Origin of the sequence: Labilibacter marinus, assembly GCF_001659685.2 — a bacterium.
GTDB classification, from domain to species: domain Bacteria; phylum Bacteroidota; class Bacteroidia; order Bacteroidales; family Marinilabiliaceae; genus Saccharicrinis; species Saccharicrinis marinus.
Map to the genome: position 1 here is coordinate 1 of NZ_LXYE02000056.1, position 57,671 is coordinate 57,671.

Here is a 57,671-nt window from a genome sequence, read left to right on the forward strand (position 1 = left end):
TCACTCCAGCGGGGTGGAATGTATATAGAAAACCGTACAAAAAGGAAATGACTCCGGCGGAGTCGAATATTTAAATATATGGTATATGTGTGACTCCTCAGGAGTCATTTTTTTTTGTTTCTGAATTGTTCTATAAACATGTGATGCCTCTGGCATCATCTTGCGCAAATGGTGATAGGATATCGAGGTTTTTGGTGCTGATCTGATTCTGAATTTTGTTCATTTTAGCGCATAAAAAAAGGAGAACAAAAATTGTTCTCCTTTTTACTATGTGACTCAGCTGGGGTTCGAACCCAGGACCCCATCCTTAAAAGGGATGTGCTCTACCAGCTGAGCTACTGAGTCAACATGTCATCGGGTTTCCCGATTTAAATTTTCAAGACTACTTTAAGTCTTTTTTTAAGAGTGATTCAGCTGGGGTTCGAACCCAGGACCCCATCCTTAAAAGGGATGTGCTCTACCAGCTGAGCTACTGAATCTCCTTGTTTGCGCTCGTCTTATTTCGTTAACGCGGATGCAAAAGTAGAGGTTTTTTCTTAATTGCCAAATTTAGAAATAACTTTTTTCATATTTATTTTGCAGTAAAACATGAAAGACGATAACAACTATTTTAAAAAGAATGAGTTGAGGTATTTGAAAAAAAATAAAAATAAAGTTGTAAATTTAAGAGACACTAAATAAAAATGATCATGCTCAGTATTGAAAGGGAACCAGTAGTTGCAGGTACATTTTATAGTTCAGATCCAGATGAGTTAATTCATCAGCTGAAGGAATGCTTTGTAGAGCAACAGTTGAGAGTAAGTCATCGAGTTTCTGCTTTGGTAGTGCCACATGCAGGATATGTTTATTCGGGCACCGTAGCAGCTAGCGCCTATGCTTTAATTGATCAGGATGCCAAGTATGACAATATATTTTTAATCGGATCTAGTCATCATTTAACCTTTAATGGGGCATCCGTGTATAATAAAGGGCACTATAAAACGCCATTAGGTGTGGTGCCTGTAAATATTCAATTGGCCAATCAGCTGATAGAGCAATCTAAAAATATTGTTTTTAATCCTTATGCACATTCCGAAGAACATACTTTAGAGGTGCAATTGCCATTCCTTCAATATAGAATGCGTAATCTAACCCAAATTGTACCTATTGTAATAGGTGTTAAAAAATATAGTGATTGTCAGTATATTGCTTCTGTACTAAAGCCTTATTTTAATCACAAAAATTTATTTGTATTCAGTACCGACTTGTCCCATTACCCTAACGACGAGGTGGCAACTAGATTAGACAAACAAACAGTGGATTTAATCTGCAAAAATAATCCAGATGAATTGATTGAAATGTTGAACGATCAGCATTGTGAAGATGGAGTTTTGACTAAGCTATGTGGTTGGAGTTCTGTATTGACTTTAATGTATTTGACAGAAGGTAAAGACCATTATAAATACGAGAAGGTGCGGTATATGAATTCCGGAGAAGCATCGGGAAACAAAAAAAGAGTTGTAGGGTATCAATCTGTTTTGGTTGAAGATAAAGAATGTACGGTAGAGTCGGTCAGTCAATATGAAAAGGATTATCTATTGCGTGAGGCTAATTATGCTATACAAACTTCTTTTGGGATAGAGATAGAGAAGCCAGATATCGAATGTGATATAGAAACAGGTATTAATAGTGCTTTTGTTTCGATATATGTAAATGGTGAATTACGTGGATGTTTAGGGCGTTATAATGTAAGCTGTAGTTTGCCAGAGTTGGTTAAGGATTTGGCATTGGCTGCTGTTTTTGAAGATAAACGGTTTAAAGAGATTGATGCTTCTGAATTGGATGGTTTAAGTATTGAGATTTCTTTGTTAACGCCGATGAAAAAGATACACTCTATTGAAGAAATTGTGTTAGGTAAGCATGGTGTTTACCTTAAACTAGGCCATAAGAAAGGTACTTTTTTACCACAAGTTGCCGACAAAACTGCTTGGAATTTAGAACAATTTTTAGGTCATTTAGCTAGGGATAAAGCACATATTGGATGGAATGGTTGGCAAAAGGCTGAACTGTATATTTTTGAAGCCATTATTTTCTCAAGTTAGATTTTGTAGATTTTAATTGAAAAAACGAAATGAGTAGAAAGCAAACGAGGAGGCGATTTATAAAGAATAGTGCCTTAATTGTTACGGGTTTAACGGTGTTGCCAGCTTGGGCAAGAGGTAATAAAAAAATACGGTTTGGATGGGTAACAGATGTTCATTATGCTGAAGCTCCCGTTAAATGGGGACGATATTTTACGGAGAGTTTAAGTAAGCTGAGCGAAGCCGTTACATTATTTAATGAGGAGAGCGTTCATTTTGCTATTGAGACAGGTGATTTTAAAGACCAAACAGACCCTCCTGTAGAATTAGAAACCTTGAAATATCTTGAGAAAACGGAAGCTGTGTTTTCGAAATTTAAAGGTCCAAGATATCACGTATTAGGCAATCATGATCTGGATTCTATTTCAAAAGCTCAGTTTTTAAATAATACCATAAATACAGGTATAGATAAGGATAAAACATACTATTTTTTTGAGCATTCGGGCTGTAGATTTATTGTGTTAGATGCATGTTTTAAGTCGGATGAAACGGATTATAAAAAAGGTAACTTCGGCTATAAGGATACAAATATTCCTAGTTTTCAGTTAAAATGGCTGAAGAAAACTTTGCAGGAAAGTGATATGCCAGTTGTTGTATTTACGCATCAGCTACTGCATGGAGAAGGTGATTTGTATGTCAATAATGCTGCAGAAGTAAGGGCTGTGATGGAGGACTCTGATAAAGTAATGGCAGTATTTCAAGGTCATGACCATAATGGTGGAGCAAAGGTGATTAATGGCATATTGTATTATACCCTAAAAGCACTTGTTGAAGGTTCTGGTGAGCAAAATAATAGCTACGCTATCGTTAATATCCAAGAGGGTGGTGAGATAGTAATAGAAGGGTATCGTAAAGCAGGTGATTATGCATATACGTCCAACCGTAAAATACCTACAGGCTGATAAAGAGGCTTTGTTTTGGCATAAAAAAGAAGGTGGGATAGAGTGTGTTTTATGTCCGCATCGGTGTTTCTTGTTGCCTGATGAGATTGGTGTATGCAGAGCAAGGAAGAATGTAAATGGTCGGTTAATGGCACTAACGTACGGATTTCCCTGCGCTTTGCAGGTAGATTCAATCGAAAAGAAGCCCTTGTATCATTTTCTGCCCAGTTCTAAAACTTTGTCACTCGCTACAATTGGATGTAACCTTCGTTGTTTAAATTGTCAAAATCATCATATTTCTCAGGCTAATCTTGAGCCTAATCAAGAAGAATATATTAGCCCTTATGATATAGTTGAATTGGTTAAAGTTAAGGGATGTAACTCTATTTCGTATACATATACAGACCCCGTAGTTTATTACGAATACGCATTGGATACTGCTGAGCTAGCTCGTGAAAGGGGATTGAAGAATGTGATTGTTTCCGCAGGATATATTCATAAAAAACCACTGAAGGATTGGTGTAAAGTGATGGATGCTGTAAATATCGATTTAAAATGTTTTGATGATGATGTGTATCAGCGTTTGAGTCAAGTTAAGCTAAAATATGTATTGCAAACGCTAGAAACTTTGTTAGAGGAGAATGTTTGGCTTGAAATTACCAATTTAATTATTCCTGGATATACAGACGACATAGGAATGATTAAAGATATGTGTAAATGGTTGGTGAAAAATGGTTTTTCTAAAGTACCTATTCATTTTAGTCGTTTTCATCCGAGTTATAAGTTATTGCAAAGTACTGCAACCTCTATTGAATTATTACAAGAGATTTATACTATAGCTAAAGATTTAGGGATGGAGTACGTTTATTTAGGAAATGTGCCGCAAGCTGAATATAACGCTACGTATTGTTCCAATTGTAATTCTAAATTGATTGCCAGAAATCGATCTGTAATTGAATTTAGGGAATTCAAGAAAGGAATCTGCTCTAATTGTGGAAGTTCAATAGTGGGTGTTTGGGAATAAAAAAAAGGAGGCCATATCCACGATAGAATACAACCTCCGATACACACAGGAATTGTTGGGAGGAAAAATTAATTTCAATTTCCTTTTGTTGCTCGCAAATATCATCTATAATTCATTTAAGCCTATTACGCATCTGTTATCAATACCTTAAATTAAAATTACCATCTCCTATTTTATTCAATGTGACAATATGGCGTATAAAATAAATACGATGCGCCAATATGACGCATGCATGTATTGTATTATGACTTTATGTCTTGATAATTAATGTGGTATGTCCTTTGAGATATAAGAGTCAAACAACAATAAAATATTAAAAATTTAAAATAGGAGGATTAAGTTATGACACTAGTAAGAAAAGCAAACAGAAATTTTGATTCAGTATTAAATGATTTTATGGGTGGTGATTTCTTTATGAACCAGAGTGGTATGTATTCGGGAAACCAAACTTTACCTGCAGTTAACATTGCCGAGGATGATAACCAGTATTTAATAGAGTTGGCTGCTCCTGGTTTGGATAAGAATGATTTTAACATTGAATTTAATAATGGCAAGCTAACGATTTCTGCTGAGCGAAAAGAAAAAGCAGAAGAAGTGAAGTTTAAGCAAAGAGAATTTAATTATGCCGGATTTACCCGCACCTTTGTTGTCCCTAAACAAAAGGTTGAAGATGGAAATATTTCCGCAGCATACGAAAATGGGGTTTTAAGTGTTGCTTTGCCTAAAAGAGAAGAGGTGAAGCCAAAACCAGCAAGAAAAGTAGAGGTTGCATAATTGAGTAGTTTGATTTTTGGGAGAGGAGTTTCTGTTGGAACTCCTCTTTTTTTTCATGTTAAACTCACGAATGTGAGCTTGTGTTTATTAAGTGTAAACTGAATAAAAATAGATTGTTAGCGCTTTTGTAAATGCTAATAATTGACTAAAATACTCTTCTTTTCTTTCTTTTGTATTTACTTCTGCTTGTGCTAGAAAGTGGATTGGCTGTTTCGGAACAAGGGAGAGCTGGTCGTTTACCATTCATCCTTAAACTCATTCTTTGGTTAAACTCGAATATTACCGACAATTCATGGGCCCCTTGTGCATTCCATCCCAGTCCGGATAGCGAAACGTCGTAACTATAGCCAAATCGTAGAGGGCCATATTTGTACGACAATAAAGCTACAATAGCGTCTTGATTGATGCTGGTGCTATTTTTTGTAGTGATAAATGGTAAACCTCTATACCAAATACCAATTTCAATAGGGTCGTTGAACCAATAAACGCCTAAATCCATTTGCACATCCTTGGCTTGTTGTTGCAGTCTATAGCTTAAGGAGAATGATCTTGCAGATCCCGTACCTCTGCGTTTCTCGTTCCATATGTTAACACCTCCAAATAATACTGTTTTAAGTGGAAACCTCATTTCTTCGTTTAAAAACGAATAATTAGGCTGAGCAAGATGGTCGATAGTTAATCCAAACCAATACTTAGAGCTGTATAAAAAAGCAGAAGCAGCAAAGTCAATATAATTAGCTCTTTCGTTGTTTAATCTGTTCCACGATCCAGATCCTCCAACGCCTTGCATCTCGTCGCCAAATTCTAGTTTATTGAAATCAATGAATTTGTTACCATAGGAAAACTGAATACCCGGGATGAGTTGCCACTCATCGTTTATTATCAAGTTGTAACTATACTGAAAAGTAAATTGAGTTGTGGTTAATCCAGCACTACCTGCTTTATCTTGGTATAGCATAAATCCAAGGCCGCTATTAAGGCTGGGAAAAAAGTTATCGAATGAGATTGAATACGTTTCAAAAGCCTTGTTGATGCCTGGCCACTGATTTCTGTAATTGGCAATTAATCGCCCTCCATCTGTAGATCCTGCTAAAGAGGGGCTCATGTACAGCGGATTGGCATAGAATTGTGAAAAATGCGGATCTTGCCCATATAGGTTAGTCATCACAATGGTTAGGATGAAAAGCGTAATTATGTGTTTTATTTTTCTTAACATCCTTTTATCTTAATAAAGTTACATCACCAGTGTATACTTTCACTTGTCCTGTACTGAATCTGCAAGTCGCTTTCCAAATGTATACACCTTGCGTACAAAGCTGACTTTGGTAGTAACCATTCCAACCTACTTCAATATCATTGGATTCAAATAGTAATTGCCCCCATCTTGAATAAATCTGAAGTTCATACTCTTCAACACCTTTTTGAACGGCAGGATAAAAAACGTAATTGTTGTTATCGGTTCTATCGTATCGACCATCGTTTTCACCAGCAGGATTCGGTGTGAATGCATTTGGGAATTTAATTTTGCCACCTTCGTTTGCTGTCACAGCTTCCTTTTGAATGTAGGAGCTGGTACATCCATACTCGTTTTCGGCATCTAATGTAATATCGTAATTGCCTTTTGTGGTGTATTCGTGGGTAGGGCTGTGCTCTATTGAGGTCTGTCCATCACCAAAGTCCCACAGGTATGTATTGGCACCATATGATTTATTGGCAAAAGAAACAGCTTCACCAGGTATGGTTACCACATTAGGGAAAACATCAAATAAAGCGGTAGGCTCTGGATACACATTAATGACCAAATCATCTTTAATAGTCATGCCTCCTGGACCTTGCACGGTTAATTTAACTATGTAGGTTCCTTCTGTATAATAAGTGTGCGTTGGATTTGGGTCTGTAGAAATATTCTCATCGCCAAACTCCCATAGGTAGCTTTCTGCATTTTTTGTTGTACTATAAAAATCCACCTTTAATGCTGGGCACCCTTGGGTAGGAGGGCCATATTCTACAGTTGGTATTCCTGCTATAATCCTAATCTCTTTTTTCTGAATGTCTTCACATTTATTGGAAGACACTTTTAGTGAAATTTCATATAATCCAAAGTCGTCGTAGGTATATTCATTAGGTTGTTTTTCTGTTGAGGTTTGTCCATCGCCAAAGTCCCATAAATACTCCCAGTTATCTCCTTCTGTTAAATTATTAATTGTTACTGTTGAAGCTGGCATTTGTATTTCTTCAGGAGTAGCTTCGAAGTTTGCAATCGGAGTGGCATAAACCATCACGTTTGTGTAAGCAGTATCGCTACAACCATATGGCGATGAGGCAATCATACTCACTTCGTATTCTTTATCTGTTTCAGTGTTGTTTCTAAATAAATTTAATCCTAAATATCCAGATGAGGTGTTGCCGTCGCCATAGTTCCATAAAAATGTATTGGCACCCACCGACTCATTACCGAAACTTATTTCAAGTGGTGAACAAGCTTCTCCTTCTCCAGTAATTTTAGCAGTAACCATTGGATTTACGCTGGTAAAACCTTGCATAGAATCAATACATCCAAAGGAATTCTCTGTGATGAGCGTAATTCTATAATCTTGAGGAGTAAAGCTATCGTTGGTGTAAATATGTTCTACATCTTCGTTGCTATTAGTTGTTAAGGTTTCTCCATCGCCAAATTTCCACACTGAAGTTTCTATGTTTTCTGTGGAATTTGTGAATTGAACTTTTTTAGGTGAGCATACCGTAAAATCATTCGGCTCAAAGTAGGTTTGAGGAGAAGGTAAAACCGTAATGGTTGCTTCTGTGGTATCTAAACATCCGTAAAAAGATGTTGTGTAAAGCTTAATATTGTGTTTCGCTTTAATATCTGAACTATTTTCGAAAACTTTGTTGTAATAATTCGCACCTTTTATCAGGTTCCCATCTCCAAAGTCCCATTCGTAAATGTACGCGCCTGGGTCGGCCAAAAAATTAGTGTTTAAAGGAGAGCAACCGCTATCGGGTACGGCACTTAGATTGAATTCTTGTTTAGGATAAACAGTGGTGAATAAAGATGATGTATCGCTACAGTTATATTCGTTAATAGTAACTAATTCGACTTCAAAAGACTGAATAAAAGCTTCTGAGTTTGTAAAGGTATGACTTGGGTTTTCTACATCTGTTCCGGTTGAGCCATCTCCAAAAGTCCATTGGTAGCTTGTTCCGCCTTGTGATTTATTTATAAATGTACTGTTCAGAGGACTACAACCTATTTTTATGTCTGCATCAAAATAGGAAATGGGTGTTGGTGCCACTTTTGTGATATGTTTTACTGTGTCAGAACAACCATTATTTGTGTTGGCTATTAAGGTGATTTCATAATCAACAGGTAGTGGTGTTTTGTTCGTAAATACTTGACTTGGGTTTTCTAGATTAGATATAATACCATTACCAAAGTCCCAATAATAAGAATCTGCATTACTTGAAGTGTTTTCGAAATTTACTTCAAGGGGGGTGCACTCAACCGCAGGTGGAGGAGTTAGGTTTGCTGTTGGTACCTGGTGGAAATTTATTTCTACGGTATCGCTTCCTGTGCATCCATTCCCATTGTCTTCTAACCAAGCGAATTTATATTTTCCAGGTGTGTCAACGTTAACTTGAGTAGTTGAATTTAAGTCATCTATAAAAGAAACAATGCCTACGTTTTCTGCTACCACCCATTGTCCTACTCCAGCATGTTTATGAGCAATAATCTGTATGGATAAAGCACAGGTGTCCTTGTCGTCCATCACAGTAGGTGTAGGAATCTCTGTGAAAGTAACGCTAAGGTCTGCAGAGTCTTTACAACTGTTGTTATCTTCTATCCATCTTAATTGGTATGTTCCGTATGTATCGCTAATGATATGAGCTGTTGGACTTGAAAATGAATTGAAAGACAAAGAGCCAGGAGCGGAAATGATTTTCCATAATCCAACTCCAATGCTAGGTGTTGCATCGAGTGAAGATTGTAGTCCACATTCGTTGATATTTAAACCGGCATCTGAATCTGGTTTTTCATGAACTGTTATAGTAATGGTTTCGGTATCTTCACAACCAAAAGAATCTCGTACTTTGTATGTGTATGAATAAACTCCTGGTTCGTCCGCAATAAATGTAGGGTTTTGGACATCTGTTTCGGAAAGCTTATCAGTTCTTGCACCTGTCCATTCATGAAATACAAATACTTCAGAACCTCCTGAAGGTTGCGCATCAATCATGGTGTTTGTTCCAGAACATACTTCAAAGTTGTTGCTGTCAAAGCTGATACTTACCTCTTCAACGTCTACAATCACGGTGTCTTCTCCCCAGCATGTATTGTTATCTTCAACTCTATATATTAATTCGTATTGACCAACTACCGTAGTCAAGAAATCAGGATTTTGAATGTTAGTTACGTTTAGAGGTGAGGTCTGTCCTTTCCATAAATGCGCATATGGAGGTAATCCCCCTGTTGGATTCCCATCTAATTCTAAAAGAATTCCAGGGCACAGATTAATGGTTTGGAAGGTTGATATTTCTGCTTTTGGGGCAGCTAATACGGTTATTAAAACTGTGCCAACGTCAGAGCAGCTATTGCCATCGGTAATTGAGTATGTTATAGCATGTGTTCCAGGCCCAGCTTCTTTAGGGTTAAACATGGGGTTGTTCGGGTCGCTTATTCCAGCTCCGGCCCATACTCCCCCTCCATCTGCACCAATGAGTAAGAAAGGATCTGCGGATTCGCATACGGGAGGTACAGGGTTGATGGAGGCATCTGGTATATCCACAATTAATGCCATTGCTGTTGTAGTCACAGGTGCGTAATCTCCATCTATTAAATCAACAGGTGGCCCAGGAATGCTAGGGTCATCATAGGGATTACATGTATTCCAATTTCTTAAAGTTACTTGAAAAAAAGCTCCGACAGGATGATGGTTGGGAATGTAAATATCTAAGGAAGTATTATAGGGTGCTATTGGGCCTTCTATTGGCCCTGGGACGTGATTTATTGAACCAACAAAGGGGTAAGCACGAACGCTACCATCAACTTCTGCATCATTAATGGTGCTAGCACCAGTTCCATATATCCATTGAATCCACCTTCCGTCATTATTAATAACATCATTTTCATCAGGAGGCGTACAGTTCCATTGGCTATTATCCGTAAAATGAAATAAGGCGTCATTGCCAACGCAAATAGGTTTAACTTTTGGATCAATTAATAATTCTCCACCATTTTTGTCGTCGGTATCCCATACGGTTACAATTTGTTCTTGTACAGAACTAGTACATAACACGCCATCTACTATTAAAGTAGCTCGGGGATGATAATTACATTGATTTCCCGTGTTGGGATAAATGTGACTGTGCGTTGCAGACCATTCTTGTGTAGCAAGATTAGTATTGGTTGCATTAACAATTTCTACAGGGTTACCGTCGTCCCAATCATATTGGATTTGTACGTTACCTGTTCCCCCATCATTAACGCCTCGGTAAATGATTTTCCAATCTACATCTACGGGTGCGCATTTTCCTTTCGGAATAATATCATTAGCTTTTCCAACTATAGTACAATCCTGAGCCAGAGCTGCATGTGAAAACAGCAATAGCAGAATAGTTAAAAAAACCAAGTGACTTGTGTTGTTGTGTTGATTAATCACTGTGGTTGTTTTAAGAATGTCGTGTTGACCTCTTAAACGGAAGTTTTTTGAAATAGTTTTGATTAAACTCCGATTTTTATTGATTAAACTGAAAAGAAGAAGGTGTGTTTGTGCTTATGATAAGTCTTTTGTGCACTTATTTCAGTTTTGTATATGATTGATAAAAACGAGTAATGTAGAAATGATGATACCATTCCTTTAAATATGATTTATGTCAGGATTGTACTGTTTGTAAGGGTTTTCTGAGAATAGTCATATTTTGGAATCATAATAAGTCCGAATTTTACATCAGAAACAATATCCATAAAGTTGTCTTGTGTTATTCATCTGAGATGAATGAAAAAAGCCGGCTTTGTTGATAAAAAATAAGGATATGATTAATAAGGCAATAGCATCTGTGATTCCATATTTTCCAAAGAAGTTTATTTGGATGTTTTCAAAGAAATATATTGCTGGTGTTACAGTGCAGGATGCAATTAAGGCTTCAAAAAGCCTTAATTCTAGAGGGGTTTGTGTAACGGTGGATTTGTTGGGGGAGTTTATTGAGAATATAGATCAGGCTAACGTAAATAGGGATGAATATTTACAAATAATAGAAGCTTTTGAAGTAGCTAAAGTAGAGGGTAATTATTCGTTAAAACCTACGAGTTTTGGTTTGTTGATTGACCCTGAGAAATGTTATCAGAATATTAGGGCAATCGTTGCCTTGGCGGCTAAGTACGAAAATTTTGTTAGGATTGATATGGAAGATTCTAAATGTGTGGATTTAGAATTAACCTTATATAAAAGATTGAAATTAGAGTTTCCTAATCATGTGGGCTTGGTATTGCAAGCATACCTTAGAAGGACTCGGGCGGATATTGAAACGTTGTTGCAATTACACACGCCTGATTCACCATTGGATTTTAGATTGTGTAAGGGGATATATAACGAAGCAGAGGAAATTGCTTATAAAGATGGGCAAGAGATTAATGACAACTATTTAATGTTGTTAGACTTATTGCTATACAATGGGGTGTATGTAGGTATTGCAACCCATGATAAGGCTTTGATAAAAGGGGCTTATCAGTTAATTGATAAATATCAAGTACCTGATGATATGTACGAGTTTCAGATGCTTTATGGAGTAACTCCTGAGTTGAGAAATAAGGTAGTGGGTGATGGTAAAAAAATGCGGGTTTATGTTCCTTATGGAGAGGACTGGTTTGGTTATTCTACCAGAAGATTAAAGGAAAATCCCAAAATGGCAGAGCATATCATCAAATCGGTTTTTGTAAAAGGTTAGGTTAATATATTGGTTATGTTTATGAGTGGGTAAGGTCGGGGAAGATCTTACCCATTTTTTTTATTGCAATTTTACGTAAACAGCTCTTTTTGCCAACAAGCTTTGCAATACACTTCGCGAAAACATAAAAAGTAACATAGATAACCATAAGGCATGCATGCCAATTTTATCATGCAATACATAATATGGAATAAAGAAAAATCCAATGGAGGCGATGAGCATTGTGTTTCGCATGGCTTTAGAAGCAGTAGCGCCAATATAAATGCCATCCCAAATAAATGAGCCAAAACTTGCTATAGGTATAAAAACAAGCCAAGGCAGATAAATAGAAGCTTCGTTTAGTACATTTTCTTTATTGGTAAAAAATAATAAGAGCTCACCTCCCCATATATAGTAGCTCATGGTAAATGAAATTCCAAAAATGCTACCCCATAGAAATAACTTTTTGCTAGCTTCAATTAGTTTAGCTTTATTTTTAGAGCCAAAATACTTTCCAACAATAGCTTCAGCTGCGTAGGCGAATCCATCTAAAAAGTAGGAGAATAAGAATAAGAACTGAAGCAAAGCGCTGTTGGCAGCCAATGCAACATCACCAAAACCAGCCGATTTAGAGGTGAAGAATGTAAAGACCGCAATAACGCACCAGGTTCTTATAAATATATCTCCGCTTACATTTAAAAAACGTTTAAATTCCGAAACTATCAGAATTGATTTCAGTTTTAAATAGGTAAGTGTGTTTCTATATTTTTTTAAAAATAGGATGAGGGATAGAATAAAACCTGTGTATTGGGCAATGACAGAACCTAATGCCACTCCTGTTTCGTTCATCCCGTAGTTTTTTACTAATACAAAACTACATGCAATATTCACGATATTAATTAAAACCGAAATGAGCATGGGGTATACTGCATTTTGCATTCCTAAAAACCATCCGTTAATAACCATAAGTGAGATGGCTGCCGGTGCGGCCCAAATGCGAACGTAAAAATAGTTACTGGCTAGTTCTTTAACTTCCGCAGAACCATCTAACATGAGGAAACTGAGTTTCTCCAGCCCTGTTTGAAAGATGAGTAAAAACAGACTTCCAAGTATGGCAATTAACATACCTCGAAAAAGAACCATAGCCATTTCCTGGTCGCTGTTTTTTCCATATGCCTGAGCGGCAATTCCGCTAATACTCATTCTTAAAAAGGCGAAGCCCCAGTATACAAAGTTGAAAATTACTCCACCTAAGGCTACTGCTCCCATAAATAGTTCGGAGTCTAAATATCCCATTAAATGCAAGTCAACCATGCTTAATAATGGAACGGTAAGGTTAGTAAGTATGTTAGGTATTGATAATTTTAATATGTCTTTGTGCACTGTAAGTCATTTAATTTAGAGTGTGCGAAGATAATATTTTGAAAATGCTTTAAACAATTTATTATCGTCGCTGTTTAACTTCTGAATTTCAAAACGGAAAAAAAGATATAAAAATCTTAATAAATAGTTTTGATTTAATCTAAATAAGAAATAAATTTGTATCATATTCATTTAACCAATAGAATAAAGAAATATTATGGCATTTGAATTACCAAAATTAGATTACGCATACGATGCATTAGAGCCACATATTGATGCGCGCACAATGGAGATTCACCATTCTAAGCATCATGCAGCATATACTAATAACCTTAACGGGGCTATTGAAGGAACAGAGTTAGCAGGAAAATCAATTGAAGATATTCTAGTGGGAATTTCGGGTCACTCAACTGCAGTGAGAAATAACGGAGGTGGTTTTTATAACCACAACTTATTTTGGAAATCAATGTCTCCGAATGGAGGTGGAGTTCCTACTGGAGAAGTTTTACAAGCGATTGAAAAGAATTTTGGTTCGTTTGACGCTTTTAAAGATGAATTTTCGAAAGCTGCGGCTACTCGTTTTGGCTCTGGATGGGCTTGGTTAGTAAAAAAAGAAGATGGAAGTTTAGTAGTAAGCTCAACTCCAAATCAGGATAATCCATTAATGGATATTGCCGAAGTTAAAGGTACGCCAATTTTAGGGTTAGATGTTTGGGAGCACGCTTATTATTTAAAATATCAAAACTTACGTCCAAATTATATTCAGGCATTTTGGGATGTTGTGAATTGGGACGAAGTTTCTAAAGGATTAATAGGTTAGTTTGTTTATTTTGTCTGGGTAATGTGGGGTGTTCGTTTAACGAGCACCTCATTTTTTTTGCTCTTTTTTGATGTGTTAGGTCAAAAATAATAGGGAAAAGTGCAAGTAATAGTTAGTTTTGAATAATAAAGTTTGAAACCTATTACAACTTGTGAAAATCTTAAAATTAAAAATTAAGACAATAGTATTTTATTTAGTTTCCTTATTGCCATTTAAATTCGTTAGAAAGTTGGCCAATAGGAATCTGCTTGTTATTAATTATCACAGTATTTTAGGTGTTGATTCGGATGCAGTCATTAATGAAAATACATACCGAACAGCTCAGCAATTTGAAGAAGATATTCTATACTTGAAAAAGAACTTTCAATTTGTCACTCTTGTAGATATTATTGAAAGTAAAAAAAATGGAAAACCATTACCTAAGAATAGTGTCTACTTGACTTTTGATGATGGGTTAAGTGTTGTTTATGATATCTTTCGTCCCATTTTATTGAAGTACGATATTTCTGCATCGTTTTTCATAAACCCTACATTTGTTGATAATAAGGAATTACATTATCAGCGCAAGAAAAATCTCATTGAAGAAAGAGTTACAGAGGCTCAGATAGATTCTAATAGAAGCCGTTGGGAAGCATTTTTTACAGAAGTTAGAATTCAGGATGGTGATTTTAAAACTTCTTTGTCTCAGGTTAATTATGCACAATCTCACATATTAAACGAGATGCTTCAGCTTTTTGAGATAGATGTAAGTGAATACTTAAGTGAGCAATCTATCTATTTATCAACGGAAGAAATTAATGAAATGATTTCAGAAGGGTTTACTTTTGGTGGCCATAGTATGGATCATCCTAAATATGATGAATTAAGTTTGAATGAACAGTATGAGCAAACTTGCAAAAGTATAAAATGGGTTAAGGAAAAGTTTCGTTTAGATTATTCTGTTTTTGCTTTTCCTCTGCGCGACCACGATATCTCTATGGAACTTTTTGATAGGATTAAACCCTTTAGTGATATTACTTTTGGAGTTATTGGAGTAGGGGATGATGTTATTCCTAATCACATTCAACGTATCGATGTAGAATCTACAGGTCTTAAAATTTCAATAGTACTCAAGTTTGAGTATTTTAAATTTATATTATTACGTTTGATGGGTAGAAAAAAATACCAAAGGCCTACCCATTTCAAAAAGTAGTATTTCAAAATGTCGAACTCGCATAAGAAGCAACTTATAAATAATACACTTTGGGTGTATGCAGGTAAAATAATCACACAGGTTATTGGCCTTGTTGCAACTATATTGGTAATTCGAAAATTGCCAGTGGAGACTTATGGAGCTTATACGTTTTTATTTGGATTGTTTTTTGTTTATCAGTTATTTATCACCAGCCCTATAAAAAATGTAATTCTGCGATATGTACCTGAATTAGTAGTTGCAAGAAGTTATGTTATAGTTAGAAAGTTAGTACTGTATTCTCATTTTTTTGCCATAGCTTTTATAGGTTTATTCTCATTCCTGCTTTACATTTTTCAAGAGGACTTTGCTTCCTTTTTTAATTTTCCAGACTTTAAAATATACTTCGCGGCATTTATCGTTTTTGTGTTCTGTTATGCTTTGAAAGTAATGTCGGAAACTATTATTGCATCTTTTTTGAAGCATCCCATAAGTGCTAAGGCTAATGTTGTGGTAGTAGTCGTACGCTCTTCCCTATATTTATACTTCTTGTCAGATATTTCAGTTGACTTATTGTTGTATGTAGAGGCTTTGGTTTCGGTATTGTTCTTTGTAATTGTACTGAGGGCAATGATAGCTGAATTAGTGAAAAAAGATGCAGAAGTTCAGGAACAAGGTACAGAGCTAGGTTTAATTAAAAATAGAGTTTTGAGGTTTTATAGCCTTTCTTTCTTTTCAGAACTGGGTTATGGTATCATCGGAAAAACAAGTGACCAATATATTATTGCGGCAATATCTTCACCTTTCTATGTTGGCTTATATGGGTTTGCTCTAAAAATATATGAGATGTTTTATAAGGTTTTACCATTCAGGGAATTTGAATCGGTTTTAAAACCTGTTTTTTTTAAGCGGTTTTCGAAGACAACTGATGATAGAGAAATCAATGCATTTTATAATTTTAGTATAAAAGTTCTTTTGCCTCTTTTTATTTTTCCAGTATTATATTTCTTCATATTCGGTAAAGGCATTATTATTCATGTTTTTGAGGCTAAGTACCTTCCTGCGTATTGGGTGGCTTGTGTTTCTTTATTCGGACTAATTTTTCAAGGCTTGTTTTACCCCTTAAATCTGGTTATACAATTAAAAGAGCGTGTTGAGATTAATTTATATTCGAGGATAGTAGTGATATTTAGCATTGCAGCTGGTGTTTATGCCATGCAGTATTGGGGTATTGTTGGAGTTGCAGCAGCAACGGTAACAGGAGAATTGTTGAAAAACTTGTTAATGTTATTTATGATCAGGAAATATCAAATAATTAAGTATGATAAAGTATTGTTAATTCGATATGGTTTCATTTCAATATTGATGCTTATCGTTTTTGTACCTTTTATGGTTAATTTAGAGAGTGTACTAGGGTTACTACTGGGGTCTATGATATTTTCTTTTCTTTGGCTTTTATTATTAATCAATTTTCACCCTTTGAATGATCTTGAAGTTACGAAGTTAAAAGAAGTATTGGCTGGGAATAAAAGAATAAAAAAAATATTAAAGCCCTTAGCATCTTTATTAAGAGTAGTTATCTTAATAAAATAGAAGTGATTAACTTATTCTTTAATGATGTTGGCTTTTTTTTCGGTGTCAATCAGTTCAATGTTAAGATTGTTTTTTGCAAGCATAAATGCAATATCATTATTTTCAAAAGCTTCTCCAGGTGCTGGAGGTGAAATAAGATGCAGTCCTGTAGTTTTTAGCTGAGATATCTCAGCTTTTAAGTTTCCGACTTTAAAACATATGTGATGAAGACCGCCTCCTCTTCTAGCAAAAGCATAAATAGGAGAATCCTCATTTAAGGGTTCAAGAAGTTTTATGGTTAGTGATTCAGGTTTTTCCATAAAGACAACTTTAACTTTTTGTTTTACATTAATAGTTTCTTCAGTCATTTGAGAGTACCCAAAACAATCTACCCATTGCTTGATACCTTTGGTAATAGATTTTACCACTAATCCAAGGTGATCTATGTTCATTTGAAAAATTGTTTATATTTAATATTGAAATAAATATAGTTTTTTTTCATTAAAAAAGTATTGTGGGATTGTAAATTAGCATATTTATATGTGGAAAGACTGGAATATTTAGTAGGTGAGTATAAAAAACAGCCTTTTATTGGGATGTAATTTCCTTATTGTAGATGATAAACTAGTTAAATATTTTTTCCTCTAAAAATACTTAACTTTCGTCATATAAAATGTACTGTATCCTATAAGTGTATTACATTTGGTTGCAGATTTAGCGCGTAAGTTATAAAGGAATATTATTTAAATTTAAAGTAAGGTTCTATTTTACTTTATGTTAAAAAATAAATATAATCAGGGCAGAGATTGGTAATCTTAGTATAAAGATATTTAGATATAATGTTTTACTATTGTGTTACCCAGTAAAATAAGAAAAAAATAGACTATGAAAATATTTGTTAGATTGTTGCTGTTAATTGTGTTTACATCCTGTATGACACAAAAGAGACTTGAGTATGTGCAAGAACCTGTTGCTCTTAGTGATCTAAGGGTAACTAATTCCGAAAAAGAAAATGCTTATAGACCTCCCCAGAAACATAAAGTTAAACCAAATGATGAACTTCTAATAAAAGTCTCAAGTTTTGATGATGTGTCGTTTAATTTTTTCGGGAATAGGGCGGAGGGTAGATCTATTCAAGCTAGTAATGAGTTAGCAATGAACTCTTTTTCGTATTCTGTCGATGTAGATGGTAATGTATTCTTCCCTGTAGTTGGAAAGGTAAAATTAGCTGGTTTAACAATTGATGAGGCTAGAGAGAAAATACGATTAATTTTACTTCCGTATTTTGATCAACCTAATGTTGAAATTAAGTTTGCGTTTAAAAAAGTATCTGTAATTGGGGAGGTAAATGATCCAGGGTACTACACATATACAAAGGATCAAATTACTATTTTTGAAGTAATTGCATTAGCAGGTGATTTAACTCTTCATGGTGATAGGAAGGAAGTTGTTATAATAAGAAATGAGGATGATGTAGCGAATAAATACGTAGTTGATATGACGGATGATAATTTAGTTTTTAATTATAACTATTATTTACAGCCAGATGATGTCGTATATATTAGGCCAAGAAGATCTGTGAAATGGCAAGATATTTCGATTCCTATTACGTTGGTTTTCTCCACCATTACAACAGCTTTATTAGTTATTAATGCAATTCAAAACTAACCATAGATATGACTAATTCTAATATGAACGAGTCCAATATTTTGGATGTAAAAACTCTTGTCGCTTTAATAGCGAAAAATTGGTTTCTAATTTTTTGTTTCGTGGGCGTGTCAGTTTCACTTGCTTTCATTTATAATAAATATAGTCCTAAAGTATATGAAGTTTCTACTACTGTTGTTATACACGAAGATACAAAGGGATTGGGTAATGCTTCTGCTCAATTACTTCAGGATATTGGTATTATGAGCTCGACTAAAAGTCTCGCAAATGAAATGGTTGCATTGAAGTCTGGACCCCTTATTTCAAGAGCCTTAGAAAAAATTGATTTTGAAATATCGTATTATGAGCACGATTTTTTTAAGCGGAAAGAATTATATAAATCATCTCCATTCATTGTTATAATCGATAAAAAGTTTCCTCAACCAATTGGTGAGGATTTTTATGTTGAAATCCTAAGCAAGGATTCTTGTCGTGTTAATGCTGAATCAGATGAAGTTTCAATTTATAGCTTTATTACTAAGGATATCGTTCAAAGAATTAGTCAAATAGAGTTTGACCAGCATATGGCATACGATACTTACCTGTACTCTGATCAAATGAAATTTAAGCTTATTCTTAATTCGAGTGTAGATGTTAGTGAGTTAATTGGCAAGAAATATTCTTTTAGAATTAATACAACTTATAGTTTAATTAGAGAGTATAAAAGACGAATTGAGGTTTTACCACCAGACTTAGAATCGACGCTAGCTGAAGTTAAAATCCTTACTGCTACACCAGAAAAAGAAATAGATTTTTTAAATAGTTTAACATCTTCTTATATAAATCTAGAGCTAGAGAAGAAACGTTTATCATCTCAAAAAACTATTCAATATATTAATACGCAGCTTAATATTGTAGGAGATTCATTGGAGCGGGCTGAATATAATTTACAAGCCTTTCGTTCAAGAAATGAGTTGACAAATATTACTATGCAGTCCAATCAGATTATTGAAGAAATGAGAGATTTGGAAAATGAGGAAGCAAAGTTAAAGGTGAGTCAGAAGTATTATGAGTACGTCAATGAATACTTTGAAGAAAATCAGGAATATGATGAACTTATTGCACCTTCCGCCATGGGAATTGATGATCCCATGTTAAATAATCTAATTGAAGAATTAATACGCCTAAATTCAGAACGAATTAATTTTATTGAAAATAATCAATCAAAAAGCCCATACCTTAGAAAGATTAATATAAGATTTGAGAATCTTAGAAAAATGGTTTCTGAAAACATTGCCTATTATAGACAAAATAATTTGATTGCTCTAGAGGATGTTTCGGCGCGAATAGAGAAGTTGAGTAGAGAAATGAAAAAAATGCCTTCGACTCAAAGAATGTTAGTAGGTATTGAAAGAGAATTTAATATCAATGATGCGATTTATACATATTTACTTGAAAAGAGAGCCGAAGCTGAAATCGCAAAGGCATCTTATGGAGCAGACACTGAAGTTGTAGAACCTGCTGATCTTCAAGGAGGAGCAAAATCGCCGAAGAAGAAATTGAATTATATTATCGCAGTCTTCTTGGGGTTAGTTATTCCAATCTCTTTCCTACGTATTGAACAATTGTTACGAAGGACCTATACCAGTGCTAGTGAATTAGATCATGTTGTTCAATTACCAAAAATTGGTAAAATATATCATAACAATAAAAAAGTTGAAAATATTGTTGACGAGTATCCTAAGTCAATTGTAGTAGAAAGTTTTCGGGGTATTAGAGCGAGGCTGAGATTTATGCTTAAAGATGAAGGGTGTAAGACGATCTCGATAAACTCAACCATTAGTGGAGAAGGAAAGTCGTTTGTTGCACTAAACACGTCTTTTGTTTTTGCTAGTGCAGGTTATAAGACAATTGTATTAAGGTTTGACTTAAGAAAAGAAGTAGATGGTTTGTATTCAAATAATAATGGGAAAGGACTAACAGAATTCTTAAGTAATCAAGTTTCTGTGGAAGATATAATTCATCAAACAGATAATAAAAATTTAGATATTATTTTCCCGGGTTCGTTATCTCCTAATCCTGCTGAATTAATAGCGTCGATTAGAACTGGCGAGTTATTTGAATATTTGAAACAAAAATATGACTACATTGTCGTCGATACGCCTCCTCTTGGTATTGTTTCAGACTCATATATTTTTATGGATTACATAGATATATGTATGTTCGTTGTAAGACTTAAAAAAACACCTAAAAATGAATTTTTAGAAGTGCAGAATGAACTTTTAAGAAGAAAGGTAAAATCTTGCATAATATATAATGACGTGCCGATTAAGAAATTTGATAAGTATGGACACGAATATTATAATGAAAATTCAATTTAGAGTTTTAAATGAATTTATATAAAGGACATTCAATTGCGAACCTGTTATGCCTTCTTGTAATATTATTTTTTAGTATTGCTCCGTTTGTTGGTTTTTTTACTTTGACATTTATCGGTAGAGAATTTCATTTATTTATATCTCTTCTAGGCTATGGTGTTGTATTTTTTAAGATTTTAGATGGACTTAGTATTAAGTTGTCAAACTATACTGTAGTACTTCTATTATTTGTAATTTATACCATAATCTCGGATGTCACTAAGGTTGGAGAAGGGTTTGGCTTTTATGACTTGCTTGGAAATAAATACATTACGAGCTTATTGATTTTTATAGTTCTTGATAATGTTGAGTTTGATAAGCCGTTTTATGAATTAATCATAAAAATAAGCACGGGTGTGCTTATTATTGCCTTTATAGTTATTTCAATGCAGCAGTTTGTTCATAAGGATATATTTATAAATCCAAAGTATAGGCATATTAATACTTCATTTGAAGAGTTAAGGCTAGGATCTATTTATACATGGCTTGGACCATCAGCTATTTTAGGATTAAGTTTTTTTCCCATAATGGCTGTAATTGTAGAAGAGAAAATTGCTAAGGGGAAGGATTATTTTGTCATATTTCTTTTAGGTGCCTTGGTGTCTTTTTTTAATAAGTCTAGGTTTATCATGCTAAATTATTTATTTACATGGATATTAATACCAATTTATAAAGGATTTAATTTAAGTGTTATTGTTAAATATTCTTTAATAGTAATAATGGCAGGTGTGTCATTGTATTATGGAGCTAAAACTGTAGAATATGATATTGATAAGATTATTAATGAAAGGATACTTGAGAAAAATAGAGGTGGTTTAACTCAGGGAAGTGCAGGAACAAGGTTAGTTGCATTTGAGGTATTTGGGAAGTTGTTTCCAAAAAATCCAATATTTGGTAAAGGAAAACTTCATTCATTTGGAAAAGAAGGCTCTAAAGATATAGAACTAGTTAGAACCATTCATGGTAGGTCGTCCCAAATTCATGTAGGCTATTTATCCCTGTTATACTATTATGGGCTTTTAGGTGGAGGAATATACATGTTATTTGTAGTACTTCTAACTAGAAGGTTAATAATGGATGCCAAAAAAACTCGAATGTGGGGTCCATTAATTGGATGGTTGTTGTTTTTGCTATCAAACACTACAACTGTTATGCTCGACTTTGTTTTAATGGGAATTGTTATACCATTATTTTTTAATAAATGGTATGTTTTAAATGCTAGTGATTGTAAAAAAAATGTGATGGCATGATAAAGAGTTTGGTCAATAAAATAGTAGGGGGGAATTCAAGGTCTAAACTTGCAAAAAAAAATATTTTATTTTCATTGATTATAAAATCGACTTGGATGGTTTTAGGTTTTATTACCATTCGTATGAATATAGATTATTTATCTAAGGAGACCTATGGTATTTGGGTTACTATTAGTTCGTTTATTGCTTGGTTCGATTTTCTTGATTTTGGTTTAGGTAATGGACTTAGGAATAAGTTTTCGGAATGTATTGCAAAAGGTGAAGATGATAAAGCTAAGGAGTATGTAAGTACTACTTATGCTACGATTGGGGTGATCTCGTTTATTTTATTATTCATATTTGTTGGAGTCCATTTTTTCGTAGAGTGGTATAAGGTTTTTAATACTTCCATTGAGTTAAAAGATTCTATTCAATTATTAATGATTTTTGTTTTTACGTCCTTTTCTTTAAGATTCGTTTTGAAATTAATTTCTACTGTTCTTACAGCAAATCATCAGCCATTTTACAAAGATTTATTTAGACTAATATCAAGAATAATTAGTTTAGGAATATTATTTTTTTTAATACGAACAACAGACAGTTCAATTTTATACTTGGGGATGCTTTATTGCATATCTCCATTAGTCGTGCTTCTCGGAGCTAATATCTTTTTTTACTCTAGTAAGTACAAGAAGTATGCACCTTCGTTTAAATTTGTGCGATTTTCACGTATTAATGGTGTAGTTAACTTAGGAATTAAATTCTTTGTTATACACTTGGCCACATTGGTTATGTTTTCTACAGATAATTTTTTGATTTCACATTTGTTTTCGCCTGAAGATGTAACTCCGTATGATTTGTCATATAAATATTTCCGTATTATAATTACTGCGGTTGGGATCTTTATGACTCCTTTTTGGTCGGCTTTTACAGATGCTTATACAAAAAATGATAATGATTGGATTAAAAAGATTATAAAGAAATTGCATCTAGTATGGGTTTTTCTTTTAGTTGTCGATGTAGTTATGGTATTATGTTCTGATTGGGTATATAATCTATTGGGTAAAGGAAAAGTTGATGTGCCTTTTTCTTTAACTTTAATGATGGCATTCTACGTTATCTACATGGCATTTTCATCAATATATATGAATTTTTTAAATGGAGTTGGGAAAGTTAAGATACAGTTTTATATTGCTATACCAGCTGCATTATTGAATATACCTCTTTCGATATTTTTTGCTAAAACTCTTGATCTTGGATTAATGGGAATTATCATGGCAACTATCGTTTGTGCCTCTTTTGGACCATTATTTGGTCCCTATCAATACAAAAAAATTATTTCAGGTAAAGCTAAAGGCATATTAAATGAATAAGAAATATAAAATACTTTGGTTTACAAACTCTCCAGTTAGGGCAAAGGATATTGTTGGCTCAAAAACTCAAGGAGGTGGATGGATGGATTCATTGCAGGAAAAACTTGAAGCTAATAAATATATTGAGCTTCATATTTGTTTTAATTGGTCTAGGCCATTAGATAGATTTGAACATTCAAATTCAATTTATCATCCAGTTTATACGCCAATGCCTTCGAATGTAATAAAAAGGAAATTCGAAAAGGGAGATGTACGAAAAGATAATCAGATTAGAAACTATGAGCAAATCGTAAATGATATAGAACCTGATGTAATAAATGTTTTTGGGTCAGAAGGTTTGTTTGGACTAATTATACCAAAGATTAAAGTACCTGTTGTTATATGGTTCCAAGGCAGTATACACCATTGTAACTTAAAATGGAATACATTTTTAAGTAATAAAGATCTACTTAAATATGGGAATCTTAAACGAAATGTAAAAGGAAGGGGAATTTTAGCAAGAAGTAAAAGATTGTTAAAAACGGAAGAGCAAGAAAGTGATATATTAAAAAGTACCAAGTTTATAATAGGTAGAACTGCTTGGGATAAAAGAATACTAAAAATAATGGCCCCAAATGCTAAGTATTTTCATGTTGAAGAGATGCTTAGAGAGCCGTTTTATAATGAGAAATGGCAAAAGAAGAGGACAGGAACCTTTAAGATAATTAGTGTATTATCTCCGCAGACGTTTAAAGGATTTGAAGCGATATTTGGATGTATGGAACGGCTTAATGCAATTAACAACCATATCGAATGGCATATTGTTGGTTGTAATGGTAAAGAGGAAGTTATAAGCATTTTTTGTAAAAAGATGAAGCTTGATCCGGATAAAATAAATGTGAAATTTCGAGGACTTAAAAATCCTAATGAAATGGTAAAATTATTCTTGGATAGCGACTTATTTGTTCATACTTCGCACATTGAAAATTCTTCGAATGCTATTCAGGAAGCTATGTTAATGGGTATGCCTGTTATTGCCACAGCTGTTGGGGGAACTCCAAGCATATTAAAAAATGGTGTAGAGGGTATTTTAGTACAAGCAGGGGATTGGTTTGAGTTAGCTGGAGCGATATTGGATTTGAAAGAAAATGAAGAAGTAGCCCAAAGTCTTGGGATGAGAGCTCGTTCTTTAGGGTTAAAGAGACAAGAGACAGATAAAATTGTAAATGATTTAGTAAACGTTTACCAAGAGATAACAAATGAAGCTAATAAATTGAATTCTTAAAAAATGAACATAAAGAGTATTTTTAAAAGGTTTGACTATTTTTTAGCTCGCTTGCTTATTTTATTTGGCTATAACAAAGGATATTTAATTTCTTTTCTGTTTCATGGTATTTTCACTGATGAAAATGAGGCATTTAAGGGAGATTGTGATCCTCAGCAAGCTATAACATTACTGAGGTTTGAAAGCATTATAAAGTTTTATAAAAAAAGAGGATACCAATTTGTATCTCCTCATGATGATTTTTGTAATTTGGATAGAAAGGGGAAATATGTTCTCTTAAGTTTTGATGATGGGTATTATAATAATACTAGAGTTGTACCTATTTTAATGAAATATCAAGTACCTGCTGTTTTCTTTATTTCATCAGGGCACTCAATTAATCAAAAAAGTTATTGGTGGGATGCTGTTTATCGAACAGAGTTTAAGTTGGGAAAAAGAGGAAAGGATATTCTAGATATACAGAATGGTTTAAAAGGCAATAAAACTATTGATATAGAAAGTCAATTAGAGGCTAATTATGGCAAAGGTATATTATGCCCTATTGGTGATACAGATAGACCAATGACTACTGGTGAGCTAAAAGAGTTTGAATCTAACTCGATGGTTTATATTGGAAATCATACGAATAATCATGAAATTATCACTAACCTGAATGATGATGAGTTACAAGATGAATTAATTAAATGTAAAGACTATGTTAATAGTGTTGCGAGTAAAGGAGCATATATGTTTGCATATCCTAATGGAGCATACAATAGAACACAATTAGATTTAATTAAGAATACAGGTTATAAATTGGCTATAACGACTGAAAGAGGACGTAATAAGCTTCCTTTTAAGGATGAAGATAAAATGCAGATTAAGAGGTTTATCCCTAAAAGTACTTATGGTAATAAGTATTATTATTCATGCATGTACGATTTATATTTATTTAGAAAGTGGTACGATATTGTGAAGAAGCTTTTAATAAGCTAACTATAGTAGAAGAATATTTATCTATAAAGGTTTTGTAATCATGAAAGATTATCATAGAAATGACATAACAGGTTTCATGTGGTATAAGTATAGGCAGCTTAAGAAAAAAATCCTTTCTTTGATTTATAGTATATATATGAGAGCGATTTGTTCTTTAAAAGGAGTCAAGTTAGGAAAGAATGTTAAGTTTAATGGGAAATGCTTTGTCCGTAGATACCCTTCTTCCTCCATTAGCATAGGCGATGGAAGCTTTTTTGTTTCGTCAAAATGGGCTTCCCCACATAGTATTTCAAATCAGTGCTCGTTTGTAACACTTAATGATAAGGCCCGAATAAAAATAGGAAAAAATGTTGGGGGTACTTCTGCAACTATTACTTCTGCAGTTGATATAACTATAGGAGATAATGTGTTATTAGGTGTAAATACTAATGTGATGGATACCGATTGGCATCATTCCGATCCAGACAAAAGACATACTAGCCCAACGCCTAAATCTGTTATTATTGAAAATAATGTATTTATTGGTACAAACAGTGTGGTTTTAAAGGGAGTTAAAATTGGTAGGAATTCTATTATTGGAGCGAATAGTGTAGTTTATGGTAACATACCAGAGAACTGTATTGCTATAGGTAATCCATGTAAGGTAATAATGAAAAGAAATTGGGATAAAGAATAAACGTTTATAACCAATATTTATTGAACACAAATATATTATCTGTATGAAAAAAGATATTTTAGGTTATGTTATACGGAAGTTGAGAAAATACAGATTGAAATTTGAACAGTTTAGATCAGGTATTATAATGAGAGTTTCCTTAAAAATTAGGGGTGTAAAACTTGGAAAAGGTTGCATATTTAATGGATTAGCGAGCTTTTCTAGATATCCTGAAAGCCGAATTGAATTGGGAGGAAGTACCAGGTTTGCATCAAGCTCTAAATATAATTTAGCTGGAATTTACAGAAAAACAACAATTTCCACTTTACGAAAAGGAGCAGTCTTAAAAATTGGAAAAAACTGCGGATTAAGTGGAACTGTTATTGGTGCTGCAAACAATATTGATATTGGTGATAATGTTTTATGTGGTGCGAATGTTTTTATTTCAGATTTTGATTGGCATAACATACATCCACAGAAAAGAAGGATACCATGTAACTCTTCAGCGCCAGTTCAAATAGGTAATAATGTATGGTTAGGGTTAAACTCTAGTGTGTTAAAAGGAGTACGTATTGGAGAAAATACAATAATTGGAGCCAATAGTGTGGTTACAAAAGATATACCTGCAAATGTTATAGCAGCTGGTAACCCTTGTAAAGTAATAAAACAATTGTAATTCATATGTATAAAAAATCTCATCCCAAAATTTTGGTAATTGGGAACTCAATAAACCTAAATACAGGTGGAGGAATTACTTTTTTTAATTTATTTAAGGGCTGGCCAAAGGATAAAATAATTGTAGCAGCTAAAAAAATAGATGTTGAAGGAATTGAATTATGTCATCGATATTATAGGTTTGGTTATGATGAAACAAGACGTCCGTGGCCATTAAATAAACTTCAGCCTAAATATGAGTCGGAGGAAGTTAGTTTTGAACAATCCGCAAAGGTAGATAATAATGGAATGAAATATAGCCTGAAGGAATCTAAATATGACAAGTCATTTAAAAACAAAATGATAAATTTCTTACATATATTAGGTATTCATAATGTAATATTTCGATTATTTCCATCAAATAAATTTATAAGTTGGGTGAAAAAGGAGAAGCCTGATATTATTTATACTCAGTTAGGGTCAATAGAATCTGTGCAGTTTACGAGAAAATTATACAAATATATATCTATTCCAATAGTAGTTCATATAATGGATGACTGGATGTCAATAATTAATAAAGGTGGATTATCTAAGCTTTATTGGAATGAAAAAATGCAACGAGATATTCGTTATATATTTGAGAATGCACGTGGACATATGAGTATTTGTGATGAAATGAGCAAAGAATATAAAAAACGATATAATCTTGAATTTATTCCCTTTCATAATTGTATTGATTTAGAGTTTTGGTCAAAATATTCCGATAATAAATCGGAAAACAAATCCTTTACTATTTTGTATGCAGGACGTATTGGCAAAGGTACATCTCATTCTGTGGTAACAATTTCAAATTCAATAGAAAGCCTTAGTAAGAGTGGACTAAATATTAAATTTGAGATTCAATGTGGCAAAATTGAAGAAACAATAAAAAAGGAATTATTAAAAAATGAGAGTACTGTAATTAAGGCCTATATACCATATGACGAATTGCCTAATAAATTTTCTAATGTAGATTTGCTGGTTTTACCAATGGATTTTGATGAAGCCAATCTTGATTTTATAAGATTTTCTATGCCTACTAAGGTGCCTGAGTATATGGCTTCAGGCACCCCAATTTTTGTTTTTGCACATGAAAGTACAGCATTAAGTAAATACGCAAAGAATGAAGGGTGGGCTTTTGTGATGAATTCGAATAAAGAGAAAAGTATTTCTGATTTACTTAAAACCATATATTTAGATAGTAATGCGAGAACTCAGGTAAGAGAAAAAGCATTGCAGGTTGTTAATCGTAATCATATCGGTATTAAGGTGCGAGATGAATTTTTAGGTCAGTTAAAAGGGATAGAAAATAATACTAAATAATTGTAACTATGATGAAGAGTTTTAGAGAGTTTTATCATAAATTAAGAATTCATTTAGCAGGCCAATATGATCGCCCTAAGCTTTATGAAAAGTATTATGGAATTAAAATAGGTGAAAAGACTAGGATTACGGGGAAGTTGCACTTAGGTTCCGAACCCTTCTTAATTGAAGTGGGAAGAAATGTTCGCCTTACTCAGGAGATTAGGTTTATAACTCATGGTGGAGTATCTATTTTTAGGGATAAACACCCAGGGTTGAATTTTTTTGGCAGAATAAAAATTGGAGATAATGTAATAATAGGTTCAAGTGCAATAATTTGCCCAAATGTAACTATAGGTGATAATGTTATTGTAGGAGCTGGTAGTGTTGTTACAAAAAGTATTCCTTCAAATTCTATTGCAGGAGGCAACCCTGCAAAAGTAATTACTTCAATAGAAGAATATAAGGATAGAAAACTTAAAACTGGAGTCTATATTTTTGAAAAAGACCCAAAGAAAAGAAAGGAAGAGATTCTTCGAGAATTAGAAAATAAAGAAAAAGAATTGGGAATTATAAAGTAATTCATTTACCAATGCAGCAAAAAAAAATAATTTCAATAGGCCTAAATGGTTTTCCTAAAGGAACAGCGCCCGTTCAAAAATTGAAAATGATGGGTAAGGCGATCATTGAAGAAGGGGTGGAATTTTGTGTAATAAGAAATTCCTTTGTAAAAAAGACTAAGTTAACAGAGAACTTAAATGAAAGAGGAAATGTTGAAGGTATTGATTATATATTGATGGCTCCTCATGTTTTTACGCCGAATTCATTTGTTACAAAAGTGTATAGCAGAGTAGCAGGTAAGGTAAATGAGTTTTTTTACATATTATCATTGTATAGAAACAAAAATATAAGTGGAGCAATTGTATATTGTAATAAGTTTATATACAGTCTATTTTGGGGGCTAATGTTTAAACTTCTAAAAATACCATCATACTTAGTGTATTTTGAGTTGCGTTCATCTGTAGACACTAGAAAAAAGTGGTATTTAAAGCTTAATGATAAAATGTATGATCGTTTTATGTTTTATTTTCATGATGGCTTTTTTGTTATCAGTCAACTATTGACTCAGCATATTAATAAATATACTCCTAATAAACCAAAAATATACCTCCCTCCAATAGTAGACTTTGCTTTATATGACTCAGAACCTAGATTAAATGGAGAATCGTATTTTTTATATTGTGGTTCTTTATCATACTTTGATGTTATACGCTTTATAGTTGATAGTTATGAGGAGTCACAGGTTAATACCATTAATTTGAAGTTAGTTGTTAATGGTAGCACTACATTATTAAAAAAATTACATCAGTTAATAGAGGAAAAATCGTTAAAGGAGAAAGTTGAAATATTAAGTGGAGTGTCAAATAAAGAATTAGTAGGGTTGTATGTAAATTCAAATGCATTACTGATCCCCTTAAGAGATACTGCTCAGGATATTGCACGCTTTCCTCATAAGGTTGCAGAATATTGCGCAGCCAATAGTCCTATTGTTTCTACTAAATATGGTGAAATAGCGAGACTTTTTGATGATACTTCAGCATTGTTAGCTGAGAAGTTTGACGTTAAGATGTTTGCTGAGAAACTTAGGTATGTAGAAGAAAATCCTGATCAATCTAGGTGTATAGGAAATAATAGTTATAAGCTTGGGAAGGATAAATTTGATTATAGAAAATACTCTAAGCCAATTCTGGAGAGTATGTTATCTGATAGATAGTGAGGTTCTTTAATAAAATCATAAAAAATGAAAACGAAGATTTTTTTCTTTGGAGTAAAATATTTTCCTTCTAAAGGAGGCACGAGTAGAGTTGTTGAAAACATTATTAGAAAATTGTCTGAGCAATATGATATTTCTATATTCTGTTATAAAAATAAAGCAGCTAAAGGTTATATTAAAAATGTAAAAACAGTTGAAATAAAGGAGTTTCCTTTTAAGGAGGTTGGGGTTCTATTTTATAATTTCCTATGTACCTTATATCTTCTATTAAAAGTCCCTAAAACAACAATAATTCATGCCCATAAGGTTGATTGTGCACTTTTTGTACCAATATTAAGATTAAAGTTTAAAGTTGTGTTGACATCTCATGAGGCGGCCTACCATAGAGATAAATGGAATTTTGTTGGGAAGCTTTATTTTAAACTAATGGAGTTTATATTCATAAACAGTGGGGCATACCTAACGTCTATATCAAAACCATTAACAGAGTATTATAATGGTAAGTATGGAGATAGAGTTCAATTTATACCAAATGGAATTGATATAAATGAATCTATTGATTCAGAAAGCGCTAAGAATATTTTAAATATTAATGCAGTAACTGGAGATTATGTACTTTTTGCAGCGCGAAGAGTAATGTCTACGAAAGGTTTACATACAATGCTAGAGGCGCTTTCATTAGTGAATTATAAAAATCCGATTGTAGTAGCGGGAGATTTGAGCCATGCGACGAGTTATGTTAATGGTCTAAAGAAAAAACATAGTGATTTAAATGTTAAATACATCGGTTATGTAGACGGTTTAGAAAAGTTAATGGGACTTATTCAGTTATCTGAATTGTTTATTTTCCCATCGGAGATAGAGGGAATGTCCATCATGTTAATGGAGGTGTCTGCATCAAAAAAGTTTATTGTAAGCAGTGATATTCCTGAAAATACATCAGTATTCTCTGATGAAGAGATGTTGTTTTTTGAGAATAAGAATTCTAATGACCTTGCGGATAAAATACAGTTTGCTTTTGAACATCCTGATGAAATGAAAGACAAAGCGGAAAATTCTTATAAGTTAATACAAAAGAAATACAGCTGGACTCGCATAGCCGAACAATATAGTAAAATTTACTATTCTTTGAATTAATTATAAGTTTATTAAGTAGTAATAAATATTCTATATTATTGGCATGAAGGTTTTAATGATTACAGATAATCTAATGAAGGGTGGTAAGGAAAGACGTTTGTTAGAATTACTGCGATATTTTGATAATATAAATAGTATACAAATTAAACTAGTATTGCTTAAAGACTTGGTCGAATATCCTTCTGTTTTCGAGCTAAAAAGGACTGAGGTAATTATTTTAAAGCGTAAGATAAAAAAGGATCCAACGGTATATTTTAAATTATGGAGTATTGTTAGTTCTTTTCGTCCTGATTTAGTGCATAGCTGGGGAACTATGCCGTCGGTTTACATGTTTTCCATTTGTGCATTAAAAAACATACCATTGTTAAATGCAATGATAACCAATGCGATGTGTGTTAAATATTCTTCAACATGGTATAGGGCTAAGTTAACATTTCCTTTTTCTAAGATAGTACTTGCTAATTCGCAAGCTGGGTTGGATGCATATAGCGTACCAATTAAAAAAGGTCGTGTGATTTACAATGGTTTTAATTTTGATAGATTTAATAATCGTAAGAATGAGTATAATGTTAAAGTTAAATATGGTGTTGAAACTCCTATTTGCGTTGGAATGGTAGCATCATTCACAAAAAGGAAAGACTATGAAACTTACTTAAATGTTGCTAGTGAAATTTGTAAAAAAAGGAATGATATAACTTTTTTTGCAATTGGAGATGGACCTATGTTAGCCGATTATAAAGTACGTTATAAAGATTGTGAAAATATTGTATTTACTGGCAATGTTATGGATGTAGAGTCAATAATAAATATTCTTAATGTAGGAGTGTTATTATCAAACCCTTCTTTTCATTTGGAAGGCATATCGAATGCATTAATGGAAATGATGGCCTGTGGAGTACCTGTAATTGCGAGTAAAGGAGGAGGAACAGATGAGCTTATCGATCATTTAAAGACAGGTATATTAGTTAGTTCTTGTAACAGTCGAGAGTATACAAAATGGCTATTAAAAGTTATAGAGGATGAGGATATTTCAGAACGTTTGTCTAAAAATGCTATTAATATAATTACTAAAAAGTTTAGTATTGAATCTATGGGGGGGAATACGCTTAAATTGTATAATAATATAAAAGATTAAAGTCAGAATAGTATGCAAAAGTCGATAGCTATTTTAATCGGGTCATTAGCAAAAGGAGGAGCGGAGAAACAGTGTATATTATTAGCTCTCGCTCTTTCTCAACATTATAAAGTAACTCTTTTTATCCAGGATATAAATCGTAGTGCAAAGAGTAATCTGGATAGAGTAATGGTAGGAAATGTTACAATAGTTGAAGTTAAGGGTAACCTATTTAAAAAAGTTAACATTTTAAATAAAAGTATTTTAGAAGAAAATATTTTTCTATTGTTTTCATATTTAACAATGGATAACTTTTTGGCCGGTCTGGTAAAGTTAAATAATAGAAAATTAAATGTTATAGGAGGGGTTAGGAACTGTAAATTGGAAGCGCATAAATTGTGGTTAACAAAACTATTACATAATAATGTTTTTGATGCAACAATATTCAACAATATTGACGGGATGAAGAGCTTCATTAAAAAAGGTTTTAAAAAGGACAAATCTAGGATGATACATAATTGTATTGACCTTGATAAGGAAGAAATTGATAGAGAAAGTAAAGATTGCCTAAACGTGATAAGTGTAGGCCGGTTTGTTAAGCAAAAGGACTACTTTACTGCTTTAAAAGTATTTAAAAAGTTATCCGAATTTTATCGAGGAAAGATAAATCTCAAATATAATATTGTTGGCTATGGTATACTTGAACATGAAATAAGGGATTTTATTGATCAAAATAAAATAAAAGGAGTTGATTTAGTAGTTAACCCTAGACCAGAAATAATCAAACAATTATATATTGAGTCTCACGTTTATTTATGTACATCCATTTTTGAAGGTCTTTCAAATACTTTGTTGGAGGCGGCCTTTTATAAATTACCTATTGTATGTACAAATGTGGGAGATAATACCGAAATTGTTCTGCATGAATCAACGGGGTTTGTCGTTAACGCATTAGATGTTAATCAACTTGTAGCTGCAATGAAATTATTAATTAATGATGATTCTTTACGAACCAAGTTTGGAGAAGCTGGAAGTATACATGTAAGTGAAAGTTTTTCAGTTAACAAATTCAAGGAAAATTATTTGCAGCTAATATCTAGCTATACTAATTGCTAATATATAAATAATGTTGTTTAATTCATTTATTTTTATATTCTTTCTAGCGGTTTCTATACCAGTGTATTATAGTTTAGCCAGTAAGAGGGGTAGGAACCTTTGGTTAGTGTTTTGTAGTTATTTCTTTTATGGATATTGGGATTGGAGATTTTGTTCATTATTAGCGATATCCACTATTGTTGATTATTTCATAGGCATCCTAATAAGTAAAGAGAATCGTAAACCTACAAGAAAACTATTACTAATAATAAGTTTGAGTGCTAATTTGGGTATTCTAGGCTTTTTTAAATATTTTAATTTTTTTGTTGATAGCTTTAGTTCATTAGTTGAAGGGTATGGTTATAATTTAGATTATTTACATATTAATATTATACTCCCAGTTGGAATAAGTTTTTATACATTCCAAACATTATCTTACACAATTGATGTTTATAAAAAACAACTGACCGCAACAAATAATTTCATAGACTTTGCTTTATATGTATCTTTTTTTCCTCAGCTTGTCGCCGGGCCGATTGAAAGAGCTACAAACCTAATACCGCAAGTCTCAAGGGTAAATGGGGCAACGAAGAATCAGATTTACGATGGGGTTGTGTTAATTGTTTATGGACTATTTAAAAAAGTATTAATTGGGGATGCGTCCGGAAGGTATGTTGATCATATTTTTTCTCATATGGACAGATACTCGTCTTGGGAACTGTTGTCAGCTACACTACTATTCTCGATTCAAATATATGCAGACTTTTCTGGCTATTCTAATATTGCAAGAGGTACAGCTAAACTTTTTGGTTTTGAATTAATGAAAAATTTTAATCAACCGTACCTATCAAAAAATATAACAGAGTTTTGGAGACGATGGCATATTTCTTTATCGGGTTGGCTAAGGGATTATTTATACATTCCATTAGGTGGTAACCGAAGGGGAAGATACCGAACCTACATTAATCTAATGCTAACTATGTTGTTAGGTGGATTATGGCATGGGGCTAGTTGGAATTTTGTTATATGGGGCGGAATGCATGGTTTTTATTTGGCGGTACATAAAATAATCGTATCTTTTTATAAAACACCCTTCATTAATGTCCAGAAAAGTAAGTTCATAAATGGTATTAATGGCTTTGTTAGTATTATTGCAACTTATTTTCTAGTTAATCTAACCTGGTTTTTCTTTAGAGTTAATAATATAAGCTCTGTTAGCGAATACTATAAAATATTGTCTAATTGGAATTGGGGTAATTATCCTCATAGGTTTTTAACAATTGTATTGGGTTTTGTAGGAATCACATTTTTATTTGATCTCCTTGAATATAAGAGTCGTAGTCATGTTTTTCTAGGTCAATTGCCTAATAAATATATTTCATATGGTGTTATGTTTGTTATGTTTATGTTAGTTTCTTTTTATATGATTAATTCGCAACCTCTTCCATTTATTTATTTTCAATTTTAATGAGATGAAAAATATTAAAAAGTTAATATCTTTTATAATAGGAGTAGTTGTTGCTTTATTACTATTGGAAGGATACTATCAAGTTGTAGAAATTCAGTTACCATATCATAGATTAACAAAGGAGTTAGGTAAGTCAATGAACCCTTCGAAAAGAATATCAATATTTAAAGAAGGATTTTATTTAGGTCAAGTAAATCAATTTGGATACTTGGGTTATCCTTATCCTCCTTATAAGGATGATAATTCAATAAGAATAGGGGTTATTGGAGATTCTCATACAGAAGGTTTTCATATGTTTGAAGATTATCATTTCACCCAATTACTGGAAGAAAGAAGTAATAATTATTTAGATAATAGAAAAGTTGAGGTGCTTAATTTTGGGGTAGGTAATTATAATTATAACGATATGATAATTTTATATAAAAATCTGGCCTCTAAGTTTAATTGCGATTACTATATTTTTGTGGTAGAACCTAAAGATTTCAGTTTTCGTAATAATTTTGTGCCATCTCCAATATTAGCCTATAAAGATAGTTTAGTAATAGACTATTCTTTTGTAAATAAAAATATGTATAAATTGTACAATAGCCTAAGTTTCATTTTTGAAAAAAGTTGTATTGTAAAGTCAATGAATAATGCTTACAAACTCTCAAAAAGAGACAAATTTAAAAGTATTATTTTTGATAAGTTTTACCAACCTAAAGTAGATGCTGTAGACTCTATTATCTATAAGAAAAAAGAGATTGGTATAGATACTAGAATTACTAGGTCTTTTGATTGGTTAGGTAAATTGAATACTTTTTTTATTTTTAAGAAGGAAATTACGCCAAATATCAAGGAACTTTTGGATACAGCAAGAGTTAATTATAGTTGTGTATATCAGGATTTACTAAATGTAGGAGAAACTCAAAGAGACTACTATTATTGGGATGTAACTAATACGTATGGACATTGGAATTATGAAGCCCAAGAAGTGGTTTCAAATCATATTTTTAATGTATTAAGAAATAAGGGATGTTTGAAAAATTAAAAAAAAATATTTTAATTATCGGAATAAGTGTTTTTTTAATTGGTGTATTCGTTTTTTATTTAATACTACTCTCATACAAGAATCAAAACTTAGAAAAAATAGAGTATGGCGTTAACGATATTGTTGTATATCCGAAAGGTTATAACCATATGGTATTAATTGGTGATTCGAGAGCTAAAGATTGGCATAATTCTTTTTCTGAAAATATCAATTACATTAATCTTGGAGTAAATGGTCAAACAAGCATCGAAACACTTCAAAGTTTTAAGTATAATGTTGATCATGGCTTTAAACCCCAAAGTGTTATTCTACAGGTGGGGATTAATGATCTTAAATGTATAGGTTTCGAGAGGGATATAGATATTACTAAAGTATGTATTAATAATATTAGTGAAATTATTAGAATATGTACTTCAAATGATATTGAAATAATTTATACTTCCATATTTCCAGTAGGTAAACCAGAATTTGTTAGAAAATGTTTTTTATGGGATGATATTACGCGTTATAGAATATTAGAAGTAAATTGTGAGATGAAAAAAATAGTAGCAGAAATTGATAATGCATATTATTTTGATTCATATCTTTTGTTGAAAGATATGAATGATCAACACCAAATATGCCAAGATTATTCTAGGGACTTTCTTCATCTAAACACAGAAGGTTATAAATTATTATCTGTATCATTCGAGAATTTTTACTTAAGTAAGTACTAATACTATTTCAAATTTATAACTATTAATGTTCTAAACATGCTAATATGATTCAGACAAAGAAAGATTATAAAGACTATTTAGAAGCAGATAGAGTAGCTCTAGGTATAAATAGAGGAATTAGAACAAGAATTAAGCAAATTATTGCGCCACATTATATTTGGCAGTTTCAAAAGAAACTTCGGAAATTAGAATATTATAAAAACTGTAGGAAAGATATTTGGGGTAAAATTAGGTGCGAGTTTTTAAGATTAAGTTTTAAAAAAATATCCGTAAAATTAGGTTTTTCAATTCCAATAAATGTTTTTGGTTCAGGACTTGCTATTGTTCATTACGGAACTATTGTAGTAAATAAAGCAGCCAAAGTTGGGGAAAATTGCAGGATCCATGCTTGCACTAATATCGGGGCATCCGCAGGAAAAAAAGAAGCTCCCAAAATTGGTAATAATGTGTATATAGGACCTGGTGCGAAAATCTATGGAGATATCATGATTGGTAATAATGTTGCTATAGGGGCTAATTCAACCGTAAATAAGACTTTCGAAGAGGATTATATTTTAATTGCGGGGTCTCCAGCAAAGAAAATAAAGGACATCTCTTAATTTTACAGGTTATTTTTTTTTAGTAAACGAATTCTATATATTTGTAATCTTCCTTTTTTTTAAAGTTTACCTAGAACTTATTAATGTATAATATAAGGTTGTTTTAATATCATGAATATTTCTTATTCGGGATATCTGACTGAACAAATTTTCCTTTGCTATATATTGACTGCATTCACTATTTTATAATAGCATATTATAAAAAATGACATTGTAATAATACTTTACTTGTATTTTTTAGATAAATTTATAAAAATATTAGTTGTGTAGAAGCGTTATTCTAAAACTTAAAATTCGAATTATGAATAGTTCTTGCCTTAAAATATTGTTAATTCTTTTGTTATCTTGGTTTTATGTATTTAGTAATGGTCAAAAAATATTTCCCAATGCTATGGGATATGGCTCAGACTCTAGAGGAGCTTATGCAGGAGGTGTAACTCCCAAAATCCTGATTGTTGATACAATGCATGCTGGTGAATTAAAAACTTCGGAGAATTCAGGATCGTTTGAGTGGTGCGTAAAGCAAAACTATCCTAGAATTGTTGTTTTTAAAGTTGGCGGAGTAATCGATTATACTAATACTAACCAACGAACCATGTTTATTAATAATCCATATTTAAATGTTTATGGTCAAACAGCACCCTACCCTGGCGTTACAATTAATTCTTGTTCTATTTTTATTCGTGCTAATGATATGCTATTTCAGCACATAGCAGTTCGTTATGGAGATGCACCTAAAATTGATGGTTCCTATGAAGTACAAGATTGCCTTACTATTACTGAAAATGGGTATAATGTAGTTATTGATCATTGTAGTTTCTCATGGTCTCAAGATGAAATAGTTGGAAATTATGGTAATAATACAACATTTTCTAACTGCTTAATGTATGAACCTTTACATTACTCATTACATGCCGACGAGTATGGCGTACATCATCCTGAACCACATGGATACGGTCCGCTAATTTCTATTTATGGAAGATTTGCATTCCTTAGAAATTTTCTTGGATGGACAACTAATCGTAATCCCCGACTTTCTGTAACAAACTTTGTTAATATTAATAACTACGTATATTCTAATTCTTATTATGGGCCTGATGTATCAGGAAGCAAAGGTGATATTAAGGGAGTATTTATTGGTAATGTTAATCGCCCTACAGAGGGGATAAACCATTACTTAACTGAGTATTCCACTTATATTAGGAGTAATGTGTCGTCTTCTTCAATAATATATTTTGAGGATAATGATTGTTTGCGGAAGTTAAAAGGATATTCAGAGAAAGATTGTGTTCGTGCGGATGCAGGACCATCTAGGGTTAATGATATTTATGCTACAGACATTAAAAGTACAGGGATGGACATGACAGGAATAAGAGTTATGCCTTCTAATGAAGTAAAGCAATATGTAATAGATAGCGTCGGGGCAAGATATTGGGACCGAGAAGATTGTGATAGGCGCGCCATAAATAACTTTATTAATGGGACGCAAGATTTTATTAATTCTCAGGATCCGTTGCCTGCTAGAGCATATAATGAATATATGTATGATGGTTGGGAGACCAAGGATGGTAACATGGAAAATGGATATAATTTTGCTAATAATCCTATTTCGTTTACTATAAATGAAAAACAAATAACATTAAATTCAAATTTAACAAGCCAAAAACAGGTTTTAGATGCTATTAATGCTCAAGTTCCAGCTGGAGTAGAAGCAATCGATCATCCTCATACTCAGAGTTACCATTTGGTTATTCAATCGAAAGAGGTTGGCAGTTTAGCGAAAATTAATGTCCAAGGGGATGATTTAAGAGTGTTTGGTATTTACCCTAACGAATATGTTGGTAGTGATGGAATAGGTGGCTTTCCTAGCTATTCAACGGTAACAAACGAACACTTTCAGCTACCATCTAAACCACATGAAGATGATAATAACAACGGGTATACAAATATTGAAGAGTGGGTATTTAACATTGATAAAGATTTATGTAGTACTTTAAAAGTTAACCATGAGATTAAAGAAGCGGATAGTGGTGAAAACAATGGTACCATAAAATTAAATGTAACGGGGGGTACTCCGCCATATTCTTATAAATGGTCTGATATAACTGATAATACGGAACAACGTACAGGTTTATCTGTGGGATTATATAGTGTTGTTGTTACAGATCAATCTGGTTGTACTATAGAGAAATCAATTACGATTAGTGAATTAGCAGACCCATGCGTTAACTTTTCTTTATCAGTAAATAAAACTGACTGCAACCAAGGAGAATCAAATGGAGAGATTAGTTTATCTGGAACTAATGGGAAAGAACCATATGTATATGATTGGTCCGATATTGATGATGATATTGCAACTAGAATAAATCTTAATCCAGGTAAATATGATGTAATTGTAACGGACAACAATAACTGTTTTATAGAAAAAAATATTACGATTGCGCAGATCGCAGATCCCTGTATTGACTTTGACGCAGGTGTAAGTAGTATTAACTGTAACGAAGGAGAGTCTAATGGCTCTATAAGTATTTCTTGTTCAGGTGGAAAGGAGCCCTATAGCTATAAATGGACAGATTTTAATGAAAGTGTTGCAAATCGAGAAAACTTAAATCCTGGTGATTATAATGTTACAATCTCAGATTTAAATGGTTGTATTATAGAAAGGAATATTGTAATTGCTCAAATTGATGATCCTTGTATTGATTTTTCAGTTGCTATTAATACAACAGAGTGTAATGAAGGAGAATCTAATGGGGCAATAAACTTAATTTGTTCTGGAGGAACTGAACCGTACTCATATAAATGGGATGATGTAACAGATAATGTTAGCTATCGTTCATCTTTATTAGATGGAAATTACAGCGTCCTTATCATCGATGAAAAAGGTTGTAAATTGAATAAAGGAATTGTTGTAAATAAAATTGTTAAACCAGCTGATGAACTTAATAGAATTGATATCGTATCTTATTCTAACTCTACGAATAGAGAAGTTAAGATGGTATACAAAAGTGAAAAGGATGTAGTTGTTGATGTAACTGTATTAGATTCTAGTGATAAGGTCGTTCAGAATTTTAAGCAAGCAGCAGTAAACGGTGTTGATAATATAATTATTATTGATTTATTAGAAGAAGAAGATGGTGAATATAAGATTGTACTAGAGGATGAAAATGGTGCTAAGGCAAGTTCATTTATAACCAAGGAACCAAAAGAAGTATTGCTTGAGTTATTAAAATACTTTCCATCTCCAACTGCAGGCCTAGTTGCAGTTGAATATAAAGTTTCAAAGAATAGAACTGTTTATTTTAGAGTTTTGGATGAATTGGGTCAGGAGTTATTAAACTTTACTAAAGAAGCTAAGGCAGGCACTAATAAAGCAATGATAGATTTTAAAGAATTTGAAAATGGTATTTATACTGTTTTATTTTCAAGCGAATTGATTATAGTTAAGTTTGAAATAACAAAACAATAGAATGGTCAAAAGAGTAATGATTTATCTATGGTTGAATGGTTGTATATGTTTGAAATTAAACATGATAAAATGAAAAGTATTGCAGGGGTATTAACATTTTTTTTAATTGTTGCTATGTTGTTTTCATGCAAGCATAATGGATATAAGGATAAAATTAAGAGAGTAAATAAGAAGGATGTTAATGTATTATTCTTGCATCACAGTACAGGAAAGTATATTTATAGAGGAGGCCTAATAGGTAAGGAATCTGCAGTCAAAAAATGGTTTGAGAGTTATAATGAAGGAGCCGATTCGAAAATAAATTTTGTGGAGGAAATTTTTCCTAAAAGGGCAAAATATAAGTTTCAAACCGCTTATGGATGGAATAATTATCCTTACGACTATTTTAATATATGGGTTAAGAATGGCGATAAAAAAGAGTTTGTGAAGGAACCTACTTTAAAATTGTTGGCACCTTTATGGGATGTTATCGTTTTAAAACATTGTTTTCCTGTATGTGAAATAGGGGAAGATCTGGAAGTAAATATAAATTCGGAATACAAATGTATAGGGAATTATAAGTTACAATATGAAGCGATAAAAAAGGAAATGCACAAATATCCTAATACAAAGTTTATAGTGTGGACGGGTGCTGCATTAACGAAAGAAAACTCTAACGAAAATCAATCAATGAGAGCAAAAGAGTTTTTCTATTGGGTAAAAAATGAATGGGCAAGTGACCTAGATAACATATATGTATGGGATTTCTTTGATCTGGAAACGGAAGGTGGGATATATCTGTTGGATAAATATGCTAAAGCACCTAACGATTCACATCCGAATAAGGAGTTCTCTGCAAAGGTGGTGCCGTTATTTTGTAATAGAGTTGTTGATGTGGTTTTTAATAAAGGTAAAAACACTAATATATTAGGAGAGAATAAATAGTGTTTATTTTAGGGCAATGTTTATTAATGGTATAGTATATACATCCTTTCGTCAATAAATTTAGATTCTTCAACAATAATATGTTTTGTTTTTTATTATATAACGTATTTTTAAGCTTTAAGTAAGATACTGATGAAGGTTATTTAAATCATTATGTATTTTATAGATATGTTTAGAATTAGAACTTAAATAATATGGTAACGATGAAGGAACAGATTAAAAATTTTATTGCTGAAACAACATTTATTGATGCTTCAACAATTAATGATGATACGCTAATCTTTGATGAAGGAATTTTTGATTCTATGGGATTATTAAGTCTTATAAGTTTTATTGAGGAAGAATATGGAGTTGTGGCGGAAGATACAGAATTGCAAGAGGATAATTTTGGAAGTGTTGAACGCATAGCTGCTTTTGTTGAAAAGAAGAAAGCTGCCTAATTTTGTTTGAACATAAATTGTGATAAGAGTGAAAACTTAATAGAGATATTGTGTGTGGAATAGCAGGTTTTATACCGAAACAAGTCAATTTTGACCGTCAATGTATTTTAAATTCCATGTTAACTCGTATTCACCATCGTGGACCAGATGAATGTGGTATTTATCTGTCGGATGACTTATGTATGGGTAACGTTAGGTTAAGTATTATTGATTTAAAATCGGGTCAGCAACCTTTATCAACAGCTGACGGACGCTACTGGATTGCATATAATGGTGAAGTTTTTAATTATCCTGAATTAAAGAAGAAACTGGAAGCTAAAGGTCATTCCTTTAAAACAAATTGTGATACCGAAATTGTACTCCATATGTATGAAGAGTATGGGGTTAAATGTTTGGAGCAATTGAATGGTCAGTTTGCATTTTCCATATGGGATTCGTTTAATAAGGAGTTGTTTTTAGCCAGAGATAGAATGGGCATTAGGCCTCTTTATTATTCAAATTCAACTTCCTCTTTTGTTTATGCATCTGAGATTAAGTCAATATTTGAATATCCTGAAGTTGAAAGAAAGTTGGATGCCGAAGGGTTGAGTCAGGTATTTACTTTCTGGACTTCTCAATCGCCCCAAACCGCCTTTGAAGGTATCTCAGAGTTACCACCAGGACATTATGCTATTTTAAAAAATGGCAATCTAAATATAAAGCCTTATTGGCAGTTATCCTTTGATAAACCAGTAGACATTAGTCTAGGAGATGCTGTGGATCAGTTTCGCGAATTATTCAAGGACTCCTTGTCTTTACGTATGCGTGCAGATGTTCCTGTAGCTGCATACTTAAGTGGAGGTATTGATTCAACTAGTACAACTGCTTTTATTAAGCAGATGTTTCCTGAAGCTTTAAATACCTTCTCTATTGGATTTGAAGAGAAAGACTTTGATGAGTCTATTTTTCAAACTGAAGTGGCTAATTATTTTGATACTAAACATCATTCAGTTTCATTTAATAATTCGGATGTAGTTGATTTATTTGAGAAAGTAATTTGGCATACTGAGATACCTGTGTTAAGAACTGCTCCATTTCCTATGTATAAGCTGTCTAAGTTGGTTCGAGATAGTGGAATTAAGGTGGTTATTACAGGAGAAGGAGCTGATGAAATGTTAGGTGGTTACAATATCTTTAAGGAAGTATTGATACGACATTTTTGGGCGAAATTTCCTAATTCAAAAATTCGTCCTTTATTACTAAAAAAGCTATACCCTTATTTGCCTCAAATAAATGATGCGGGTACGAGTGTATTAAAGATGTTTTTTGGTTATAAGTTATCTGAAACTGATTCATCCGTTTATTCTCACTTATTAAGATGGAACAATACAAGTAGAATAAATGGCTTGCTTTCCAACGATTATAAAGAGCAACTTAATGGTTCGGATTGGGTGGCAAATTATGCTAATAGAATTAGTCCTATTGTAGAAAACTACTCTCCAATTGCAAAGGCTCAGTATATAGAATCAAATGTTTTTATGTCAGGGTATTTGCTATCGTCACAAGGAGATAGAGTTGCGATGGGGAATTCGGTTGAAGGTAGATACCCATTTCTTGATCATCGTATTGTCGAGTTTTGTTCTAAACTACCTGATCATTTAAAAATATCAGGCTTGGATGAAAAATACTTGCTTAAGCAAGTCGTTAAGGATGTTATTCCAAATTCGGTATTAAAAAGACCGAAACAAGCTTATAGAGCTCCTATTGCTCAAGCATTATTGAATGACAAATCTGGCTTTGTAAATGATTATTTATCAGAAGGAAAGATTAAGGATTCAGGTATTTTTGATACGGGTAACACATTAAAACTTACAAAAAAGTTACGTAATAATCCAAATTCTAACGAAATGGATAATATGGCTTTAATGGGAATGTTATCTACACAAATATTAAATGATTTATACATTAAAAACTTCAGGCAATTGAAGGAGAATGAAATAAATTCGGGAAGAGTGATGAATAATTATTATTCTAAAAAAAATTAAAAGAATTATGAAATTAGAACGCAAACCTTTTTCAAAAGATATTCTTCATCTTGATAATGTGGATGAAGTAATTGATGAAATTTGCCAACAACTACGTGAAGATGTCTATAAAAAATTTCGTCGTTATGGAGGCGTTATTGGAATAAGTGGTGGAATTGATTCTTCTGCAACATTAGCTATTGCTGTTAAGGCTTTTGGAGCTGATAAGTTACTTGGTATTATGCTTCCAGAAACGGATTCTAGTCCTGACAGTGAGGAGCTTGCTAGAGAGTTAGCAAATAAGTTTGGAGTTAATAGTATTGTTGAGAACATCAGTGGAGCCTTAAATGGTTTTGGATGTTATGTAAGAAGAGATGATGCTGTAAAAAGTGTAATTCCAGAATTTAATCCCGAAGTGGATAAAATGAAGGTGATAATTCCTCAGGAATTTGTAAATAAGAATATGCCACCAGTTCACTATGCAGCTGTCATTTTTGAAGATGGATCAGAAAAACAAGCCAGACTTCCAATGAAAGAGTATTTGCAAATTGTTGCAGCATCTAACTTTAAGCAACGTTGTCGAGCTAATATGTTATATTTCCATGCAGAAGCATTGAATTATGCTGTATTGGGTACGCCAAATAAACATGAAGTTCAACAAGGATTCTTTGTTAAGTATGGAGATGGAGCTGCAGATGTAATGCCAATTGGAAACTTATATAAGACTCAAGTGTATCAAATAGCTAGACACTTGGGAGTTCCAGAGGGTATTTTGCAAAGAACACCTACAACAGATACTTATACTGCAGAGCAGACTCAGGAAGAGTTTTTCTACCAAATGCCATTTGAAAAAATGGATTTATTATGGTACGGTTGGGAGAATGATTATTCAGCAGAAGAAGTTGCAAAGGTAATGGAAATGACCCCTGAACAGGTGGAAAAAATTTACAAAAATTTTGCTCGTAAAAAGAAAACAACAGAGTATTTACGAACTCCTCCATTACACCACTATTGTTTAAAAGGAGAAAAAACAGAGCAATAGACTTGCAAGCTGTTATAACTAACATAAGCACTCTGAGACTTTTGTTTCGGAGTGTTTTTGTTTAAAATAGGCATAAATCTTTAATGTTGTAACCATGAATTGCATAGATTTTTTATTACCAAAAGAAATAAATAAAGAGGAGGTTTTTATACTTGGTAAAAGAGAGGAACTTACCTTTTCTGATTTAAAACAACAGGTTTCTTCGTTGTCATCTTATTTGAAATCTGAGTTTGGTGTTGGTAAAAAGATGTTACTGTTATCTCCAAATACGAATTTCTTTATCATTACTTATTTAGCAATAATGAAGTCTGGTAATGTGGTTATACCATTAAATCCTGCTACGGAAGAGGATGCTTTAATTTATATTAAAGAACAAACAGATGTGCAGCTTTCTTTTATTCCTCAATTATTGCAGAATAGGATAAGGGTCGATTTAGGAAAAGTTATTGGAGAACAAGACGTTCAGCAAGTGGTTGAAAATAAACCTAAAGAGTATAGTGTTCATGACGGGTTTGATGGAAATAGTCTTGCTCAAATTATTTATACTTCTGGTTCTACGGCCATGCCTAAAGGGGTAATGATTTCGCATAACAATATTATAGCAAATACTACTTCTATAATAGACTATTTGAACCTAACTTCTATTGATATTATGGAATGTGTGCTTCCTTTTTTCTATTGTTATGGCTTATCATTATTACATACTCACCTTCGGGTAAAAGGAAAGATGGTTTTAAATAATAATTTTATATTTATTGGTTCTGTTATTGATGACCTTAAGAAATATAAATGTACAGGATTTGCTGGTGTTCCAAGTCATTTTCAAATATTACTTAGGAAATCTGATTCCTTTAAAACGTCAAAATTTCCTGATTTAAGATATGTTACTCAAGCGGGAGGAAAGTTACATACCGTTTTTATTGAAGAATTTACAAAAGCCTTACCAAGTACTAAATTTATTGTTATGTATGGACAAACAGAGGCGACAGCTAGATTGTCATATTTACCATACGAAAGGTTAACAGACAAATTAGGGTCGGTTGGAAAAGGAATTCCAGGAGTCGAGTTAATGGTAGTAAATAATGAAGGGGAGAAAATCAAATCAGGAGAAGTAGGTGAGATTATTGCAAAAGGTGAAAATGTAATGCTTGGGTATTATAAGGATGATAAAACTACATCTGAAACGATAAAAGACGGATGGTTATATACGGGAGACCTAGCTACAATTGATGGTGATGGTTTTATTTATCATTCAGCCAGAAAGAAAGAAATTATTAAGGTGGGTGGGAAAAGGGTCAGCCCTAAGGAAATTGAAGAGGTTATTGTATCTATGCCAGGAGTAATAGATTGCACTATTAGTGCGGTGGAGGATGAAATTCTAGGGGAGGCAATAAAAGCCGTTTTGGTTCGGAATGAGTCAGAAAGAGGACTAGGAAGTCATGAGGTTAGAGAGTTCTGTAGTACCAAACTAGCTAATCACAAAATTCCAACGTTAATTGAGTTCACGGCTAAGATGGACGTAAATGCAGCGGGTAAAAAAGTAAAGAAGTAAATTGAATACTTTATTCTTCCCAGTTCTAGAGTGATTTGATTTACCTAAATGAGAATGCAGTTGTCATATTTTTGGGGTTGTTGGTGGAATTATTGTTTCTTCTTTTATAATACGAACGTACATTTGAAGGTATATATAAATAGACTATACATATGGACTCAATAGGTACAACATTAGATAACCTACAGGATGCAGGTGTAGCCGAAGTTATGGTGGAGCAAGAAGTCGTAGGGAGTTTAATAAAACAAGATAATAGCAAAGAAAATTTGCTTCAGAATATTGATATAAATGTTTATGAGTATATTTCTCAGCATATAATACCTGAAAGAGAAGGTGTCATGGTCTTAGATGCAAACTCATCAACAGATTTTGATCAATACGATTTTTCGAAAATAACAGGGCTTATCAATCTTAGGCAAATAAATAACAGTAGATTTATTAATCGATTTTTAATTAAGGTTAATAGGTCATTACCTGATGCTGGTATTTTTATTGGTTGTGTGGAAACGGTACGATATAAAAAAAGGAAACATTTTGAGAAAGGAAAAAATTTCTTAAAATTACTGACTTGGTTGTTTATATTTATAATTCATAGGGTCTCACCTAAAACAAAATATCTACAAAAGATATATTTTGGCTTAACTAAAGGGCGATATCGTTGGGTTACCATGGCGGAAGCCTTAGGTAGAATTGTAAGTTGTGGATTTGAGATAATTGAGTATAAGGAGGTAAATGGAAAACTGTACTTTGTAGTGATGAAAACAGCTGAACCTGACTTTAGTAAAAAGCCATCATTTGGTCCTCTTTTCCCAATGAATAGAGTCGGTAAAGGAGGTGAAATGATAAAGGTTTATAAATTTAGAACTATGCATCCTTATGCGGAATACTTACAAGGTTTTGTAGTTAAACTAAATGGTTATAACGAAGTTGGTAAACCTGCCAATGATTTTAGGTTAGCAGGTTGGGGACAAATATTTAGAAAGTATTGGTTAGATGAATTGCCTCAATTATATAACCTTCTTAAAGGTGATTTAGGTGTAGTAGGTGTTCGTCCTTTGAGTAAGACTCGTTTTAATGAATTGCCTAAAGAAGTTCAAGAAATGAGGGTTAAGTTTAAGCCAGGTTGTATTCCGCCATATGTAGCTTTAAATATGCCCGACTCAGATGGTAATATCGAAGCCGAGCGCATTTATATGGAAGAAAGGTTAAAAAATGGTTTTCGTACGGATATTAAGTACTTCTTTTTAGCAGTATATAATATTCTAACGGGTAAGATAACCAGCTCTTAACTTTACCACTTATTAAAACTGAGGATATCATAGATATCCTTTCTTTTTTTCTCGGGAGCTTTAATTTCTATAGGGTATCCAATAGCTAGTATAGCTATAGGTTCCCAATTCTCGGGAGAAGGAATAACTTGCTTGACTATTGCTGGATTAAAATGACAAACCCAACAGGTTCCAAGTCCTAATTCTGTTGCTATAAGTGTCATGTGATCTAATGCAATGGCAATGTCAATATCACAGTGGTCTTTCTTATCAAAAGACCTTTTCCAAGATAATTCATGATTTCCATATGCAATAATCAGGTTTGGAACCTTGCTAAACCAATCCCTATCATAAGCAGGTTTTAACCGATTCAATATTTCTTGGTTGTCAATAGCTACAAACCTCCTAGGTTGCTTATTCGCAGCAGAAGGAGCCAAACGTCCTGCATTAACTACTTGCTTAATTAATGTCTGGTCTACTTTATTTTCGTGATATTCTCTTACTGAATATCTAGATCTCATGAGCTCTTTAAAATGCATAGTTTTTCACTTTTAATTACTTTAAATATATCAAATGTTCTTTGTATTTTTCGTGTCAAATAAAATTTTAGAAAATGTCTAAATAGAGCCCATGTTTTTCATCCTCTCCAAATTATTATCCTTTTTTCTATCCCCAGTATGGTGGATTACTGTTTTGTTATTGTTGTATTTGATATTAAAGCGATATAAAAAAAGAAGAGTCTTTTTAATGCTTTCTGTCGGAATACTACTTGTGTTTTCTAACTCCTTACTGTTTTATCATGTAAGTGCATGGTGGGAGGGAGATTTGCAGAATAATAATGAAATTGGACATTACGATGGAGTCATTTTGTTAGGAGGATTTTCTAGTTATCAAGAAAATCAGGAACGCATTATTTTTAATGGAAGTTCTGATAGGTTATTGCAAGCAATTAACTTATATAAGATAGGAAAGGCTGACCGCTTTATTTTTGCAGGAGGTTCGGCTAGTGTTATTGTTCGGGAAAAAGGAGAAGGTGAGTATATGGGAGATTTTCTTAGTACTCTTGGAATATCTAAGGATAGTATTTTAGTAGAAGCAAAATCCAGAAATACTCACGAAAATGCACAAGAAACCATGAAGGTTTTAAAGGATGCATATTTAGAAAAGGGCAATTACCTGTTGGTTACCTCAGGCTTTCATATGAAGCGAGCCATGGGCTGTTTTAAAAAGGAAGGCATTCAAGTTACTCCCTACTCAACAGACTTACTAAGGGGTAATTTGCCACCTGAAATATGGGAAGTATTTACTCCTTCTGCAACAGCACTAGCTACTTGGGAACGTTTATTTAGGGAATGGGTAGGGTATGTTGTGTATAAGATAAAAGGCTATGTGTAAAAGTACATAGTGTATGGTATATCCTATTTACTGCCAACTTTTTTTCTACTTTTGCAAAATCAATTATCACACAGAATAATACTAGATGGATTTTAAACCAGAGTTGTTGATTCCTGCAGGAAATATTGAGGCGTTTCATGCTGCAGTTGAAGGAGGGGCAGACGCTATATTTTTAGGATTAAAGCAGTTTAATGCGCGAGGACGTGCCGTAAATTTTTCTAACCCTCAGTTAATAACCATGCTTGATATAGCAGGTAAAAAGGGAGTGAAAATATACGTTACGCTAAACACGGTAATTAAAAATCACGAAATATCGGAGCTGTTAGATGTCTTGAATTTTCTTTCGCAGACAGCTGTTAGTGCAGTTATTATTCAGGATTGGGGTATTTGGTATTTGGCCAAAACGTTTTTTCCTGATTTGGTTATTCATGCGAGTACACAAATGGCCAACCATAACTCAATTGGTGCCAATTTCTCGAAGAAAGCAAAGATTGAAAGAGTTATTTTAGCCAGAGAATTAACCTATCCTGAACTCACAGAAATCATGAAAAAGGCGGAGGGCGAAATAGAAATATTTGTTCACGGAGCCTTGTGTTATTCCTTTTCTGGATTGTGTTTGTTTAGTAGTTATTTGGGTGGTAAGGGCGCAAATCGCGGACAGTGCACGCAGCCGTGTCGTAGGGTGTTTAATGATAATGGTAAAAAACATGCCATCTTTTCGTTAAAGGATAATCAGCAGATTAAGTTGGTGCCCGACTTTACTAAAATGAAAGTAGCCTCACTAAAAATTGAAGGAAGAATGAAGTCGGCAGCTTATGTGCATCGCGTGGCTCAAGCATACCGCATGGTTATCGATCATCCTGAAAAGATTAAAGAGGCGGAAGAATTACTGAAATGGGATTTTGGTCGTGAAAAAACCGACTATTTTATGGGCGGTAAAGTGAAGGGAGCTATCTCTGATAATACCAATAATGGTATATTTATGGGTACGGTTAAGAAGTTGAGCGATGAAGGTTTTTGGGTAAGACCGAAGTTAGATTTGGAGCGTGGTCAGCAATTGCGTGTTGTTAATAAAGTAGGCGAGTCGGTATCTGTTAAGGTAAAAGAGTTTGCCGAAGAAAATGGCACTTACCACGTGCATACCTCAAAAGCAATTAGAAAAAATGATGATGTTTATTTAATTGGATTGCCTTCGAAAAATTTTCCGAATAAATTTGAAGATTTAAAACACCAAAGCATTAAGCCGATAAGTGGTGCCTATAAACGAAAAATTAGGAAAAGGATAGATATAACGAATGAGAAAAGCAATAGAGCTGAGTTTTATGTACGTATAGATAATTTGGACTGGTTACGTAAACTTCGCGTAGATGACTTTAAAGGGATATTTTTAGATATCACGAAAAATGATTGGAAAAAAATTCCGTTTGATAGTCCATTCTTTAAAAAGAATTTATTCCGTTTCTACGTGGAGTTACCTGGTTTTGTAGCCGAGACCAATGTGGAAGAATTGTTGAAAGATATTAAATGGTTGCATCGCAAAGGAATGAAAAACTTTGTATTGAGTCATCTTTCGCAGTTGGATATGATACCTAAGGGATGTAATGTAGTTACAAATGAAAGGGTTTATATATATAACGATGCGGCCATTAATGGTATCAAATCGTTTAGTGTAAAGCAAGTAACATATCCAATAGAAAACGATTTTGAAAATTTGCAAAAGGGTACTTCGCGTGATGGAATTTTGCCGGTATACTCTAATCCCGAATTGTTTTTTGCACGTATGCCAGTTGAGGTATTTAATCGTGAAAACGAATTTAAGGATAATACAGAAAACGAATTTACGCGTTATGTGCGTAATGGAATGACTTCTGTTTATTCAAAAACTCCAGTTGCTTTAATGCAATATGCTACTCTGCTCAAAAAAGAAGGTTTCTTTAGATTCTTGTTCGATTTAAGAACTGAGGCCCCTTCGAAACATTTGCCTACTAAATTATTTAAAAAGTTTAAAGCATCCGAGCAATTACAGCCATCGACAACCTTTAATTTTAAGAAAGGCTTGAGTTAGGAGAGAGTCGAAAGTTATAAAGAACTGAGTAAACTAAACTAATATAAACCTTGCAGGTCTCAATGACTTGTAAGGTTTTTTTGTCTCAAATTTTATCAATAAAGTTAGCCCCAAATATCTAAAATCTAATGGTTTCATCTTTAGAGTTGGCTCCACGAATTCCCAGCCAAAAAGGAAGCCGTGGAGAAACCTCCATAGCTTTCCTCGACAATGAAATGACATTTAGAGTTATCTCCATTAGCTCGTGTGTAAGAAATCAGGTTTTGGAGATGTCTAAGGGCTTTCACTTTCTAAAAAGTTGCTTTGGGAGTTACCTTCAAAGCCCCAATCATGGACTTCTGACACCAACTCTTAGCCTATATTCCCATTCGTCTTAAAAAAACAACCATTCGGTAACACTCTTTTTCATTTTGATGGCTTAGTCCGCACTTTTGAAGTGTCAATTAAATAGAAACAGAATGAAAACGATACTTACTTTACTCATATTTTTTATAACAACATCTGCCATTGCTCAAATTGTAGTTTCTGGCAAGGTATGCGATAAAAACGGAGAAGCATTGGTTGGTGTTAATATCTATTTTAAGGATACTTATGATGGAACCATTACTGATTTTAATGGTGATTTTGAGGCCGAAACGCAGAATGAAAACGCAGTTTTAATCGCTCAATTTGTAGGTTATGAAACCTACGAGAAAGCTATCCCTTCGCATAAGGATACTCTTAATATTGTTTTAAAGGATGATATGCAAAGTATCGAAGGGGTAACGGTAACAGCAGGAACTTTTGCCGCTGGAGATAAGCATAAAGCTTCGGTAATGAAATCGCTTGATATATATACTACGGCAGGTTCCTTGGGGAATATAACAGGAGCTTTAAATTCTTTGCCAGGTACTCAACAAGCCAATGATGATGGGCGTTTATTGGTGCGTGGTGGTGCAGCTTACGAAACCAAAACGGTTATTGATGGCGTGCTAGCTGGAAAACCTTATTTTTCTAAAGTGCCTGATGCGCCTACCAGAAGCCGTTTTTCGCCTTCTTTGTTTTCTGGTATGATGTTTAGTACGGGCGGTTATTCCGCAGAATACGGACAGGCATTATCGTCGGTGTTGGTTTTGGAGAGCAATGATTTATATACGGAGGATGTTATTTCGCTTTCGTTAATGAGTATTGGTACAGAGTTGAACGTGACGGAAATCTGGAAAAACAATTCGCTTTCTATAACGGGTAGTTACATCAATATGGCACCTTATTATAACGTCATCAATACTAAGTATGATTGGGAAAAACCCACCGAGTCAGGTAGCGGAAGCATCATTTATCGTCATAAAACCAAGAAAAATGGAATGCTGAAGACCTATTTTACGGGTGACGGTAGTCATGTTCGGTTTCTAAATGATGCGGGAGTGGATGACCTACAGTACGTGACAGAATCTTTGAACCAAAACTACTATGGTAATGTAACTTTTCGTCAGCCTATCGGAGATAAAACATCTTTAAAGCTGGGAGGCTCTGCTACACTCGATAATCCTGATATTATTTATCACAGCCAGCACATCAAAAATAATGAGCTTAACGCAGAAGTGCGTGCTATGCTTGTGTACGATGTTAAAGATGGTCTGAAAATAAGATATGGAGCGAGTACTACTTTAACGGATTATCAACAGAACTATCAAGCTCATCCCGATTCATCAACGCATGATTTGGCTTATCAGGATTACCTGACAGGTGTATTTGCAGAGGCTCAAATTCAGGTTTCTAAAAACTTGGCCATGTCAACGGGGGTTAGATATGAATATTCTTCCTTATTGGATAAAAGTAGCTTGGCACCTCGTTTAGGTATTGCTTTTGCTACAGGAAAGCATAGTCAAGTATCCGCCTCATATGGTCATTTTTACCAGAATCCACAAAGTGATGAATTAAAGTTTACTTCAATACTAGACTTTGAAAAAGCAGAGCATTATATACTAGGTTATCAAACAGGAAAAACGGATGAGAAGTTTTTTAGGGTAGAATCGTATTATAAAAAGTATAAAAACCTGGTAAAGTATGATGGTCAGGCTGCTTATTTGCCTAGTTATTATAGCAACGAAGGCAGTGGTGATGCTTATGGTGTTGACGTGTTTTGGAGAGATAATGAGTCGGTCAAATTTTTAGAATACTGGTTGTCGTATTCGTATATTGATACCCATCGCGAGTATAAAAGCTTCGATTTTAAGGCTCAGCCATCCTTTGTATCCAATCATAATTTTTCGGCAGTAGCTAAATATTGGATTTCGGCTATTCATTGCCAGGTAGGAGCTACATACTGGTTGGCTAGTGGTAGAAACTGGTACGAAAATACCCCAGATGGAAAAATTACGCATCAAGCAGACTTAAGTAATGAGCTGAATGTAAACCTCAGTTATATCACTCAATTTTTTGGTAATCGCACCATTATTCATTTTTCCTTATCCAATGCATTGGGAAATAATAATGTGTATGCTTATCGCCCAGGACCTATACGAAATACGGATGGAAGCCAGGTATACTTGCCACAGTCAAACGATGTTAAACAATTCGCCTTTTTAGGAATATTTATAACTTTAAATTAATTACCGATATTGTCGGTACAAATTCTAATTACAATGAAAAATACAGTCATTACATTAGCAACAGTTTTAATTTTTATTTCCATTTTCGAATTCAGTGTTTCTGCATCTAATTACCATGATGTGATGAAACAGAATATCGAAAAAATGTACAAAGTAAAAACCGTGGAAGAACTAGCCTCTATTTCGGGTACGTTTTATCGTGTGTCTGAAAAGGAAAAAGCAGAATGGTTGCCTTTATATTATGCTTCTTACTCTTTGGTAAGAGTTGCTTTTTTCACTAAAGATGCGAATGTTATTCACCAATATTTAGATACTGCGCAAGGCTATTTAGACCAGTTGAAAAAGCAGCAACCGAAGGAGTCGGAAGTATTTGCGCTTCAGGGATTGTTGTATTCTATGCGAATTACCAGCATGTCAAAAGGCATGAAATACTCTATGCTATCGAACGAAGAATTGGATAAGGCACAAGTGCTAAATGATAAGAATCCGCGTATTTATTATTGTCGAGGAAATAATGTTTTTCATACGCCATCAATGTTTGGAGGCGGAAAATCGAAAGCTAAACCTATTTATGAAAAAGCAGCCAGTTTATTTAAAGAAGATACATCAAAAATTGACTTTTGGCCAACTTGGGATAGTCAGCATAATAATGAAATGTTAAAGCAGTGCAAAGAAGACTAATATGGCTGAAGTAAAAAGAGTAAGCGAAAAGATGAACCTAAAAAAGTTAATCACTATAGGTTTTATTTGCATCGTTATAGGAACGCTTTCGAGGCTATTTTTAGGAGGTAAACTAGATGGTGATATAAGTTCATGGTTATATAATGTCGGTTATTCTTTAATGATTGGTTATGGTTTGTTTGCCAATGGTTATGTAATTGCTTTGGTTGAAAAACGATGGTTATCCTGGATTAAAAGACCCGTTAAAAGTGTGTTGATTGCATTTGTAATAACCACCATATATTCAACCTTAGTTATTTTATTCACCAATTGGTTTTGGTATTCGCTCATCATGGGAGTAGCTTGGGATAAGTTTTTAGTTTACGGTAAAGCTATACTTATACTGGAGTATGTAGTGCTTTATCTGATTACCTTATTTTTTTATGCCAGAGCTTTTTTTGCTGAATGGCGCAGATCGATTCTAGCCGAAGAGAAACTGAAACAGGAGGCTATTTCCTTACAATATAAAGTATTGAGTAATCAGGTTAATCCGCATTTTCTTTTCAATAGTTTAAATGTATTAAACTCATTAATCAAGATAGATGCAGATAGGGCCGAAAGCTTTGTCAACAAACTTTCGGGCTTTTACCGAAACCTATTATCCTTTAGAGGTAAGGAAATAATTTCGGTAGAGGATGAGGTGAGTTTCGTTCAGCAATATCTCGATTTACAGCAAGTTCGCTTTGGTGACAATATTGTGACTAAAATGGACTTAAACGGAGCAAAGCAGCATCAAATAATACCTATGACTTTGCAGTTGCTAGTGGAGAACGCTATTAAACACAATCAGATTAACAAGGAGAACCCTTTAGAAATTAAAATATTTGCAGCAGATAAGTATTTAGTGGTAGAAAATAATTTTATGCCATACCAAAGTCCTGTGGATGGAGAAAAGTTGGGGCTTCATAGTTTAAAGGAACGTTATAGTTTTTTAACGGATAACCCCATGGAGGTAGAAGTTAAGGATGATAAATTTGTGGTAAGAGTGCCATTGCTGATTTTCGAACTTGATGATGAGGTTTAACTAGAGTCTGTTTATAAAGTCGATATTTTTAGAGTTTTCAATATAAAGTTCAAATGTAAGGCTTGTGAGGTCATAATAAACCAAGGAGTTTTCTTTTCGTAATTGACTGTTTTTATGACAGGTATAACGAAGTAGTTGACTTTATATACGAAAGCTATCTAGAACGCTAAAAAGAAGAGTAAATAAGAATGGATGTACTAATAATTGAAGATGAGCCTTTAGCGGCTGAGCATCTTACTGCTTTAGTTAAAGCTTGTGATAGTGAGATAAATATTGTAGAAACCTTGGATTCGGTGGCTAGTGCTGAGAATTGGTTGAAAACAAATGTACATCCTTCGCTTATTTTTATGGATGTGCATTTGGGAGATGGTATTTGTTTCGAAATTTTTAAACGAGTAAGTATATCGTCCTTTATTATTTTTACTACGGCCTACGACCAATACGCTTTACAGGCTTTTAAAGTTAATAGTGTAGATTATTTATTAAAACCACTTAATCAGGAAATGTTATGCACAGCGCTCGACAAGTATAAAAGCTTTGCTTCTAATGAGACGATAAATCAGGTAACGCCTGATATTAATAAACTAATTGATGCCATACAGAATAAAACAACTAATTACAAAGAGCGATTTGTAGTAAAAGTAGGAACTCATATTCGTCCGGTAAAAGTGGATGAAATAGCCTGTTTTTACAGTATGGAAAAGGCCACTTATTTACATACCAAATCAGGGAAAAACTATCTGGTGGATTATGCCTTAGATAAGTTGATAGATTTGCTCAATCCAGAAAACTTCTTTCGAATAAGTAGAAAGCACATTGTATCCTTAAATGCCATTGAAGATGTGATTTCTGTTGGGCCATCACGAATAAAAGTAAAAATACAGACCTTTCAAGAAGATGAGTTGGTAGTTTCTAGGGATAAAATAAAACCATTTAAAGCATGGTTAGAAGGCTGAGCAATACCAAGTGTTGCATACTATTGTAGTCGGATAGGATTAGAGCCTGATATTCAATTGCTCATATTCAATATATAAAGCTTATTGCATTTGTATAATAAACATTACTTTTTTTGATTATTTTCGTAGCAAATTCAATCATCAGATATGAGTATTCAAATAGTAGAGGTATTAAATCAGAGTCAGAGAAAGAAGTTTGTAGACTTTCCATATCAATTATATAAAAGCAATAAGTATTGGGTTCCTCCTATGAAAGGAGACGAACTTGGGGCTATTACTCCTGAAAAAAATCCAGCGTACGATTTTTGTAGAGCTAAATTTTGGTTGGCTTATCAAGATGGAAAAATAGTGGGTAGAATTGGAGCCATAGTTAATGATTTATGGATTGATAAAATAGGCGAGAAGATTGGTCGAATTACCCGCATCGAATTCATCGATAATTTTGAGGTAGTAAAGTCCTTATTTGAAGTAGCCGAAAATTGGCTAAACGAGCAAGGAATGGTGGGTGTGATGGGTCCGCTGGGTTTTTCAAACTTAGACCATTCAGGTGTACTCATCGAAGGTTTTGATAGAATTCCATGTATGGCTAGTGATTACCATTGGGATTATTACCAAGGTCATATTGAGAAATTAGGATATGTAAAAGAGCGCGATTGGTTAGAGTTTAGAATTACTTTTCCTGATGAAATGCCTGCAAAAGCTCTTAAAGTAGCGGAGATGATAAAAAAACGTTACGGATTAAAAATACTAAACTTTAATAAGAGCAGTGAACTTGAACCATATCGAGAAATGATTTTTAAGGTTTTTAATGATGCTTTTGTTGGTTTGTTTGGAACTTTTAGGTTGCCAGATAGATTAGTGAAGTTTTACATTGATAAATTCTTTCCTGCCATTAATCCTCGTTTTGTAAAGGTTATGTTGGATAAAGAAGATCAGTTAGCTGGCTTTTTAGTGGCATTACCTTCTTTATCAGAAGCATTACAAAAAGCTAAAGGAAAGCTTCTTCCATTTGGTTGGTGGCATTTGAAAAAGGCGCTTGAAAAACCAAAAGAAATGGATTTGATGCTTACTGGGGTAAAACCTGAGTTA

Annotated in this window: 44 protein-coding genes, 2 tRNA genes and 1 pseudogene (1 of these 47 running past the window's edge); 40 read left to right on the forward strand and 7 right to left on the reverse strand. The window is 33.3% G+C overall.

Features of this window, described 5'->3' with window-relative positions; all coding sequences use genetic code 11:
• Positions 1 to 272 precede the first annotated feature (272 nt).
• Both A8L32_RS21520 and A8L32_RS21525 read right to left on the reverse strand, forming a co-directional pair.
• Positions 273 to 345, reverse strand: a tRNA-Lys gene (locus A8L32_RS21520).
• 61 nt (positions 346 to 406) lie between these two features.
• A tRNA-Lys gene (locus tag A8L32_RS21525) sits at positions 407 to 479 on the reverse strand.
• Positions 480 to 689: 210 nt separating this feature from the next.
• On the opposite strand from A8L32_RS21525, the gene amrB reads away from it, so the two are divergent.
• The 4 genes from amrB to A8L32_RS21545 all read left to right on the forward strand — a co-directional run bounded on the left by amrB (position 690) and on the right by A8L32_RS21545 (position 4,799).
• On the forward strand, positions 690 to 2,081 hold the full coding sequence (gene amrB / locus A8L32_RS21530) for an AmmeMemoRadiSam system protein B (RefSeq protein ID WP_066633266.1): 1,392 nt from the start codon (positions 690 to 692) through the stop codon (positions 2,079 to 2,081).
• A gap of 29 nt (positions 2,082 to 2,110) precedes the next feature.
• Entirely contained in the window at positions 2,111 to 3,022 is a 912-nt protein-coding gene (locus tag A8L32_RS21535) for a metallophosphoesterase (protein WP_083631452.1), read from the forward strand.
• Positions 2,985 to 4,025, forward strand: a complete 1,041-nt coding sequence (gene amrS, locus A8L32_RS21540; RefSeq protein WP_066633174.1) for an AmmeMemoRadiSam system radical SAM enzyme — start codon at positions 2,985 to 2,987, stop codon at positions 4,023 to 4,025. The genes A8L32_RS21535 and amrS overlap by 38 nt, the downstream gene beginning before the upstream one ends.
• 342 nt (positions 4,026 to 4,367) lie before the next feature.
• Complete coding sequence (locus A8L32_RS21545) at positions 4,368 to 4,799, forward strand: Hsp20/alpha crystallin family protein (RefSeq protein ID WP_066633178.1); 432 nt, start codon at positions 4,368 to 4,370, stop codon at positions 4,797 to 4,799.
• A 145-nt stretch (positions 4,800 to 4,944) separates the two neighbouring features.
• On the opposite strand, the gene A8L32_RS21550 is transcribed toward A8L32_RS21545, so the two are convergent.
• Together A8L32_RS21550 and A8L32_RS23815 are read right to left on the reverse strand one after the other, a co-directional pair.
• Positions 4,945 to 6,015, reverse strand: coding sequence for a PorP/SprF family type IX secretion system membrane protein (locus tag A8L32_RS21550; RefSeq protein ID WP_066633180.1), 1,071 nt, complete (start codon positions 6,013 to 6,015; stop codon positions 4,945 to 4,947).
• A 4-nt stretch (positions 6,016 to 6,019) separates the two neighbouring features.
• The gene (locus A8L32_RS23815) at positions 6,020 to 10,456 is read right to left on the reverse strand and encodes a PKD domain-containing protein (RefSeq protein ID WP_075591529.1); all 4,437 of its coding nucleotides are present in this window, start codon (positions 10,454 to 10,456) and stop codon (positions 6,020 to 6,022) included.
• 373 nt (positions 10,457 to 10,829) lie between these two features.
• Between A8L32_RS23815 and A8L32_RS21560 the strand changes: the two genes are divergently transcribed.
• Complete coding sequence (locus A8L32_RS21560; RefSeq protein ID WP_066633184.1) at positions 10,830 to 11,741, forward strand: proline dehydrogenase family protein; 912 nt, start codon at positions 10,830 to 10,832, stop codon at positions 11,739 to 11,741.
• A gap of 60 nt (positions 11,742 to 11,801) precedes the next feature.
• Here A8L32_RS21560 and A8L32_RS21565 read toward each other — a convergent pair whose 3' ends face one another.
• Positions 11,802 to 13,103: an MATE family efflux transporter gene (locus A8L32_RS21565; protein ID WP_066633186.1), complete on the reverse strand. Its 1,302-nt coding sequence runs from the start codon at positions 13,101 to 13,103 to the stop codon at positions 11,802 to 11,804.
• Between the two features lie 196 nt (positions 13,104 to 13,299).
• On the opposite strand from A8L32_RS21565, the gene A8L32_RS21570 reads away from it, so the two are divergent.
• From A8L32_RS21570 to A8L32_RS21580, 3 genes are all read left to right on the forward strand, one after another.
• Positions 13,300 to 13,902, forward strand: a complete 603-nt coding sequence (locus A8L32_RS21570; RefSeq protein WP_066633188.1) for a superoxide dismutase — start codon at positions 13,300 to 13,302, stop codon at positions 13,900 to 13,902.
• 151 nt (positions 13,903 to 14,053) lie between these two features.
• On the forward strand, positions 14,054 to 15,094 hold the full coding sequence (locus A8L32_RS21575) for a polysaccharide deacetylase family protein (protein ID WP_066633190.1): 1,041 nt from the start codon (positions 14,054 to 14,056) through the stop codon (positions 15,092 to 15,094).
• A 9-nt stretch (positions 15,095 to 15,103) separates the two neighbouring features.
• Positions 15,104 to 16,666, forward strand: coding sequence for a lipopolysaccharide biosynthesis protein (locus A8L32_RS21580; protein WP_066633193.1), 1,563 nt, complete (start codon positions 15,104 to 15,106; stop codon positions 16,664 to 16,666).
• Positions 16,667 to 16,677: 11 nt separating this feature from the next.
• On the opposite strand, the gene A8L32_RS21585 is transcribed toward A8L32_RS21580, so the two are convergent.
• Positions 16,678 to 17,097, reverse strand: a complete 420-nt coding sequence (locus A8L32_RS21585) for a VOC family protein (protein WP_066633196.1) — start codon at positions 17,095 to 17,097, stop codon at positions 16,678 to 16,680.
• Between the two features lie 481 nt (positions 17,098 to 17,578).
• Between A8L32_RS21585 and A8L32_RS21590 the strand changes: the two genes are divergently transcribed.
• From A8L32_RS21590 to A8L32_RS21710, 25 genes and pseudogenes are all read left to right on the forward strand, one after another.
• On the forward strand, positions 17,579 to 18,313 hold the full coding sequence (locus tag A8L32_RS21590; protein WP_066633199.1) for a polysaccharide biosynthesis/export family protein: 735 nt from the start codon (positions 17,579 to 17,581) through the stop codon (positions 18,311 to 18,313).
• 8 nt (positions 18,314 to 18,321) lie between these two features.
• Positions 18,322 to 20,673: a GumC family protein gene (locus A8L32_RS21595; protein ID WP_066633200.1), complete on the forward strand. Its 2,352-nt coding sequence runs from the start codon at positions 18,322 to 18,324 to the stop codon at positions 20,671 to 20,673.
• Positions 20,674 to 20,681: 8 nt separating this feature from the next.
• Entirely contained in the window at positions 20,682 to 21,959 is a 1,278-nt protein-coding gene (locus tag A8L32_RS21600; RefSeq protein WP_066633201.1) for a hypothetical protein, read from the forward strand.
• A complete protein-coding gene (locus tag A8L32_RS21605) occupies positions 21,956 to 23,311 on the forward strand; it encodes a lipopolysaccharide biosynthesis protein (protein ID WP_083631453.1) in 1,356 nt (451 codons plus the stop codon). The genes A8L32_RS21600 and A8L32_RS21605 overlap by 4 nt, the downstream gene beginning before the upstream one ends.
• Positions 23,304 to 24,575, forward strand: a complete 1,272-nt coding sequence (locus tag A8L32_RS21610) for a glycosyltransferase family 4 protein (RefSeq protein WP_066633203.1) — start codon at positions 23,304 to 23,306, stop codon at positions 24,573 to 24,575. Before A8L32_RS21605 ends, A8L32_RS21610 begins: the two co-directional genes overlap by 8 nt.
• Positions 24,576 to 24,578: 3 nt before the next feature.
• Positions 24,579 to 25,550 carry a polysaccharide deacetylase family protein gene (locus A8L32_RS21615; protein WP_066633204.1) on the forward strand — a complete coding sequence of 324 codons (972 nt, stop codon included), beginning with the start codon at positions 24,579 to 24,581 and terminating at the stop codon, positions 25,548 to 25,550.
• 136 nt (positions 25,551 to 25,686) lie between these two features.
• A complete protein-coding gene (locus A8L32_RS23765; RefSeq protein WP_158027276.1) occupies positions 25,687 to 26,226 on the forward strand; it encodes an acyltransferase in 540 nt (179 codons plus the stop codon).
• Positions 26,227 to 26,269: 43 nt separating this feature from the next.
• Positions 26,270 to 26,881: an acyltransferase gene (locus A8L32_RS21625; protein ID WP_083631454.1), complete on the forward strand. Its 612-nt coding sequence runs from the start codon at positions 26,270 to 26,272 to the stop codon at positions 26,879 to 26,881.
• A 5-nt stretch (positions 26,882 to 26,886) separates the two neighbouring features.
• On the forward strand, positions 26,887 to 28,221 hold the full coding sequence (locus A8L32_RS21630) for a glycosyltransferase (RefSeq protein ID WP_066633207.1): 1,335 nt from the start codon (positions 26,887 to 26,889) through the stop codon (positions 28,219 to 28,221).
• A 272-nt stretch (positions 28,222 to 28,493) separates the two neighbouring features.
• A pseudogene (locus A8L32_RS23890) lies at positions 28,494 to 28,646 on the forward strand (DapH/DapD/GlmU-related protein); the annotation flags it as partial.
• A gap of 146 nt (positions 28,647 to 28,792) precedes the next feature.
• Positions 28,793 to 29,974, forward strand: a complete 1,182-nt coding sequence (locus A8L32_RS21640; protein WP_066633213.1) for a glycosyltransferase — start codon at positions 28,793 to 28,795, stop codon at positions 29,972 to 29,974.
• A gap of 27 nt (positions 29,975 to 30,001) precedes the next feature.
• Positions 30,002 to 31,111 (forward strand): glycosyltransferase family 4 protein, encoded by a 1,110-nt coding sequence (locus tag A8L32_RS21645; RefSeq protein WP_066633214.1) that lies wholly within the window; start codon positions 30,002 to 30,004, stop codon positions 31,109 to 31,111.
• 43 nt (positions 31,112 to 31,154) lie between these two features.
• On the forward strand, positions 31,155 to 32,246 hold the full coding sequence (locus A8L32_RS21650) for a glycosyltransferase (RefSeq protein WP_066633216.1): 1,092 nt from the start codon (positions 31,155 to 31,157) through the stop codon (positions 32,244 to 32,246).
• A gap of 12 nt (positions 32,247 to 32,258) precedes the next feature.
• Entirely contained in the window at positions 32,259 to 33,341 is a 1,083-nt protein-coding gene (locus A8L32_RS21655; protein WP_066633218.1) for a glycosyltransferase, read from the forward strand.
• Between the two features lie 106 nt (positions 33,342 to 33,447).
• The gene (locus A8L32_RS21660; protein ID WP_158027277.1) at positions 33,448 to 34,788 is read left to right on the forward strand and encodes an MBOAT family O-acyltransferase; all 1,341 of its coding nucleotides are present in this window, start codon (positions 33,448 to 33,450) and stop codon (positions 34,786 to 34,788) included.
• Positions 34,789 to 34,792: 4 nt separating this feature from the next.
• Entirely contained in the window at positions 34,793 to 35,818 is a 1,026-nt protein-coding gene (locus A8L32_RS21665; protein ID WP_066633224.1) for a hypothetical protein, read from the forward strand.
• On the forward strand, positions 35,803 to 36,534 hold the full coding sequence (locus tag A8L32_RS21670; protein WP_066633227.1) for an SGNH/GDSL hydrolase family protein: 732 nt from the start codon (positions 35,803 to 35,805) through the stop codon (positions 36,532 to 36,534). Before A8L32_RS21665 ends, A8L32_RS21670 begins: the two co-directional genes overlap by 16 nt.
• Before the next feature lie 44 nt (positions 36,535 to 36,578).
• A complete protein-coding gene (locus A8L32_RS21675) occupies positions 36,579 to 37,133 on the forward strand; it encodes a serine O-acetyltransferase (protein WP_066633230.1) in 555 nt (184 codons plus the stop codon).
• Between the two features lie 301 nt (positions 37,134 to 37,434).
• Positions 37,435 to 40,602 carry a hypothetical protein gene (locus tag A8L32_RS21680; RefSeq protein ID WP_066633233.1) on the forward strand — a complete coding sequence of 1,056 codons (3,168 nt, stop codon included), beginning with the start codon at positions 37,435 to 37,437 and terminating at the stop codon, positions 40,600 to 40,602.
• A gap of 69 nt (positions 40,603 to 40,671) precedes the next feature.
• Positions 40,672 to 41,526, forward strand: coding sequence for a hypothetical protein (locus tag A8L32_RS21685; protein ID WP_066633287.1), 855 nt, complete (start codon positions 40,672 to 40,674; stop codon positions 41,524 to 41,526).
• 203 nt (positions 41,527 to 41,729) lie between these two features.
• On the forward strand, positions 41,730 to 41,966 hold the full coding sequence (locus tag A8L32_RS21690) for an acyl carrier protein (protein ID WP_083631456.1): 237 nt from the start codon (positions 41,730 to 41,732) through the stop codon (positions 41,964 to 41,966).
• A gap of 50 nt (positions 41,967 to 42,016) precedes the next feature.
• Positions 42,017 to 43,990 carry an asparagine synthase (glutamine-hydrolyzing) gene (gene asnB, locus A8L32_RS21695; protein ID WP_066633237.1) on the forward strand — a complete coding sequence of 658 codons (1,974 nt, stop codon included), beginning with the start codon at positions 42,017 to 42,019 and terminating at the stop codon, positions 43,988 to 43,990.
• A gap of 7 nt (positions 43,991 to 43,997) precedes the next feature.
• A complete protein-coding gene (nadE, locus tag A8L32_RS21700; protein ID WP_066633239.1) occupies positions 43,998 to 45,011 on the forward strand; it encodes an NAD(+) synthase in 1,014 nt (337 codons plus the stop codon).
• A 94-nt stretch (positions 45,012 to 45,105) separates the two neighbouring features.
• Positions 45,106 to 46,563 carry a class I adenylate-forming enzyme family protein gene (locus A8L32_RS21705; RefSeq protein WP_066633241.1) on the forward strand — a complete coding sequence of 486 codons (1,458 nt, stop codon included), beginning with the start codon at positions 45,106 to 45,108 and terminating at the stop codon, positions 46,561 to 46,563.
• 152 nt (positions 46,564 to 46,715) lie between these two features.
• Positions 46,716 to 47,852 carry a sugar transferase gene (locus A8L32_RS21710; RefSeq protein ID WP_066633243.1) on the forward strand — a complete coding sequence of 379 codons (1,137 nt, stop codon included), beginning with the start codon at positions 46,716 to 46,718 and terminating at the stop codon, positions 47,850 to 47,852.
• A gap of 2 nt (positions 47,853 to 47,854) precedes the next feature.
• Here the strand turns inward: A8L32_RS21710 and A8L32_RS21715 are convergent, their stop codons facing one another.
• Positions 47,855 to 48,370 (reverse strand): nitroreductase family protein, encoded by a 516-nt coding sequence (locus A8L32_RS21715; protein WP_066633245.1) that lies wholly within the window; start codon positions 48,368 to 48,370, stop codon positions 47,855 to 47,857.
• 208 nt (positions 48,371 to 48,578) lie between these two features.
• On the opposite strand from A8L32_RS21715, the gene A8L32_RS21720 reads away from it, so the two are divergent.
• The 7 genes from A8L32_RS21720 to A8L32_RS21750 all read left to right on the forward strand — a co-directional run.
• Positions 48,579 to 49,226, forward strand: coding sequence for a YdcF family protein (locus tag A8L32_RS21720; protein ID WP_158027278.1), 648 nt, complete (start codon positions 48,579 to 48,581; stop codon positions 49,224 to 49,226).
• An 85-nt stretch (positions 49,227 to 49,311) separates the two neighbouring features.
• Complete coding sequence (locus A8L32_RS21725) at positions 49,312 to 51,291, forward strand: peptidase U32 family protein (RefSeq protein WP_066633249.1); 1,980 nt, start codon at positions 49,312 to 49,314, stop codon at positions 51,289 to 51,291.
• 458 nt (positions 51,292 to 51,749) lie between these two features.
• Entirely contained in the window at positions 51,750 to 53,882 is a 2,133-nt protein-coding gene (locus A8L32_RS21730) for a TonB-dependent receptor (RefSeq protein ID WP_066633251.1), read from the forward strand.
• Between the two features lie 33 nt (positions 53,883 to 53,915).
• Entirely contained in the window at positions 53,916 to 54,563 is a 648-nt protein-coding gene (locus tag A8L32_RS21735; RefSeq protein ID WP_066633254.1) for a hypothetical protein, read from the forward strand.
• 1 nt (position 54,564) lies between these two features.
• Positions 54,565 to 55,626 (forward strand): sensor histidine kinase, encoded by a 1,062-nt coding sequence (locus tag A8L32_RS21740; RefSeq protein WP_066633256.1) that lies wholly within the window; start codon positions 54,565 to 54,567, stop codon positions 55,624 to 55,626.
• 188 nt (positions 55,627 to 55,814) lie between these two features.
• Positions 55,815 to 56,582: a LytR/AlgR family response regulator transcription factor gene (locus A8L32_RS21745; RefSeq protein ID WP_066633258.1), complete on the forward strand. Its 768-nt coding sequence runs from the start codon at positions 55,815 to 55,817 to the stop codon at positions 56,580 to 56,582.
• 147 nt (positions 56,583 to 56,729) lie between these two features.
• Positions 56,730 to 57,671: the 5' portion of a hypothetical protein gene (locus A8L32_RS21750; protein ID WP_066633260.1), read on the forward strand. 180 nt of this gene lie beyond the right edge of the window; 942 of the gene's 1,122 nt are visible here — the first part of the coding sequence; its start codon is at positions 56,730 to 56,732; its stop codon lies beyond the right edge, outside the window.

Bases quoted from the DNA above. Each gene is read 5' to 3' on its own strand.
- A8L32_RS21605 (WP_083631453.1), top strand. From the start codon at position 21,956: ATGATAAAGAGTTTGGTCAATAAAATAGTAGGGGGGAATTCAAGGTCT.
- amrB (WP_066633266.1), top strand. From the start codon at position 690: ATGCTCAGTATTGAAAGGGAACCAGTAGTTGCAGGTACATTTTATAGT.
- A8L32_RS21670 (WP_066633227.1), top strand. From the start codon at position 35,803: ATGTTTGAAAAATTAAAAAAAAATATTTTAATTATCGGAATAAGTGTT.
- A8L32_RS21640 (WP_066633213.1), top strand. From the start codon at position 28,793: ATGCAGCAAAAAAAAATAATTTCAATAGGCCTAAATGGTTTTCCTAAA.
- A8L32_RS21735 (WP_066633254.1), top strand. From the start codon at position 53,916: ATGAAAAATACAGTCATTACATTAGCAACAGTTTTAATTTTTATTTCC.
- A8L32_RS21725 (WP_066633249.1), top strand. From the start codon at position 49,312: ATGGATTTTAAACCAGAGTTGTTGATTCCTGCAGGAAATATTGAGGCG.
- A8L32_RS21710 (WP_066633243.1), top strand. From the start codon at position 46,716: ATGGACTCAATAGGTACAACATTAGATAACCTACAGGATGCAGGTGTA.
- A8L32_RS21550 (WP_066633180.1), bottom strand. From the start codon at position 6,015: ATGTTAAGAAAAATAAAACACATAATTACGCTTTTCATCCTAACCATT.
- A8L32_RS21645 (WP_066633214.1), top strand. From the start codon at position 30,002: ATGAAAACGAAGATTTTTTTCTTTGGAGTAAAATATTTTCCTTCTAAA.
- A8L32_RS21650 (WP_066633216.1), top strand. From the start codon at position 31,155: ATGAAGGTTTTAATGATTACAGATAATCTAATGAAGGGTGGTAAGGAA.
- A8L32_RS21665 (WP_066633224.1), top strand. From the start codon at position 34,793: ATGAAAAATATTAAAAAGTTAATATCTTTTATAATAGGAGTAGTTGTT.
- A8L32_RS21610 (WP_066633203.1), top strand. From the start codon at position 23,304: ATGAATAAGAAATATAAAATACTTTGGTTTACAAACTCTCCAGTTAGG.
- A8L32_RS21705 (WP_066633241.1), top strand. From the start codon at position 45,106: ATGAATTGCATAGATTTTTTATTACCAAAAGAAATAAATAAAGAGGAG.
- A8L32_RS21740 (WP_066633256.1), top strand. From the start codon at position 54,565: ATGGCTGAAGTAAAAAGAGTAAGCGAAAAGATGAACCTAAAAAAGTTA.
- A8L32_RS21590 (WP_066633199.1), top strand. From the start codon at position 17,579: ATGACACAAAAGAGACTTGAGTATGTGCAAGAACCTGTTGCTCTTAGT.
- A8L32_RS21655 (WP_066633218.1), top strand. From the start codon at position 32,259: ATGCAAAAGTCGATAGCTATTTTAATCGGGTCATTAGCAAAAGGAGGA.
- amrS (WP_066633174.1), top strand. From the start codon at position 2,985: ATGCATATACGTCCAACCGTAAAATACCTACAGGCTGATAAAGAGGCT.
- A8L32_RS21690 (WP_083631456.1), top strand. From the start codon at position 41,730: ATGAAGGAACAGATTAAAAATTTTATTGCTGAAACAACATTTATTGAT.
- A8L32_RS21570 (WP_066633188.1), top strand. From the start codon at position 13,300: ATGGCATTTGAATTACCAAAATTAGATTACGCATACGATGCATTAGAG.
- A8L32_RS21545 (WP_066633178.1), top strand. From the start codon at position 4,368: ATGACACTAGTAAGAAAAGCAAACAGAAATTTTGATTCAGTATTAAAT.
- A8L32_RS21720 (WP_158027278.1), top strand. From the start codon at position 48,579: ATGCTTTCTGTCGGAATACTACTTGTGTTTTCTAACTCCTTACTGTTT.
- A8L32_RS21625 (WP_083631454.1), top strand. From the start codon at position 26,270: ATGAAAAAAGATATTTTAGGTTATGTTATACGGAAGTTGAGAAAATAC.
- A8L32_RS21560 (WP_066633184.1), top strand. From the start codon at position 10,830: ATGATTAATAAGGCAATAGCATCTGTGATTCCATATTTTCCAAAGAAG.
- A8L32_RS23765 (WP_158027276.1), top strand. From the start codon at position 25,687: ATGAGAGCGATTTGTTCTTTAAAAGGAGTCAAGTTAGGAAAGAATGTT.
- A8L32_RS21675 (WP_066633230.1), top strand. From the start codon at position 36,579: ATGATTCAGACAAAGAAAGATTATAAAGACTATTTAGAAGCAGATAGA.
- A8L32_RS21600 (WP_066633201.1), top strand. From the start codon at position 20,682: ATGAATTTATATAAAGGACATTCAATTGCGAACCTGTTATGCCTTCTT.
- A8L32_RS21595 (WP_066633200.1), top strand. From the start codon at position 18,322: ATGACTAATTCTAATATGAACGAGTCCAATATTTTGGATGTAAAAACT.
- A8L32_RS21745 (WP_066633258.1), top strand. From the start codon at position 55,815: ATGGATGTACTAATAATTGAAGATGAGCCTTTAGCGGCTGAGCATCTT.
- A8L32_RS21580 (WP_066633193.1), top strand. From the start codon at position 15,104: ATGTCGAACTCGCATAAGAAGCAACTTATAAATAATACACTTTGGGTG.
- A8L32_RS21730 (WP_066633251.1), top strand. From the start codon at position 51,750: ATGAAAACGATACTTACTTTACTCATATTTTTTATAACAACATCTGCC.
- A8L32_RS21535 (WP_083631452.1), top strand. From the start codon at position 2,111: ATGAGTAGAAAGCAAACGAGGAGGCGATTTATAAAGAATAGTGCCTTA.
- A8L32_RS21685 (WP_066633287.1), top strand. From the start codon at position 40,672: ATGAAAAGTATTGCAGGGGTATTAACATTTTTTTTAATTGTTGCTATG.
- A8L32_RS21585 (WP_066633196.1), bottom strand. From the start codon at position 17,097: ATGAACATAGATCACCTTGGATTAGTGGTAAAATCTATTACCAAAGGT.
- A8L32_RS21715 (WP_066633245.1), bottom strand. From the start codon at position 48,370: ATGCATTTTAAAGAGCTCATGAGATCTAGATATTCAGTAAGAGAATAT.
- A8L32_RS21680 (WP_066633233.1), top strand. From the start codon at position 37,435: ATGAATAGTTCTTGCCTTAAAATATTGTTAATTCTTTTGTTATCTTGG.
- A8L32_RS21615 (WP_066633204.1), top strand. From the start codon at position 24,579: ATGAACATAAAGAGTATTTTTAAAAGGTTTGACTATTTTTTAGCTCGC.
- nadE (WP_066633239.1), top strand. From the start codon at position 43,998: ATGAAATTAGAACGCAAACCTTTTTCAAAAGATATTCTTCATCTTGAT.
- A8L32_RS21630 (WP_066633207.1), top strand. From the start codon at position 26,887: ATGTATAAAAAATCTCATCCCAAAATTTTGGTAATTGGGAACTCAATA.